At 72.3% G+C, this 56,726-nt stretch carries 44 protein-coding genes and 3 pseudogenes (2 of these 47 only partly in view); 15 read left to right on the forward strand and 32 right to left on the reverse strand.

Features of this window, described 5'->3' with window-relative positions:
• The 6 genes and pseudogenes from AB0J21_RS12720 to uvrC form a co-directional block, all read right to left on the reverse strand.
• Positions 1-39, reverse strand: the start of a protein-coding gene (locus tag AB0J21_RS12720) for a phosphoglycerate kinase (protein WP_363145899.1). 1,173 nt of this gene lie to the left of the window's left edge; the window shows 39 of its 1,212 coding nt (coding positions 1-39); the start codon lies at positions 37-39; its stop codon lies off the left edge, out of view.
• 197 nt (positions 40-236) lie between these two features.
• Positions 237-1,244, reverse strand: a complete 1,008-nt coding sequence (gene gap / locus AB0J21_RS12725) for a type I glyceraldehyde-3-phosphate dehydrogenase (RefSeq protein ID WP_363145900.1) — start codon at positions 1,242-1,244, stop codon at positions 237-239.
• Positions 1,245-1,650: 406 nt separating this feature from the next.
• Positions 1,651-2,640: a DNA-binding protein WhiA gene (whiA, locus tag AB0J21_RS12730; protein WP_363145901.1), complete on the reverse strand. Its 990-nt coding sequence runs from the start codon at positions 2,638-2,640 to the stop codon at positions 1,651-1,653.
• Positions 2,631-3,671 carry a uridine diphosphate-N-acetylglucosamine-binding protein YvcK gene (gene yvcK / locus AB0J21_RS12735; protein WP_363145902.1) on the reverse strand — a complete coding sequence of 347 codons (1,041 nt, stop codon included), beginning with the start codon at positions 3,669-3,671 and terminating at the stop codon, positions 2,631-2,633. Before yvcK ends, whiA begins: the two co-directional genes overlap by 10 nt.
• Complete coding sequence (rapZ, locus tag AB0J21_RS12740; RefSeq protein ID WP_363145903.1) at positions 3,668-4,603, reverse strand: RNase adapter RapZ; 936 nt, start codon at positions 4,601-4,603, stop codon at positions 3,668-3,670. The genes yvcK and rapZ overlap by 4 nt, the downstream gene beginning before the upstream one ends.
• A 517-nt stretch (positions 4,604-5,120) precedes the next feature.
• Positions 5,121-7,091: pseudogene (gene uvrC / locus AB0J21_RS12745) on the reverse strand (excinuclease ABC subunit UvrC); the annotation flags it as partial.
• Between the two features lie 299 nt (positions 7,092-7,390).
• On the opposite strand from uvrC, the gene AB0J21_RS12750 reads away from it, so the two are divergent.
• Complete coding sequence (locus AB0J21_RS12750) at positions 7,391-8,311, forward strand: carbohydrate kinase (RefSeq protein WP_363145904.1); 921 nt, start codon at positions 7,391-7,393, stop codon at positions 8,309-8,311.
• 133 nt (positions 8,312-8,444) lie between these two features.
• Here the strand turns inward: AB0J21_RS12750 and uvrA are convergent, their stop codons facing one another.
• A complete protein-coding gene (gene uvrA / locus AB0J21_RS12755; protein ID WP_363145905.1) occupies positions 8,445-11,507 on the reverse strand; it encodes an excinuclease ABC subunit UvrA in 3,063 nt (1,020 codons plus the stop codon).
• A gap of 636 nt (positions 11,508-12,143) precedes the next feature.
• On the opposite strand from uvrA, the gene AB0J21_RS12760 reads away from it, so the two are divergent.
• Positions 12,144-12,800: an MBL fold metallo-hydrolase gene (locus AB0J21_RS12760; protein ID WP_363145906.1), complete on the forward strand. Its 657-nt coding sequence runs from the start codon at positions 12,144-12,146 to the stop codon at positions 12,798-12,800.
• A 35-nt stretch (positions 12,801-12,835) separates the two neighbouring features.
• Here AB0J21_RS12760 and aroQ read toward each other — a convergent pair whose 3' ends face one another.
• The 4 genes from aroQ to uvrB all read right to left on the reverse strand — a co-directional run bounded on the left by aroQ (position 12,836) and on the right by uvrB (position 17,996).
• Entirely contained in the window at positions 12,836-13,291 is a 456-nt protein-coding gene (gene aroQ / locus AB0J21_RS12765; protein WP_363145907.1) for a type II 3-dehydroquinate dehydratase, read from the reverse strand.
• A 155-nt stretch (positions 13,292-13,446) separates the two neighbouring features.
• Positions 13,447-14,493: a TerC family protein gene (locus AB0J21_RS12770; RefSeq protein ID WP_363145908.1), complete on the reverse strand. Its 1,047-nt coding sequence runs from the start codon at positions 14,491-14,493 to the stop codon at positions 13,447-13,449.
• A 556-nt stretch (positions 14,494-15,049) separates the two neighbouring features.
• Complete coding sequence (locus AB0J21_RS12775) at positions 15,050-15,628, reverse strand: TerD family protein (protein WP_363145909.1); 579 nt, start codon at positions 15,626-15,628, stop codon at positions 15,050-15,052.
• Positions 15,629-15,854: 226 nt separating this feature from the next.
• The gene (gene uvrB, locus AB0J21_RS12780) at positions 15,855-17,996 is read right to left on the reverse strand and encodes an excinuclease ABC subunit UvrB (RefSeq protein WP_363145910.1); all 2,142 of its coding nucleotides are present in this window, start codon (positions 17,994-17,996) and stop codon (positions 15,855-15,857) included.
• Between the two features lie 247 nt (positions 17,997-18,243).
• Here uvrB and AB0J21_RS12785 point away from each other — a divergent pair, with 247 nt between their 5' ends.
• Positions 18,244-19,134, forward strand: coding sequence for a glycerophosphodiester phosphodiesterase family protein (locus tag AB0J21_RS12785; RefSeq protein WP_363145911.1), 891 nt, complete (start codon positions 18,244-18,246; stop codon positions 19,132-19,134).
• Positions 19,135-19,193: 59 nt separating this feature from the next.
• Positions 19,194-19,823 (forward strand): methylated-DNA--[protein]-cysteine S-methyltransferase, encoded by a 630-nt coding sequence (locus tag AB0J21_RS12790; RefSeq protein WP_363145912.1) that lies wholly within the window; start codon positions 19,194-19,196, stop codon positions 19,821-19,823.
• A 293-nt stretch (positions 19,824-20,116) separates the two neighbouring features.
• On the opposite strand, the gene AB0J21_RS12795 is transcribed toward AB0J21_RS12790, so the two are convergent.
• Both AB0J21_RS12795 and AB0J21_RS12800 read right to left on the reverse strand, forming a co-directional pair.
• Positions 20,117-20,530 (reverse strand): CBS domain-containing protein, encoded by a 414-nt coding sequence (locus AB0J21_RS12795; RefSeq protein ID WP_363145913.1) that lies wholly within the window; start codon positions 20,528-20,530, stop codon positions 20,117-20,119.
• 106 nt (positions 20,531-20,636) lie between these two features.
• Positions 20,637-21,287, reverse strand: a complete 651-nt coding sequence (locus tag AB0J21_RS12800) for a uridine kinase (protein WP_363145914.1) — start codon at positions 21,285-21,287, stop codon at positions 20,637-20,639.
• Positions 21,288-21,590: 303 nt separating this feature from the next.
• Between AB0J21_RS12800 and AB0J21_RS12805 the strand changes: the two genes are divergently transcribed.
• Positions 21,591-22,022: an anthrone oxygenase family protein gene (locus tag AB0J21_RS12805; RefSeq protein ID WP_363146237.1), complete on the forward strand. Its 432-nt coding sequence runs from the start codon at positions 21,591-21,593 to the stop codon at positions 22,020-22,022.
• Positions 22,023-22,128: 106 nt separating this feature from the next.
• Here AB0J21_RS12805 and AB0J21_RS12810 read toward each other — a convergent pair whose 3' ends face one another.
• The 3 genes from AB0J21_RS12810 to AB0J21_RS12820 all read right to left on the reverse strand — a co-directional run bounded on the left by AB0J21_RS12810 (position 22,129) and on the right by AB0J21_RS12820 (position 24,424).
• Complete coding sequence (locus AB0J21_RS12810; protein WP_363145915.1) at positions 22,129-22,968, reverse strand: SAM-dependent methyltransferase; 840 nt, start codon at positions 22,966-22,968, stop codon at positions 22,129-22,131.
• Positions 22,969-23,320: 352 nt separating this feature from the next.
• Positions 23,321-23,563 carry a DUF397 domain-containing protein gene (locus tag AB0J21_RS12815; protein ID WP_363145916.1) on the reverse strand — a complete coding sequence of 81 codons (243 nt, stop codon included), beginning with the start codon at positions 23,561-23,563 and terminating at the stop codon, positions 23,321-23,323.
• The gene (locus tag AB0J21_RS12820) at positions 23,564-24,424 is read right to left on the reverse strand and encodes a helix-turn-helix transcriptional regulator (protein WP_363145917.1); all 861 of its coding nucleotides are present in this window, start codon (positions 24,422-24,424) and stop codon (positions 23,564-23,566) included. It abuts the gene before it with no gap.
• Between the two features lie 88 nt (positions 24,425-24,512).
• Between AB0J21_RS12820 and AB0J21_RS12825 the strand changes: the two are divergent.
• From AB0J21_RS12825 to AB0J21_RS12835, 3 genes and pseudogenes are all read left to right on the forward strand, one after another.
• Positions 24,513-24,788: pseudogene (locus AB0J21_RS12825) on the forward strand (ATP-binding protein); the annotation flags it as partial.
• A gap of 267 nt (positions 24,789-25,055) precedes the next feature.
• Positions 25,056-25,265 (forward strand): annotated as a pseudogene (locus tag AB0J21_RS12830) (ATP-binding protein); the annotation flags it as partial.
• Positions 25,253-25,699, forward strand: coding sequence for a hypothetical protein (locus AB0J21_RS12835; RefSeq protein WP_363145918.1), 447 nt, complete (start codon positions 25,253-25,255; stop codon positions 25,697-25,699). The pseudogene AB0J21_RS12830 and the gene AB0J21_RS12835, both read left to right, overlap by 13 nt.
• A gap of 117 nt (positions 25,700-25,816) precedes the next feature.
• Here the strand turns inward: AB0J21_RS12835 and AB0J21_RS12840 are convergent, their stop codons facing one another.
• The 3 genes from AB0J21_RS12840 to pip form a co-directional block, all read right to left on the reverse strand.
• Positions 25,817-25,990: a hypothetical protein gene (locus tag AB0J21_RS12840; protein WP_363145919.1), complete on the reverse strand. Its 174-nt coding sequence runs from the start codon at positions 25,988-25,990 to the stop codon at positions 25,817-25,819.
• Between the two features lie 377 nt (positions 25,991-26,367).
• The gene (locus AB0J21_RS12845; RefSeq protein WP_363146238.1) at positions 26,368-28,128 is read right to left on the reverse strand and encodes an FUSC family protein; all 1,761 of its coding nucleotides are present in this window, start codon (positions 28,126-28,128) and stop codon (positions 26,368-26,370) included.
• Positions 28,129-28,552: 424 nt separating this feature from the next.
• The gene (gene pip, locus AB0J21_RS12850) at positions 28,553-29,533 is read right to left on the reverse strand and encodes a prolyl aminopeptidase (RefSeq protein WP_363145920.1); all 981 of its coding nucleotides are present in this window, start codon (positions 29,531-29,533) and stop codon (positions 28,553-28,555) included.
• A gap of 289 nt (positions 29,534-29,822) precedes the next feature.
• Here pip and AB0J21_RS12855 point away from each other — a divergent pair, with 289 nt between their 5' ends.
• On the forward strand, positions 29,823-32,045 hold the full coding sequence (locus tag AB0J21_RS12855) for an NADP-dependent isocitrate dehydrogenase (protein ID WP_363145921.1): 2,223 nt from the start codon (positions 29,823-29,825) through the stop codon (positions 32,043-32,045).
• Positions 32,046-32,165: 120 nt separating this feature from the next.
• Here AB0J21_RS12855 and AB0J21_RS12860 read toward each other — a convergent pair whose 3' ends face one another.
• From AB0J21_RS12860 to AB0J21_RS12870, 3 genes are read right to left on the reverse strand one after another with little or no spacing between them, the layout of a single operon-like run.
• Positions 32,166-32,954 (reverse strand): uracil-DNA glycosylase, encoded by a 789-nt coding sequence (locus AB0J21_RS12860; protein ID WP_363145923.1) that lies wholly within the window; start codon positions 32,952-32,954, stop codon positions 32,166-32,168.
• Positions 32,955-33,013: 59 nt separating this feature from the next.
• Positions 33,014-34,549, reverse strand: coding sequence for a YfcC family protein (locus tag AB0J21_RS12865; protein ID WP_363145924.1), 1,536 nt, complete (start codon positions 34,547-34,549; stop codon positions 33,014-33,016).
• On the reverse strand, positions 34,546-35,937 hold the full coding sequence (locus AB0J21_RS12870; RefSeq protein ID WP_363145925.1) for a M20/M25/M40 family metallo-hydrolase: 1,392 nt from the start codon (positions 35,935-35,937) through the stop codon (positions 34,546-34,548). Before AB0J21_RS12870 ends, AB0J21_RS12865 begins: the two co-directional genes overlap by 4 nt.
• Before the next feature lie 220 nt (positions 35,938-36,157).
• Between AB0J21_RS12870 and AB0J21_RS12875 the strand changes: the two genes are divergently transcribed.
• The gene (locus tag AB0J21_RS12875; RefSeq protein ID WP_363145926.1) at positions 36,158-36,598 is read left to right on the forward strand and encodes an RNA-binding S4 domain-containing protein; all 441 of its coding nucleotides are present in this window, start codon (positions 36,158-36,160) and stop codon (positions 36,596-36,598) included.
• A gap of 13 nt (positions 36,599-36,611) precedes the next feature.
• On the opposite strand, the gene AB0J21_RS12880 is transcribed toward AB0J21_RS12875, so the two are convergent.
• Both AB0J21_RS12880 and AB0J21_RS12885 read right to left on the reverse strand, forming a co-directional pair.
• Positions 36,612-37,301: a class I SAM-dependent methyltransferase gene (locus tag AB0J21_RS12880; RefSeq protein WP_363145927.1), complete on the reverse strand. Its 690-nt coding sequence runs from the start codon at positions 37,299-37,301 to the stop codon at positions 36,612-36,614.
• 131 nt (positions 37,302-37,432) lie between these two features.
• On the reverse strand, positions 37,433-38,101 hold the full coding sequence (locus AB0J21_RS12885) for an NAD(P)H-binding protein (protein ID WP_363145928.1): 669 nt from the start codon (positions 38,099-38,101) through the stop codon (positions 37,433-37,435).
• A gap of 100 nt (positions 38,102-38,201) precedes the next feature.
• On the opposite strand from AB0J21_RS12885, the gene AB0J21_RS12890 reads away from it, so the two are divergent.
• Together AB0J21_RS12890 and AB0J21_RS12895 are read left to right on the forward strand one after the other, a co-directional pair.
• Positions 38,202-38,588, forward strand: a complete 387-nt coding sequence (locus tag AB0J21_RS12890) for a helix-turn-helix domain-containing protein (RefSeq protein WP_363145929.1) — start codon at positions 38,202-38,204, stop codon at positions 38,586-38,588.
• A 152-nt stretch (positions 38,589-38,740) separates the two neighbouring features.
• Positions 38,741-38,974: a DUF6343 family protein gene (locus AB0J21_RS12895; RefSeq protein ID WP_363145930.1), complete on the forward strand. Its 234-nt coding sequence runs from the start codon at positions 38,741-38,743 to the stop codon at positions 38,972-38,974.
• Between the two features lie 103 nt (positions 38,975-39,077).
• Here the strand turns inward: AB0J21_RS12895 and AB0J21_RS12900 are convergent, their stop codons facing one another.
• From AB0J21_RS12900 to rpsA, 6 genes are all read right to left on the reverse strand, one after another.
• Positions 39,078-39,455 (reverse strand): tetratricopeptide repeat protein, encoded by a 378-nt coding sequence (locus AB0J21_RS12900; protein ID WP_363145931.1) that lies wholly within the window; start codon positions 39,453-39,455, stop codon positions 39,078-39,080.
• 85 nt (positions 39,456-39,540) lie between these two features.
• On the reverse strand, positions 39,541-40,140 hold the full coding sequence (gene coaE / locus AB0J21_RS12905) for a dephospho-CoA kinase (protein ID WP_363145932.1): 600 nt from the start codon (positions 40,138-40,140) through the stop codon (positions 39,541-39,543).
• Positions 40,141-40,307: 167 nt separating this feature from the next.
• The gene (locus tag AB0J21_RS12910; protein WP_363145933.1) at positions 40,308-41,099 is read right to left on the reverse strand and encodes an ATP-dependent Lon protease; all 792 of its coding nucleotides are present in this window, start codon (positions 41,097-41,099) and stop codon (positions 40,308-40,310) included.
• A gap of 261 nt (positions 41,100-41,360) precedes the next feature.
• On the reverse strand, positions 41,361-42,299 hold the full coding sequence (locus AB0J21_RS12915; protein WP_363145934.1) for a PAC2 family protein: 939 nt from the start codon (positions 42,297-42,299) through the stop codon (positions 41,361-41,363).
• Positions 42,300-42,431: 132 nt separating this feature from the next.
• Positions 42,432-44,042 (reverse strand): FAD-dependent oxidoreductase, encoded by a 1,611-nt coding sequence (locus AB0J21_RS12920; protein ID WP_363145935.1) that lies wholly within the window; start codon positions 44,040-44,042, stop codon positions 42,432-42,434.
• A gap of 278 nt (positions 44,043-44,320) precedes the next feature.
• On the reverse strand, positions 44,321-45,844 hold the full coding sequence (gene rpsA / locus AB0J21_RS12925) for a 30S ribosomal protein S1 (protein ID WP_363145936.1): 1,524 nt from the start codon (positions 45,842-45,844) through the stop codon (positions 44,321-44,323).
• Positions 45,845-46,204: 360 nt separating this feature from the next.
• On the opposite strand from rpsA, the gene AB0J21_RS12930 reads away from it, so the two are divergent.
• Both AB0J21_RS12930 and hrpB read left to right on the forward strand, forming a co-directional pair.
• Positions 46,205-47,083 (forward strand): class I SAM-dependent methyltransferase, encoded by an 879-nt coding sequence (locus AB0J21_RS12930; RefSeq protein ID WP_363145937.1) that lies wholly within the window; start codon positions 46,205-46,207, stop codon positions 47,081-47,083.
• A gap of 55 nt (positions 47,084-47,138) precedes the next feature.
• A complete protein-coding gene (hrpB, locus tag AB0J21_RS12935; protein WP_363145938.1) occupies positions 47,139-49,613 on the forward strand; it encodes an ATP-dependent helicase HrpB in 2,475 nt (824 codons plus the stop codon).
• A gap of 67 nt (positions 49,614-49,680) precedes the next feature.
• Here hrpB and AB0J21_RS12940 read toward each other — a convergent pair whose 3' ends face one another.
• Both AB0J21_RS12940 and polA read right to left on the reverse strand, forming a co-directional pair.
• Positions 49,681-51,447, reverse strand: coding sequence for a lytic transglycosylase domain-containing protein (locus AB0J21_RS12940; RefSeq protein WP_363145939.1), 1,767 nt, complete (start codon positions 51,445-51,447; stop codon positions 49,681-49,683).
• Positions 51,448-51,708: 261 nt separating this feature from the next.
• Positions 51,709-54,372 (reverse strand): DNA polymerase I, encoded by a 2,664-nt coding sequence (gene polA / locus AB0J21_RS12945; protein WP_363146239.1) that lies wholly within the window; start codon positions 54,370-54,372, stop codon positions 51,709-51,711.
• Between the two features lie 240 nt (positions 54,373-54,612).
• On the opposite strand from polA, the gene AB0J21_RS12950 reads away from it, so the two are divergent.
• Positions 54,613-56,726 carry the 5' portion of an FdhF/YdeP family oxidoreductase gene (locus tag AB0J21_RS12950; protein ID WP_363145940.1) on the forward strand. It continues 172 nt past the right edge of the window, so only the first 2,114 of its 2,286 coding nucleotides appear in the window; its start codon is at positions 54,613-54,615; its stop codon lies beyond the right edge, outside the window.

A 56,726-nucleotide genomic window follows, 5' to 3' on the forward strand; every position in this document is an offset into this window, starting at 1 on the left:
CGACACTCCTTCGGAGAGGAGTTCGTCGATCGTCTTCATGGGTTCATGGCTCCTTGGAGGTCAACGAGGAGGGGCGGTGGGCGGGGCGGCCGTGGGGGCCGGGGAGCACACGTGCGCCTCCGGCCCCCACGACCGCCCCGCGGGGGCATCACGCACAAGCGAGCAGGGCCCGTGCCGCGCTGGTTCGCGCCGCCCGGACCCTGCCGCCCGCACCGTGCTGCCTTACCGGCTCGCGGTCAGAGCTTGTCGCCGACGAAGACCGTGAGGTCCACGAGGCGGTTGGAGTAGCCCCACTCGTTGTCGTACCAGCCGATGATCTTGACCTGGTTGCCCTCGGCCATCGTCAGCTCGGAGTCGAAGGTGCAGGAGGCCGGGGTGCCGACGATGTCCGAGGACACGATCGGGTCGGCGGTGTAGACGAGCCGCCCGGCGAGGCTGCCCTCCTGGCTGGCCTTCTCGAACGCGGCGTTGACCTCGTCCTTGGTGACCTCGCGGTCCAGGGTGACGACCAGGTCGGTGACCGAGCCGACCGGGACCGGGACGCGCATCGCGATGCCGTCGAGCTTGCCCTTGAGCTGGGGCAGGACCAGGGCGGTGGCCTTGGCGGCACCCGTCGTGGTCGGGATGATGTTCTCGGCGGCGGCCCGGGCGCGGCGCAGGTCCTTGTGCGGGAAGTCCAGGATGCGCTGGTCGTTCGTGTACGCGTGAACGGTCGTCATCAGACCCTTCTTGATGCCGAAGTTCTCGTCGAGAACCTTCGCCATCGGCGCCACACAGTTGGTGGTGCAGGACGCGTTGGAGATGACGTTGTGCTGCGCCGGGTCGTACTTGTCCTCGTTGACGCCCATCACGATGGTGATGTCCTCGTCCTTGGCCGGAGCCGAGATGAGGACCTTCTTGGCGCCACCGGCGATGTGCTTCTCCGCGTCGGCCTTCTTGGTGAAGATGCCGGTCGACTCGATCACGATGTCGACGCCCAGCTCACCCCAGGGGATGTCCGCCGGGTTGCGCTCCGAGAGGACCTTGATGGTGCGCGAGCCGACGGTGATGGTGTCGGCGGTGTGCGACACCTCCTCCGTCAGCGTGCCCAGCATCGTGTCGTACTTGAGCAGGTGTGCGGTGGTCGCGGTGTCACCCAGGTCGTTGACTGCCACGATCTCGATGTCCGCACCCTGCTGAAGCAGGGCGCGGAAGTAATTGCGACCGATGCGGCCAAAGCCGTTGATGCCTACGCGGATCGTCACGAACCGATCTCCTCGTTGGTACGCCGGTTTTCGACGCCGGCGAGTTGTATGGGAAGTCCCCGACCACCTTCGACCCTACCTCTCATGGGCACGGCTGGTGACATCGAGCGGGGCACGGGCGACCAGGAGATCCTTACTGGTCAGTAGCCGCTTGAATACTGGCCAGTAGCGCCGGACGACCGCTCTTCTGAGACACCCGGACGCCATGTGTGGGGCACGTTCCCGACATCGTTCTACGCGGGTGGAGTGAGGGGCGGGGCGACGGGCGGACGAAGCCGCCCGTCGCCCTGCTCCGATGTCGTCCACCCCGCCCGTCCGAGCGGCCCGTCCGAGCAGCCCGAAGCCGCCGGGGAATCATCCTCCGGCGGCTTCGGGCGGGGGCGCGCGGGTCGGCGCGAACGGGGTGTCAGCCGACCATGCTGTCGGCCAGTTCCTCCGTCAGGGTCGACTCGGTGCCCGGGATGCCGAGGTCGCACGCGCGCTTGTCGGCCATGGCCAGCAGCCGCCTGATCCGGCCCGCCACCGCGTCCTTGGTCAGGGGCGGATCGGCGAGCGCGCCCAGTTCCTCCAGGCTCGCCTGCTTGTGCTCCATGCGCAGCCGCCCGGCGGCGGCCAGATGCTCGGGGACCTCCTCGCCGAGGATCTCCAGGGCCCGCTGCACGCGCGCCCCGGCGGCCACCGCGGCCCGCGCGGAACGGCGCAGGTTGGCGTCGTCGAAGTTGGCGAGCCGGTTGGCGGTGGCCCGCACCTCGCGGCGCATCCGCCGCTCCTCCCAGGCCAGTACCGACTCGTGGGCGCCCAGCCGGGTCAGCAGCGCGCCGATCGCGTCGCCGTCCCGCACCACGACCCGGTCCACCCCGCGCACCTCACGGGCCTTCGCCGCGATCGACAGCCGCCGCGCCGCGCCCACCAGGGCGAGCGCCGCCTCGGGGCCCGGGCAGGTCACCTCCAGCGAGGAGGAACGGCCCGGCTCGGTGAGGGAGCCGTGCGCGAGGAAGGCCCCGCGCCAGGCGGCCTCCGCGTCGCAGGTGGCCCCCGAGACCACCTGCGGGGGCAGGCCCCGGATGGGGCGGCCCCTGCCGTCCACGAGCCCGGTCTGCCGGGCGAGCTGATCACCGCCCGCAACCACCCGAACGACGTAGCGCGAACCCCGGCGCAGTCCGCTGGGAGCCATCACCACGAGGTCGGAAGCGTGCCCGAAGATCTCCAGAATGTCCTTGCGCAACCTGCGCGCCGCGATCCCGGTGTCCAGCTCCGCCTCGATCACGATGCGTCCGCTCACCAGGTGCAGCCCGCCCGCGAACCGCAGGATCGCCGAGACCTCAGCTTTCCGACAGCAGGTCCGGGTGACGGGAAGCCGGGAAATCTCATCCTTCACCGCTGCCGTCATCGCCATGGGCCGATCCTTCCATGCATCCGAAAAATACGGTCGTACGCGGCCGCCAGCAGCTCCGGGTCGTGCTTCGGAACACCGTCGGGCCGTGCGACCGGGGCCAGCTCCACCGTTGCGTCGAACCGCTTTGCGGCCTCGTCGAGCGAGGCGCGGTCGGGTACGGCAGCCTCGTCGGCCAGCACCACGTCGAAGGCGAGTTTAGGGGCGTGTCGGGCCAAAACCTCCAAATGACGCTGCGGAGAGAAGCCCGCGGTTTCGCCGGGTTGCGGTACGAGGTTGAGCGAGAGCACTTTGCGGGCCCGCGTGTCGGCGAGCGCGTCGAGCAGTTCGGGCACCAGAAGGTGCGGGATCACGGAGGAGAACCAGGAGCCGGGACCGAGCACGACCCAGTCGGCGTCGAGGACCGCCTCGACGGCCTCCGGGACGGCCGGCGGGTCGGCGGGCACGACGTGCACCGACTGGACCTCCCCCGGGGTCAGGGCCACGGTGGCCTGCCCCCGCACGAGGTCGACCTCCTCGGGCCGCTCGGGGTCGTGGCCGCGCACGAGGGCCTGGAGTTCGAGGGGCACCGCCGACATGGGCAGCACCCGGCCGTGCGCCCCGAGCAGGGTGCCGACCAGGTCGAGCGCGGCCACGTGATCGCCCAGTTGTTCCCACAGCGCCACGATCAGCAGGTTGCCGACCGCGTGGCCGTGCAGGTCGCCGCGGCTGGCGAAGCGGTGCTGGATGACCCGGGACCAGGTCTGTCCCCAGTCGTCGTCCCCGCACAGCGCGGCCAGCGCCTTGCGCAGGTCGCCGGGCGGCAGGACGCCCAGCTCGTCGCGGAGCCGGCCGCTGGAGCCGCCGTCGTCGGCGACGGTGACCACGGCGGTCAGCTCCCCGGTGATCCGGCGCAGCGCGGCGAGGGAGGCGGACAGGCCCATGCCGCCGCCGAGGGCGACGACCTTGGGCTGGGTGCCGCGCCTGCGCGGTTTGGGCGCCGGCCCCTCCCCCGTGCGGCGCAGCCGCCCCAGGCGGCGTGGGCGTGCGGTCATTCGCGGCCCATGTCCCGGTGGACGACGACCGTCTCCACCCCTTCGGCGACCAGCCGCGCGGCGAGCTTCTCGGACATCGCGACCGAGCGGTGCTTGCCGCCCGTGCAGCCCACGGCGACCGTCACGTAGCGCTTGCCCTCGCGGCGGTAGCCGGCCGCGATGAGCTGGAGCAGCTCGGTGTAGCGGTCGAGGAACTCCTTGGCGCCCGGCTGGCTGAGGACGAAGTTGGAGACCTCCTCGTTCAGCCCCGTGTAGGGCTTCAGCTCCGGGACCCAGTGCGGGTTGGGCAGGAAGCGCATGTCGACGACGAGGTCGGCGTCGACCGGCAGCCCGTACTTGAAGCCGAAGGACATGACGGTGGCCCGCAGTTCGGGCTCCTCGTCGCCGGCGAACTGGGCGTCCATCTTCGCGCGTAGTTCGTGCACGTTGAGGCTGGAGGTGTCGATCACCAGGTCGGCGTCCCCGCGCAGTTCGCGCAGCAGGTCGCGTTCGGCGGCGATGCCGTCGACGATCCGGCCGTCGCCCTGGAGGGGGTGCGGGCGTCGCACCGACTCGAAGCGGCGCACCAGGGCGTCGTCGGAGGACTCCAGGAAGACGATCCGCCGGGTGACGTGCTTGGACTCCAGGTCGGCCAGCGACTCCCGGAGGTTGTCGAAGAAACGCCGCCCCCGTACGTCCACGACGACGGCGATCCGCGCGACGTTGCCCTGCGAACGGGCGCCCAGCTCCACCATGGTGGGGATCAGCGCCGGCGGCAGGTTGTCGACGACGAACCAGCCGAGGTCCTCCAGACACTTCGCGGCCGTGCTGCGGCCGGCGCCCGACATGCCGGAGATGATCACCAGTTCGGGGATCGCCGTCTCCGTGCTCTGGCCCGGCTCACTGCTCGTGCCCGTACTCACCTGTTCTCCGTCCCGTTCGTGCTGCGTCATGGTGTGTACCCCCGTCGTCGGTCCGCCGCGCCGGGTCCGGGGTGCCCGGGCGCGCGGACTGCTCTCCACTGTGCTCGTCCGGGGCCCCCGCCGTGTCCCGCCGTACCGGGGCGGGCGCCCCTGGGCGGTGCCCGGTGGACCGCGGACCGCCCTGCCGGGTGTCGTCCGTCCCGGGCGTGGGCGCGGCCTCCCGCGGCCCGAGCGGGGCGCGCGGCCAGTCGTCGGCGGGGCCGCCGTCCCCCATCGTGCTCGCCTGGTCCGTCCGCGTCGAATGCGCGGCGGAAGCGGACGGACTTTCGCCGGGTGCCGCGGCCGGGGCCAAGTCACCGTCCCCGTGCGCGGTGTCCTCGTGCTCGTACGCGGTGGCGCTCTCGTCCGCCGCCGCGGCGGGGTCCGCGCCCTCGCCGCCCTTCGCCGCCACGGCGGTGTCGGGGGCGGGTTCGTGGACGGGGGCGGGTTCGGCGACGGGTTCTGGCTCGCCCTCCTGAGCGGCGGGCTCCCGCGTCGGCACGGTCTCGTCCTCGTCCTCGACGATCTCGCCGGTCGCGGTGTTCACGGCCGGTCCGGCCGGAGCGGCCCGAGCGAAGGTCGCGAGGATGGTCTCGGCGGTCTTCCTGCCTATGCCGGGGACCTCGCAGATCTGGTCGAGGGTCGCCGCGCGCAGTCTCTTGACCGAGCCGAAGTGCTTGAGCAGCGCCTGCTTGCGGGTCTGGCCGAGGCCGGGGACCTCGTCCAGCGGACCGGCCCGGAAGCGCTTCGCCCGCTTGCTGCGCTGGTAGGTGATGGCGAAGCGGTGCGCCTCGTCACGCACCCGCTGGAGCAGGTACAGGCCCTCGCTGGTACGCGGCAGCACGACCGGATCCTGCTCCCCGGGCACCCACACCTCCTCCAGCCGCTTGGCGAGCCCGCACACCGCGATGTCGTCGATGCCGAGTTCGTCCAGGGCGCGCTGCGCCGCCGCGACCTGGGGCTGGCCGCCGTCGACCACGACGAGCTGCGGCGGGTAGGCGAAGCGCTTGGGCCGGCCGTCCTCCTCGGCGGTCTCGACGGGGCCGTCGAGTTCGTCCTCGGTCCACTCCCCCGTGCGTTCCTTCTCGACCAGGTAGCGGCGGAAGCGGCGGGTGATGACCTCGTGCATCGAGCGGACGTCGTCCTGGCCCTCGAAGCCCTTGATCTGGAAGCGCCGGTACTCGCTCTTGCGGGCGAGCCCGTCCTCGAAGACCACCATCGAGGCGACCACGTCGTCGCCCTGGAGGTGGGAGATGTCGTAGCACTCGACGCGCAGGGGCGCGCTGTCCAGGTCGAGGGCCTCGGCGATCTCCTCCAGGGCGCGGGAGCGGGTCGTGAGGTCGGAGGCCCGCTTGGTCTTGTGCAGGACGAGGGACTGCTGGGCGTTGCGCTGCACGGTCTCCATGAGGGCGCGTTTGTCGCCGCGCTGCGGGATGCGCAGCGAGACCTGGGAGCCGCGCCGCTCGGTCAGCCACTCCTGCACCGGCTCGACCGGCTCCGGCAGGGCGGGGACGAGGACCTCCTTCGGTACGGCGTCGCCGCGCTCCTCGCCGTAGAGCTGCTGGAGGGCGTGCTCGACGAGGTCGGCGGTGGTGACGGCCTCGACCTTGTCGGTGACCCAGCCGCGCTGTCCGCGCACCCGGCCGCCGCGCACGTGGAAGATCTGGACGGCCGCCTCCAGCTCGTCCTCGGCGACCGCGATCAGGTCGGCGTCGGTCGCGTCGGCGAGGACGACGGCGCTCTTCTCCATCGCCCGCTTGAGCGCCCCGATGTCGTCGCGCAGCCGGGCGGCGCGCTCGTACTCCATCTCCTCGGCGGCGTCGGCCATGCGCTGTTCGAGGCGGCGCAGGTAGGTGCCGGTGTGGCCGGCCATGAAGTGGCAGAAGTCCTCGGCGAGGTCCCGGTGGTCCTCGGGGCTGATCCGGCCGACGCAGGGCGCCGAGCACTTGTCGATGTAGCCGAGCAGGCAGGGGCGGCCGGTGCGGGCGGCGTTGCGGAAGACGCCGGCCGAGCAGGTGCGCACGGGGAAGACGCGCAGCAGCAGGTCGACCGTGTCGCGGATCGCCCAGGCGTGGCCGTACGGACCGAAGTAGCGCACGCCCTTCTTCTTCTGGCCGCGCAGGACCTGGGCGCGCGGGAACTGCTCGTTCATCGTGACCGCGAGGTAGGGGTAGCTCTTGTCGTCGCGGTACTTGACGTTGAAGCGCGGGTCGAACTCCTTGATCCAGGAGTACTCCAGTTGGAGCGCCTCGACCTCGGTGGACACGACCGTCCACTCCACGGAGGCCGCCGTGGTGACCATGGTGCGGGTGCGCGGGTGCAGGTGCGCGAGGTCCTGGAAGTAGTTGGCGAGCCGCTGGCGCAGGCTCTTGGCCTTCCCGACGTAGATCACCCTGCGGTGTTCGTCGCGGAAGCGGTAGACGCCCGGGGTGTCGGGAATCTGGCCCGGCTGGGGGCGGTAGCTGGACGGGTCGGCCATGCCTGACACCCTACTGTCGCGCACCGACACTCCGGGGCCGCCCGGTCGCCTCGGCGCCTCGTCTCGGCAGGTGTTTCCCGTGCGGTCGCGCACCTGTTACGCCGGTGACCCATGCGGGCCGGTCCGGCGCCCCGTCCGCCGGCCCCTTTCCGCTTTCCGCCGTGGGGGCGCCCGTTCGCACGGCCGCGCGGCCCGTTCCCCGGCCGGACGTCCCCCTCCGGTGTCCAGGGCCTACCCTGTGGGCCGCGCCGGGCCCGTTGCCGTGGGCGGCGCGCCGCCCGCTCGCGAAAGGACGTCCCGTGCTCGTGGTCGCTGGAGAGGCCCTGATCGATCTTGTCCCGCAGCCCGGCGCCGGGGAGGGGACCGGACCGCTCGCCCCGCTCACGCCCGCGCCGGGCGGCGGCCCGTTCAACACGGCGGTCGCGCTGGGGCGGCTCGGGAGCGGCACGGCGTTCTGTTCCCGGGTCTCGGCCGACGGTTTCGGCACGGAGCTGATCGCGCGCCTGGAGACGGCGGGCGTGGACACCTCGGGGGTGCAGCGCGGCCCGGAGCCGACGACGCTCGCCGTCGCGGTGCTCGGCCAGGACGGCTCCGCCGGGTACACGTTCTACGCGGAGGGCACGGCGGACCGCCTGTTCTCTCTGCCGACGAACCTGCCGCAGGACGTCACGGCGGTGTGCTTCGGGACCTGTTCCCTCGTGCTGGAGCCGGGCGCGAGCGCGTACGAGGAGCTGCTGCGCGAGCAGTCGGCGGCCGGGGTGTTCACCCTGCTCGACCCGAACATCCGCCCGGGGCTGATCGCCGGCCCCGCGGCCTACCGGGAGCGCTTCCGCTCCTGGCTGCCGTACGTGAGCCTGCTCAAGCTGTCAGAGGAGGACGCGCGCTGGCTGGGCGGCGGCCCGGAGGACTGGTTGCGGCTCGGTCCGTCGGCCGTGGTGATCACGCACGGCGGGGAGGGCCTGAGCGTACGGACGCGTCAGGGCGCCACCTACCGGGTGCCGGGGGTCGCCGTGAAAGTGGTCGACACGATCGGGGCGGGTGACACGGTCAACGCGGCGCTGCTGCACCGGCTGGAGTCCCGGGGCGCCCTGAGCCCGGAGGGGCTCGCGGGTCTGGGCGCGGCGGGCTGGGAGGACGTCCTCGGTTACGCGGCACGGGCGGCGGCGGTGACCTGTTCCCGGGCCGGGGCCCAGCCGCCGTACGCGCACGAGCTGGACTGATCCGGGACGCGGCAGGGCCTGGCCTCCTGGGAGGCCAGGCCCCGAGGGACGGCGAAGGGCCGGGGTCCTTGTCCGGACCCCGGCCCTTCGCTTCGGCGCCCGCGCGCCCCGTCAGCTCCTACGAGCCGTCCGCCTACGCGTTCTTGCGGGCCGTCCGCTTCGCGGGAGCGGACTTCTTCGCCGGGCCGGCCCCTGTGCCCGTGGCCGCCTTGGCCTTGGCTCCGGCGCCCTTGGCGGCCGTGGTCTTCCGCGCGGCGCTCTGGCCGGGGACGATCTGGCCGGGCGTCTTCTTGGCGGCCCCGGACCGCCGGGCGGCCGTCTTCCTGGCGGGCCGGGCCGCCGCCTCGGCGACGGCCTGCGGGCCGAGGACCTCGCCGAGGAAGCGACCGGTGTGGCTCGCGGGCTCGGCGGCGACCTCCTCGGGGGTGCCCTCGGCGACCACGACGCCGCCGCCGTTGCCACCCTCGGGGCCCATGTCGACGACCCAGTCGGCAGTCTTGATCACGTCGAGGTTGTGCTCGATGACGATGACCGTGTTGCCCTTGTCCACGAGGCCGGACAGCACCTTGATGAGCTTGCTGATGTCCTCGAAGTGCAGGCCGGTGGTCGGCTCGTCCAGGACGTAGACGGTGCGGCCGGTCGAACGCTTCTGGAGTTCGCTCGCGAGCTTCACACGCTGCGCCTCGCCGCCCGAGAGGGTCGGCGCGGACTGGCCGAGCCGGACGTAGCCGAGGCCGACGTCGTCCAGGGTGCGCAGGTGCCGGGAGATGGCGGGGACCGCCTCGAAGAAGTCGCAGGCCTCCTCGATCGGCATGTCCAGGACCTCGGCGATGGACTTGCCCTTGTAGTGGACCTCCAGGGTCTCCCGGTTGTACCGGGCGCCGTGGCAGACCTCGCACGGGACGTAGACGTCCGGGAGGAAGTTCATCTCGATCTTGATCGTGCCGTCGCCCGCGCAGTTCTCGCAGCGGCCGCCCTTGACGTTGAAGGAGAAGCGGCCCGGCAGGTAGCCGCGCACCTTCGCCTCCATCGTCTCGGCGAACAGCCTGCGCACGTGGTCGAAGACGCCGGTGTAGGTCGCCGGGTTGGACCGGGGGGTGCGGCCGATGGGCGACTGGTCGACGTGCACGACCTTGTCGACCTGGTCGTCGCCCTCGACCCGGGTGTGCCGGCCGGGGACCGAACGGGCCCCGTTCAGCTCGCGCGCGAGGTGCGTGTAGAGGATGTCGTTGACCAGCGTGGACTTCCCGGAGCCGGAGACCCCGGTCACGGCGGTGAGCACACCGAGCGGGAAGGACACGTCGATGTCGCGGAGGTTGTTCTCCTTCGCGCCGAACACGGTCAGGTGCCGCTTCGGGTCGACCGGCCTGCGTACGTCGGGCACCGCGATGGCGCGCTTGCCCGCGAGGTACTGACCGGTCAGCGACTCCTTGTTGGTCAGCAGCCCGGCCAGCTCACCGCTGTGCACGACCTTTCCGCCGTGCTCGCCGGCGCCGGGGCCGATGTCCACGACCCAGTCGGCGACCTTGATGGTGTCCTCGTCGTGCTCGACCACGATCAGGGTGTTGCCCATGTCCCGCAGCCGCACCAGGGTCTCGATGAGCCGGTGGTTGTCGCGCTGGTGCAGGCCGATGGACGGCTCGTCCAGGACGTAGAGGACGCCGACGAGTCCGGAGCCGATCTGGGTGGCGAGCCGGATGCGCTGGGCCTCGCCGCCGGACAGCGTGCCGGCCGCGCGGTTGAGCGAGAGGTAGTCCAGGCCCACGTCGACCAGGAAGCGCAGCCGCTCGTTGACCTCCTTGAGCACCCGCTCGGCGATCTTCTTGTCCCGGCCGCTGAGCCGGAGTTCGGCGAGGAAGTCGGCGCAGTCGGTGATGGACATCGCGGAGACCTCGGCGATGGACTTGCCCATCACGGTGACCGCGAGCACGATCGGCTTGAGCCGGGTTCCGTGGCACTCGGGGCAGGGCACTTCGCGCATGTAGCCCTCGAAGCGCTCCCTGCTGGTGTCGCTCTCCGCCTCCGAGTGGCGCCGCTTCACGAAGGGCACCGCCCCCTCGAAGGGGGTCGTGTAGACCCGCTCGCGGCCGTAGCGGTTGCGGTAGCGGACCTCGATCTGCGTCTTGTGGCCGTACAGCAGGGCCTTCTTGGCGCGCTGCGGCAGCCCGGCGAAGGGGATGTCGGTACGGAAGCCGAGCGCGTCGGCGAGGGCGCCGACGAGGCGGCCGAAGTACTCCTTGGAGTGACCGTGCGACCACGGGTGGATGGCGCCCTCGTCGAGGGACTTGTCCTCGTCGGGCACGATCAGCTCGGGGTCGACCTCCATCCGCGTACCGATGCCGCTGCACTCGGGGCAGGCGCCGAACGGGGAGTTGAAGGAGAAGGAGCGCGGCTCAAGCTCCTCGAAGGAGAGGTCGTCGTACGCGCAGTAGAGGTGCTCGGAGTACATGCGCTCGCGCTCGGGGTCGTCGGCCTCCAGGTCGACGAAGTCGAGGACGACCATGCCGCCCGACAGGCCGAGCGCCGTCTCGACCGAGTCGGTCAGGCGGCGCTTGGCGCTCTCCTTGACCGTGAGGCGGTCGATGACCACCTCGATGGTGTGCTTCTCCTGCTTCTTGAGCTTGGGCGGCTCGGTGAGCTGGACGGTCTCGCCGTCGACCCGGGCGCGGCTGTAGCCCTTGGTCTGGAGGTCGGCGAACAGGTCGACGAACTCGCCCTTGCGCTCGCGCACGAGCGGGGACAGCACCTGGAAGCGGCTGCCCTCGGGCAGGCCAAGGACCTTGTCCACGATCTGCTGGGGCGACTGCCGCGCGATGGGGCGCCCGCACTCGGGGCAGTGCGGTTTGCCGATCCGCGCGAACAGCAGGCGCAGGTAGTCGTAGACCTCGGTGATGGTGCCGACCGTGGAGCGCGGATTGCGCGAGGTCGACTTCTGGTCGATGGAGACGGCCGGGGACAGGCCCTCGATGAAGTCGACATCGGGCTTGTCCATCTGGCCGAGGAACTGCCGGGCGTACGAGGACAGGGACTCCACGTAGCGGCGCTGGCCCTCGGCGAAGATCGTGTCGAAGGCGAGAGAGGACTTGCCCGACCCGGAGAGGCCCGTGAAGACGATGAGCGAGTCCCTGGGGAGGTCGAGCGAGACGTTCCTCAGATTGTGCTCGCGCGCTCCACGGATGATGAGACGGTCGGCCACGCCGGTCCGCACCTTTCTGTCGGCAGAAGCGGGGCGGTGGCCCTGCCTCGGAGAACTGTCTGGACCATCGGCCCGGTCGTGGCCGGGGCCCTCCGGTGGCAACCGGGAAGGCGCGGCCCGCCTCAGCGATGGACGGCGATGCTGCGGTGAACATGCTGGTCGGTCGGCCCTGGACGGCTGGGCGCCCCGGGTGTGACGGCGCTCGCCGCCCGGATGGCTCCGGACCCGGCGGGCGGCCGGTTCGACGGCGCTCCCCCGGAGACGCTCACCGCTCCTCGTGCAACACCACGGGCCCGCCGTCGATTCCGGCGGTCGCGGTGCCACCCTCCAGGATGCTCCTCAAGGATGCCTCTCGACTGCCTCCCCGAGCGTATAGCACGCACATTCGATTTTGGGCCCAGGTCCGCCACCTTCACCCGGACGAGTGGTGGAGGCGGCATGAGTCACGCGATCGATACCCATGCCGGGCCGACGAGTGGTACGCGGTGCGATAGGGCGGTCACGGGACACGAGCGGGCGCCCTGCACAACGCGCGGGCGGTTGACACGTCACGGCCGCCGCGGTGACGGGCGCGCCCTCGCCCGCGTGGCACGCGCGAGGGCGGGGCCGGGCCCCGGTTCGTCTAGGGTGACCGCCATGACGTACAGCGGGAAAGTGCGAGTCGGTGGCCCGGCGGACGTGCACGAGCTGCGCGACCTGATCATCTCGAAGGTCGCGGTCGGCCCGATGGACAACAACGCCTATCTGCTCCGGTGCCGACAGACCGGTGAGCAGTTGCTGATCGACGCGGCCAACGACGCCGACACGCTGCTGACACTCGTCGGCGAGGACGGCATCCGCACGGTGGCGACGACGCACCGCCACCCCGACCACTGGCAGGCTCTCGCCGAGGTCGTGTCCCGCACCGGCGCGCTGACCTGCGCGGGGCGCGAGGACGTCGAGGGCATCCCGGTCGCGACGGACGCGCCGGTGGACGACGGCGACCTGGTCAGGGTGGGCCGGGTGGGGCTGACCGTACGGCACCTTCGCGGGCACACACCGGGGTCGATCGCCCTGGTCTACGACGATCCGGACGGCTCCCCGCACGTGTTCACCGGCGACTGCCTGTTCCCCGGCGGGGTCGGCAACACGCATTCCGACCCCGCGGCCTTCGCGCAGCTGATCGACGACGTGGAGACCCGGCTGTTCGCGCGGCTGCCCGACGAGACCTGGGTGTACCCGGGCCACGGCGAGGACACCTCGCTCGGCGCGGAACGCCCGCATCTGCCGGAGTGGCGCGCGCGGGGTTGGTGACGACCGGCGACAGCGGGCCGCCGGGGCGGGTGGGTTCAGCCGGCGAGCGCGGCCACGCGCTCCACCCCGAAGGCGTACCCCTGCACTCCGCAGCCCGCGATGACCCCGTCGGCGCGCAGTGAGACGTAGCTGTGGTGCCGGAACTGCTCGCGCCGGTGGATGTTGGAGATGTGCACCTCGATCACGGGGAGCCCGTCGCACGCGTTGAGGGCGTCGAGCAGGGCGACCGAAGTGTGTGAGTAGGCGGCGGGGTTGATGACGATCCCCGCGTGGTGCAGCCGGGCCTCGTGCACCCAGTCGATCAGTTCGCCCTCGTGATTGCTCTGCCGGAAGTCCACGGTGCCGCCGTGGCGCGCCGCGGTCCCGGTGCACAGCGCCTCGATGTCGGCGAGGCTCTCGCTGCCGTAGATCTCGGGCTGCCGCTGTCCCAGAAGGTCGAGGTTCGGCCCGTTCAGGATCATGATCGGGGCGGTCGCGAGCGTGTGGGCCATGGTTCCTCCGGTGCGGTTCGGCGCTGCACCCGGAGGTCTATCACGGGACCCGCGCCGGGCGGCTGGCGCGGGCCGCTGGAGAGGCGTGGAGAGGCGTGGCCCTCGTCCGTCCCCATGGCGGACGAGGGCCACGCGGTGAGGCGCGCCGGCCGCGGTCAGCGCCTCAGGCCGGCCCTGCCGTCCCCGTCCCTGGACGACTGGGCCGAGTTCTTGTCACCCTCCTCGCCACCGGTGCCCGCCGCGTCCCGCACCGCCGCCCGCTCCTGCTTGCGGGAGGCGAGGAGGCTGGTCACGGTGGTGACGGCGAGGACGAGCACGATCACGCCGAGCGAGACGACGGTCGGGATCTCCGGCACGTGCACCCCGTTCTCGTGCAGCGCGTGCAGGACCAGCTTCACGCCGATGAACCCGAGGATGATCGACAGGCCGTAGCTCAGGTGGACCAGCTTCCTGAGCAGTCCGCCGATGAGGAAGTAGAGCTGGCGCAGCCCCATCAGGGCGAAGGCGTTGGCGGTGAAGACGATGTACGGGTCCTGGGTGAGACCGAAGATCGCCGGGATGGAGTCGAGGGCGAAGAGGACGTCGGTCGTGCCGATGGCGAGGATCACGGCGAGCATCGGCGTCATGATCCGCTTGCCGTTCTGCCTCAGGAACAGCTTCGTGCCGTGATAGCGGTCGGCGACCCCGAAGCGGCGTTCCAGGGACTTGAGGAGCTTGTTCTCCTCGAACTCCTCGTCCTCCTCGTCGCTCCTGGCCTCCTGGATGAGCTTCCAGGCGGTGTAGATCAGGAAGGCGCCGAAGATGTAGAAGATCCAGGAGAAGCTGGAGATCATCGCGGCCCCGGCCAGGATGAACGCCGTCCGCAGGACCAGGGCGATCAGGACGCCGATCAGCAGGACCCGCTGCTGGTACTTCGTGGGGACCGCGAACTTCGCCATGATCAGGACGAAGACGAAGAGGTTGTCGACGCTGAGGGACTTCTCGGTGATGAACCCGGCGAAGAACTCCCCGCCCTGTTTCCCTCCGCCGAAGATCAGCAGCCCCAGCCCGAAGAGGCAGGCCAGGGTGACCCAGACCACCGTCCAGATGCCGGCTTCCTTCATGGACACGTCGTGGGGTTTACGGCCGATGAAGAAGTCGACCGCGATCAGGGCGCACAAGGCCACGATCGTCAGTAGCCACACGGTGAGAGAGATGTTCACTGCGCCTCCGGCAGTACGTCACGGCAGATGATCAGCTCGTCGCTGCCGGAGGTCTCTTCCACCCGGGGTCCCTGCCCCTGGCCGGCGCCCCGGGATCGGTTGATCCGTATTGACGGGCACGCCGCTTGAGGAGTACTCCCCTCCGTGACGCTCAACCTACGCGAAAAAACCAAGGGATGTAAAGAGATTGGTAAAAGAATCCCCAAGGGATCGGCCTGTCGATGGTGCGTCCCGACGCCGAGGGCGCCCGGAGGGGCGCTCCGTCGGGGCGCGAGGGGCCGTTCCCGCTCCTGGGCCGGCAGCAAAGCCGCCCGGGGATTCAGCCGCTCGGCCCCGCGCAACGGCGTGATCGTGCGGCGTGCGGCGTGCGGCGTGCGGCGTGCGGCCGAAGCGTTTGCGGGCGGTGGGGCATGCGGGCGTGCGGCCAAAGCGTTTGCGGGCGGTGGGGCATGCGGGCGTGCGGCCAAAGCGTTTGCGGGCGGTGGGGCATGCGGCCGGGGGTGAGGCGCGCCTCGGCCGCACGCCCGTCACGCGGGAGCGCCGCCCGGGTCCGGGGTCACAGGAGCGGCAGGATGGCGGGCATGAGGTCCTGAAAGGTGCGGCCCTCCGAGGGTGACCCGAGGGCGGTCATCTGCCAGCCACCCCCCGAGCGGTGCACCTTGGCCATGATCTGCGCCGTGTACCGGCCGCCGCCCGCGAGGGTGTAGCGCGCCAGTTCCTCGCCCGTCGTCTCGTCGACGAGCCGGCAGAACGCGTTCTGCACCTCCTGGAAGGTCTGTCCGGTGAAGGAGTTCACCGTGAAGACGATCTGGTCGACGCGCTCGGGTACCTGTTGCAGGTCGACGAGGATCGACTCGTCGTCGTCCCCCTGCCCGGCCCCGCCGACCAGGTTGTCCCCGGTGTGCCGGACCGAGCCGTCATTGCTCACGAGGTGCTGGAAGAAGACCTCGTCGACGCGGCGCTTGTCGGCGAAGAGCACCGCGGACGCGTCCAGGTCGATCTCGCGCGTGCGCGAGCCGAACAGTCCGCGTTTGCGGGCGGCCTGCCAGCCGAGGCCCATCCGGACCGCTGTCAGCGTGCCCCCGTCGCTCTTGCTCAGGCTGATGGCCTGGCCCTTGGTCATGTTGACCGTCACGCGTGGTCCCCTTCCGGTGGTGGTGGCGCGGCTGCGGGCCGGCGCCCCGTGGACGCGGCCGCTCGCACTCTCGCACCGGGAACCCGGCTTCCGCAGCCCGCGCACACGGATTGTGCCGCTCCTGCGACATGTCGTCCGACCGGTGCCGTACCCCGTGCGCCCGGACGGGAACCCCGGAACGCCCCCCCGGGGCCACGCCCTCCGGATCAGTGGCCCCGGTCCCGGGTCAGGAGAGCCCGCCTTCCTTCATCTGGCGCAGCTCCTTCTTCATCTCGGAGACCTCGTCCCGCAGCCGGGCGGCGACCTCGAACTGGAGGTCGGCCGCGGCGGCCCGCATGCGTGCGGTCATGTCCTCGATCTGCTGGGTGAGTTGTTCGACGGGGCGGTCGGTGGGGGTGGCGTCCTTGGCCCTGCCCTTCTTGCCCTTCGCGGCGGCCGCCTTGCCCTGTCCGCCGAGCGCCGGCACCGGCGTCTTGACGCCCTTGCCGTCCTTGGACTGCCGGTACCCGGTGCCGAGGAGCTGCTCGGTGTCCACGTCCTCGCGGGCGATGGCCGCGACGATGTCGTTGATCTTCTTGCGCAGTGGCTGCGGATCGAGGCCGCGTTCCTCGTTGTAGGCGATCTGCTTCTCGCGACGGCGGTTGGTCTCGTCGATGGCCCGCTCCATCGCCGGGGTGATCCTGTCCGCGTACATGTGGACCTGGCCGGAGACGTTGCGCGCCGCGCGGCCGATCGTCTGGATCAGGGAGGTACCGGAGCGCAGGAAGCCCTCCTTGTCGGCGTCGAGGATGGCCACGAGGGACACCTCCGGCAGGTCGAGTCCCTCACGGAGCAGGTTGATGCCGACGAGGACGTCGTACTCCCCGGAACGCAGTTCCCGCAGCAGTTCGACCCGGCGCAGGGTGTCCACGTCGCTGTGCAGATAGCGGACCCGGATGCCGAGTTCGAGGAAGTAGTCGGTGAGGTCCTCGGCCATCTTCTTGGTGAGGGTGGTGACCAGGACCCGCTCGTCCTTGTCGGTGCGCTCGCGGATCTCGTGCACGAGATCGTCGATCTGTCCCTCGGTGGGCTTCACGACGATCTGCGGGTCGACGAGCCCGGTGGGCCGGATGATCTGCTCGACGTAGCCGTCGGCGCGCGAGAGCTCGTACTTGCCGGGCGTCGCGGACAGGAACACCGTCTGGCCGATGCGGCCGAGGAACTCCTCCCACTTCAGCGGACGGTTGTCGAGGGCCGAGGGCAGCCGGAAACCGTGGTCGACGAGGGTCCGCTTGCGGGAGGCGTCCCCTTCGTACATCGCGCCGATCTGCGGGACCGTGTTGTGCGACTCGTCGATGACGAGGAGGAAGTCCTCGGGGAAGTAGTCGAGCAGGGTGTTCGGCGCCGTGCCGGGCGCACGGTCGTCGAAGTGCATCGAGTAGTTCTCCACGCCGGAGCAGGTGCCGATCTGGCGGAGCATCTCGATGTCGTAGGTGGTGCGCATCCGCAGCCGCTGGGACTCCAGGAGCTTGCCCTGTCCGTCCAGTTCGGCGAGGCGCTCCTCCAGCTCCTTCTCGATTCCGTTGATCGCGCGCTCCATGCGCTCGGGACCGGCGATGTAGTGCGAGGCGGGAAAGATGTACAGGTGCTCGTCGTCGCTGATGACCTCGCCGGTGAGCGGGTGCAGGGTCGACAGCGCCTCGATCTCGTCGCCGAACATCTCGATGCGGACGGCCAGCTCCTCGTAGACCGGGAAGATCTCGATGGTGTCGCCGCGCACCCGGAAGGTGCCCCGGGTGAAGGCCACGTCGTTGCGCGTGTACTGGATCTCGACGAAGCGGCGCAGCAGGTCGTCGCGGTCGATCTCGGCGCCCACCCGCAGGGGGACCATGCGGTCCACGTACTCCTGCGGTGTGCCGAGGCCGTAGATGCAGGAGACGGAGGCGACGACCACGACGTCCCTGCGGGTGAGCAGGGAGTTGGTCGCGGAGTGCCGCAGGCGCTCGACCTCCTCGTTGACCGAGGAGTCCTTCTCGATGTAGGTGTCCGACTGGGGGACGTACGCCTCGGGCTGGTAGTAGTCGTAGTAGGACACGAAGTACTCGACCGCGTTGTTCGGCAGCAGTTCGCGGAACTCGTTGGCGAGCTGGGCGGCCAGGGTCTTGTTGGGCGCCATGACCAGGGTGGGGCGCTGGAGCTTCTCGATCATCCACGCGGTGGTCGCGGACTTGCCGGTACCGGTCGCTCCCAGCAGGACGACGTCCTTCTCGCCCCCGCGGATGCGCTTTTCGAGCTCGGCGATGGCTGCCGGCTGGTCGCCGCTCGGCTGGTACGGGCTGACGACCTCGAAAGGCGCCACCGTGCGTTCGATGTGGGATACGGGCCGCATGGAATCCACCGTACGACCAGCCACTGACAACCGTCGGCCGACGGAGAAGTCGCGGGGCCACCCGGGTGGCGCAGCGACGCCCTGGAAGCGAGTGCGGCGGCGGTGCCTCCCGGCCATCCGGGGCGGCGGAGCGGGTGGCCGGTTCTTGCCGGGCCGTTCGCCGGACGGCCATCCCCCGTCCGCTTCCTGTCGCACGCGGACGGCCACTCTCGTACAGTCAGTGAACCCGCGAACACCAGGAGCTTCCATGTTTGCTCGTTCCGCCGCAGCGGTCGCCGTCGCGCTCGTGGGGGCCGGTGCGCTGATCGGTCTCCCCGCCACTTCGGCGGCAGCGGACACCGTCCTGCGGGACCGGTCGCCGCAGGACGTGACGGTCGTCGCCCACCGGGGCGCCGCCAAGCAGGCCCCCGAGAACACGCTGGCCGCGGTCGACCGGGCGGCCGAGCTGGGTTTCCGCTGGGTCGAGAACGACGTCCAGCGCACGAAGGACGGCAAGCTCGTCGTGCTGCACGACACGACGCTGACCCGGACGACCGACGTGGAGCAGGTCTTTCCCGACCGGGCGCCGTGGAACGTCCGCGATTTCACGGCGGCCGAGATCGCCCGGCTGGACGCGGGCGGCTGGTTCGGGCAGGAGTTCGAGGGGGCCCGCATCCCGACGCTGGACCAGTACATGCGGCGGGTGACCCGGAACCACCAGAACCTGATCCTGGAGCTCAAGAGCCCCGATCTGTACCCGGGCATCGAGCGGCAGACCCTCGACGCGCTGCGGCGGGACGGCTGGCTGGACCGCTCGCACGTCCGTGACCGGCTCGTGGTCCAGAGCTTCGACGCGGCGAGCGTACGCACCGTGCACGAGCAACGGCCCGAGGTGAAGACCGGCTACCTCGGTACGCCGCAGATCAAGGAACTGCCCGAGTACGCGAAGTTCGCGGACCAGATCAACTCCTCGCACGTGACCATCGACGGGGACTACGTGGCCGCGGTGCACGCCCTCAAGGGACCGCACGCCAAGCCGCTGGAGGTGTTCACCTGGACCGTGGACACGGCGGACGACACCCGGCGCGCGGCGGGCTACGGCGTGGACGGAGTGATCACCAACGCCCCGGACGTGGTGCGGGCGGCCCTGGAGGACTGACGCTCCGCTCCGCCGAGCGGCCCCGTGCCGGTGTCGGTGGCGGGTCGTACGGTGTGGGCATGAACAGTCACACGCGGTCGGCGGACCGGGGCGAGGCGACCCGGGGCGGCGACGGGGAGAGCCCGGGCGGCGGCGCGTCGGCAGGCGGTCCGGGTCCGGCCGGCTGGTCCTGGAGCGTGCTGCGGACCCCGATCGGTCCCCTGCTGCTGGCCGCGACCGGCACCGGCCTGTTGCGCGTCGTGTTCCACGCGGGCGAGGAGATACGGGAGGCCGAGCTGGAGCGGTTGACCGGCCGGCTGGGCGGCGCCGCCGATCCGGTGTCCGGTCAGGCGGTGCTGGCCGCCGCCCGAGCCGAGTTCGAGGAGTACTTCGCCGGCCGTCGCACGCGCTTCACGCTGCCGCTGGACTGGTCGTTGACCACCGGGTTCCACCGCCAGGTGCTGCGTGAGCTGGAGAGCGGGGTGCCGTTCGGCTCGGTCGTCGGCTACGGGGACCTCGCCCGGCGGGTCGGGCAGCCGGGAGCCGCGCAGGCGGTGGGGATCGCCATGGGAGCCAATCCGCTGCCGGTCGTCGTGCCGTGCCACCGTGTCGTGGAACGGGACGGTGGCATCGGCGGTTTCGGGGGCGGCGTGGAGACCAAGCGCAGGCTTCTGGAGTTGGAGGGAGTCCTGCCGCAGCCCTTGTTCTGAGGCGGACGGCGAGTGCCGAGGCGGACGGTGACGGGCGTGGGACGCCGTGACGAGGGCGGACGCGGGGGCGAGCGCGAAACGCAGTGCGGAACACGGACGCGGCGACCGACGGGCTCGGGACGCCCTGACGAGGACGGACGCCGGGATGAGAGCGCACGCGGCGAAGGTGTGCGTGCCCGCACGTGCTCCCGAGCCGCCGCCCCCTCGGCGGTGGACCCCCGGAAGGGGTGGACACGGCGGGCGAACAGCCGTGTCCACCCCTTCCGGGGGTCGCGCGTGGTGGCGGGCCGGTTCTACGCGTAGACGCGGGACGCCCAGGTCGCGAACTGCTCCCCGCTCAGGTGTGCGGCGAGGTCGGCCTCGCTGATCATGCCGACCAGTCGCTTCCCCTCGATCACGGGCAGCCTGCGGACGCGGTGCTCCTCCATCTCGCGCAGGACCTCGTCGAGATCCGCGTCGGCGGGAATCCAGCGCGGCGTGCCCTGCGCCATGTCACCGGCGGTGGTCTTCGCGGGGTCGTGCCCCTTGGCGACGCAGTCCACGACGATGTCACGGTCCGTGAGGATGCCCCGCATCCGCTCGTCCGCGTCGGCGATGGGAAGCGCCCCGAGCCGGTGGTCCCGCATCACCTGGGCGGCGCGGTCGAGCGTCTCGTGGGCGGGAATCCACTGGGCCCCACGGTTCATGATGTCTGCGGCGTTCGTCATCGATACCTCCTGGGGTGCCGTTGGCCGTCCGGGCAGAGCGGCGCCGTCCGGCCCTCGCCATTCTCACCGCATACCACACGGTGCGCACCCGCAGCGCGGGCTACGCTCACTCGGCGTAATGGCCAGGTGGCCGCCAGGCGGGATGCCGGGGGTCGTCGGCCCGCACCAGGATGTCCGCGACCTCGGCGGGGGCGGTGTCCTCCTCGTAGCGGGCGAAGGCGGGCAGGGTCCACTGCTCGTCCTGCGGGGTGCGCCGGCGCAGCGCTCCCTCGCTGAGTGAGAGGTGCACACCGAGGTCGATGGGGAACCAGTGCCCGAACAGCAGCGGTCCGTGCAGCAGGAGGAAGCCGCCGGGCGGCAGCGTCACGTACGGGGAGCGGGTGGCCCGGTCGGTGAGCGGATCCCACAGGTCGGGCAGGACGCGCCCCTCGCCGCCGGGGTCGAGGGGGCCGAACACCTCGCGCCAGAGCGCGGGGACGTCGAACCAGCCGGAGTAGTAGGAGGCGGGGTCCTTGTGCCCGTACTCGTAGCGCAGCGAGGCCGGGCGCAGGAATCCCTCGGTGGCGACGGGCAGCGCGAAGCGTCCGCGTTCGCGCAGCGCTCCCGCGACGCTCTCGGCGAGGTCCCCGGGGCGGGCCGCGGGGGCGCCGTCGAAGGCGGCCCGGACCCGCTCCCCGCCGTCGGCGGGCTCCGTGGTCAGCAGCTGCTCGGCGAGGGACGCGGTGAGCCGTTCCCAGGTGATCGCTTCGAATCGCACGGGGTCCATCCTGCCGGTCGGCCCGCGCGGAGACGAGGGGCGGGCCCTCCGGGAGCCGACGCCGGGCGGCGGGGCACGGGTGCCACCCGTTCGGGTGAGTGCCGGTTCACGAGAGTTGTCCACAGGCATGGTCAAAGCGCTCGGGGGCCGCTTCACTTGATCCCGTCGGCGGTCACGTGGTGTGACCGTCCGTATGTGGATCGGGGGATCATGAAGACCGAGTCGTTGTGGCAGGCCGAGGGCTCCTCACTGGAAGGCCCGCATTTCCTGCTGGTGTTGGCGGCGGCGGTGTGCTGCGGGCTGATGGCGGGCGTGTTCTTCGCCTTCTCCGTCTCGGTGATGCCGGCGCTGCGTCAGTTGCCACCGCCCCAGGGGCTGGCCGCGATGCAGCGGATCAACAAGGTGATCGTCAACCCGCTCTTCCTCGCGGTGTTCCTGGGCGCCGCCGTGCTGTGCGCGACGGCGGCCGTGGTCACCCTGGTGCGGCGCCCGGAGAGCGGGTTGACGGAGGTGCTGCTGGGCTGCGGGCTGTATCTCGTCGGCGGCTTCGGTGTGACGGCGGCGGCCAACGTGCCGCGCAACACCGCTCTGGAGGCGATCGATCCGCAGGCTGCCACGAGTGAGGAGCCGTGGCGGCGCTACCTCGCCGAGTGGACGGTGTGGAACCACATACGGTGCGGTGCCTCGGCGGCCGCGCTGATCTCCCTCGTCCTGGCCCTGGCCGGGGGGAGCTGAGGGCCCGGCCGGCGGCGGCAGCACCCGGGGCGCGGCAGTACGGGCCGGCCGCCGGCTCCCGGCCGGGCCGGGCTCGCGCGCGGTGGCCGGTCCCCGTACCCGGCCGTCAGTTCTTGCGGGCGATCCCCACCCAGCCGGGGAGCGGTCGGCCGTCCGGCGTGGGGACGCGCTCGGCGTCCCCGGGCGCCCACTCGCCGAGGGGGACCACGCCGGGGCCCAGGGGTTCGAGGCCCTCGAAGAAGCGCTCGACGCCGTCACGGTGGCGCAGCGCCATGGTGATGCCGCTCTTCCGGTAGAGGTCGAGGGCGTCGTCCGCCTTCCCCGGGTTGAAGTCCGCGGTGCCCTGCGTGAGGACGAGGTAGCTGCCGGGGGCGAGTGGTTCCACGAGCCCCCGCACGATGTCGTAGGCGCCCTGCTCGTCGGAGATGAAGTGCATGAGCGCGATGAGGGAGAGCGTGACGGGCCGGTCGAAGTCGAGGACGGAGCCCGCCGCTTCGAGGATGCTCTCCGTTTTGCGGGCGTCGGCCTGCACGTATTCGGTGACGCCCTCGGGGGTGCTGCGCAGCAGTGCTTCGGCGTGGCGCAGCACGATCGGGTCGTTGTCGGCGTAGACGACGCGCGATTCCGGGGCCACGCTCTGGGCGACCTGGTGCAGGTTGGGTTCGGTCGGGATGCCGGTGCCGACGTCGAGGAACTGGCGGGTGCCCTGCTCGGCGGTCCAGCGGGTGGCAGCGCGCATGAAGGAGCGGTTGGCGACGGCCATGTCCGCGACACGGGGTTCGAGGAGGCTCAGTTGCTTCCCCATCTCCTCGTCGACCACGTAGTTGTCCTTGCCGCCGAGGAACCAGTCGTAGATGCGGGCGGGGTGGGGCCGGGTGGTGTCGACGGGCGGCAGGGGCGCGGTGCCGCCCGAGGCGGAAGGGGAGGGTATGTCGTGCCCGGTCATGTGACGCTCCTGTAATCCGGTGACGGGAGGGCGGAACAGAGTGCGAACAGAGGTGGTGCGACGGACGGCCCGTCAGGCGGGCCGGTGGATGCGCACCGCGGTCCTCGCCGGCGCCCGGCGGGGCCGGTCGCGCGCGGGCGGCCGGTCGGACTCACCAGATGCTATGTCGCGGGGCGCCGTGCGTGCGGGGGGCCACCGGGATGCCGTGAATGTGTCCGGACACGAAAACGCCGGGGCTCGTGGAGCCGAGCCCCGGCCGGTGCGGGAAGAGCCGAAGGGAAGGAGGGGGAAGGCGGTCCCACCAGCAAGGGAGCGCGTGGGTGGGGGTTGGGGGGAGGCGGAGCCGCGCGGCTCAGGACAGGAGGAAGTCCGCCTGTCCGGCCTTGGCCCCCTGGATGAAGGCGGTGATCTCGGCCGGGGTGTAGATGAGCGCCGGGCCTTCGGGATCGGCGGACTGCCGGAACGCGATCCGTCCGTCGGCCAGTTTCATGGCCTCCACGCAGTTGCCGCCGTTACCGCCGCTCCACGGTTTGTGCCAGCCGACGCTGCCGAGCTCCCCCGCGGGCATGCCGTTGTATATCCGGACGCGGTCCATTCACAGCTCCTTGCGGACATCCCGGAGGACCTCCTTTGTGCGTTGTGCAGTAGCGGCGTGAGCCGCCATGTGGTCCATGACCTCCAGATACGTGGCCACTTCCGGTCGCCCGTCGAGGTAGACGGCGCCGGTGAGGTACTCCACGTAGACCATGTCCGGGAGTTCGGGCATGGGGAATCGGAACAGGACGAAGGGTCCGAAGGTGCCGGGGTGCGGCCCGGCGCTGAACTCGGCGATCTGGAGGGTCACATGGGGGAGGGCGGAGACTTCGAGCAGCCGGTCGATCTGCTCGCGCATGATCCTCGGCTCCCCCGCCGGCCGGCGCAGCACCGTCTCGTCCATGACGACCCACAGGCGCGGGGCGTCCTCCCGTACGAGAAGTTTCTGACGGCGCAGCCGGAGGTCCACGTGCCGCTCGACGTCCTCGGGGCCGGTGCGGCCGAGGGAACCGGCGAGCATCACGGCCCGCGCGTAGTCCTCGGTCTGGAGCAGACCCGGGACGAAGTGCGGTTCGTAGCTGCGGATGAGGCCGGCGGCCCCTTCGAGGCTGACGTACATGCTGAACCAGCCGGGAAGGATGTCGTGGTACCGCTGCCACCAACCGGGCTGGTTCGCGTCCTCCGCGAGGGTGACGAAGGCTTCGGCCTCTTCGGCGGACGCGCCGTAGGACTGAAGCAGGAGCTGAAGGTACGGAATCTTCAGCGCGACCTCGGCCGTTTCCATGCGACGGACCGTGGCGGGGGCGACACGCAGGACCTTGGCCGCCTGTTCTCGGCTGAAGCCGGCGTTCTCGCGCAGGTCCTGCAGGCGCTTGCCCAGGACCACCTGACCAACGGTCGGCGCGGACCGCGGTTCGCTCACGTCGACCTCCCTTGGCGAACAGTTCCCGAGCAGTGTGCCATGCGTCGCAACTGAAGCACACTGCACTTTGGACTTTTCAGAGTGACCCTTGCCAAGTGTTCGCGGCGGGGCGATAGTGGCACACGTGATTCCGTCCGCTCCGTTAATCACCAACCAGGCCACCGATCGCTGCGCGAGCTTCGAGCTGGCAGCGCATCCGGGCTCTGCCGCGCAGGCCCGGAGGCTCACTCGTGCCCAGCTCACCGGCTGGTCCGTCGCCGAGGACACGTGCGAGGCGGCGACCCTGGTCGTCTCCGAGCTGGTCACCAACGCGATCGTGCACACGAGCAGCCGGCAGATCGTCTGCGAGCTGCGCGAGGTGCGCGCTCCGGAGGAGGGCTCCCCGAGAGGGAGAGACTCGGGCCGTACGCCACGCACGGGGGGACACCGCGCGGTGCCAGAGAGTCGTATCGCCCCGGGCGCCCTGGACATCGATGTCAGAGACGGCGTGGACCCGCTTCAGGTGCGGTCCGCCTCCGCTGCCCGCCCTGCGTCCGCCGGGCTTCCGGCCGAGGGCCACCCCGTGGCCGCTTCCGCCGCCGGGGCCGGGGCGCCCGTCGTCCGTACGGGAGGCGGGGCCCGTACGGGCGGCGGTGCCCGGTTGTTCATAGCCGTGCGGGACGAGGGGTGCAGCGGGGTGCCCGAAAGCCCGCGGCAGAACCCGCAGGACGAGCACGGGCGGGGCCTGTTCCTGGTCGCCGCGGTGAGTACCGCCTGGGGGACCCATGAGGCGGAGCACGGTTCGGGACTGGTCGTCTGGGCGGAGCTGCCCCGGGAAGAGGGAGCTGAATGCACACGGTGACGGCACGTTCGCTGGGCCTGGACACGCTGCTGGGCCTCGCTCGCGGCAAGGGGCGCGGAGCGGAGCGCGGTGCGCTGGTCAAGCTGTCCGTACCGAACGGGATGACCACGTCGATGGGTACGGACGCCGTCGGGGTGCCCGAGGCGCTGGCCCGGCGGGTGATGGGCCGGCTGCCGAGAATGGGCTGCGTCTTCAGTGACGGCGGCCGCTGGTGGTGGATCGTGCCCTCGGGCTCGGACGTCGCCCTGGAGTGGCCGGCACCCGTGCACTACGCCGCCGGGGCGCTGGTTCCCGACAGCCGACGCGAGCCGGAGCTGCTGCACCGTCCCTCGGGCAAGGCTCCGTACACGCCGCCCATTCCGCTGTACGTGACGCTGTGCCGGCTCACCGACACCTTGCCGGCGTGGTCACGGCCGGCCCCCGCCACGGGCTGAGCACCGGCTGCCACGGCCCCTGATACGGGGGCTCGCGCCCGTCGCCGGACCGGCACCCGGGCCACGCGCGCGGGTGCGGGGCCTGGTGCGCGTCGGCCGTCCCGGCTCGCGACCGGTTCAGTCCCGGGCCTCCCGGGCGCGGACGATGACCAGGAACACGTCCTGAGCCAGGTCCATGACCACTTCGGCGGCCGTCCCCTCCCCGCGCAGGGCACGGGCGAACTCCTCGGCCGGCCAGGAGCCCCGCGGGCCGCCCGCAGGGAAACGCTCCAGCACCACTCGCTTGTTCACGGCTCCACCCCGTCCTGTCCGTCGTGTCCGTCGCGTCGTCGGCCGCTCTCGTCCGTCGTCGGCCGGCCGGTCTCGCCCGAGACAACGACGGCCCGCACGTCCACGTCACGCTGATGGCGGTGGCCTGTCGGCGGTCGGTGCGGTACGGGCTTGTCGAGAATGACGCACAAGTGGACGTCCTGGGCCGCACTGTGACCTTTCCGTCACCTGTTTGCCCCCGGCTTATGACAGCGCGAGGGATCGCGCGGTGCGCGCGGGGGCGTGGAGGGACGGCGCACGGCGACGCGTGGGCTCCCCCTCGTCCCAGAACCCCTCACCCGGGACTCGTGGCCCGTCACCCGGCAGCGGCCCCCGCCACCCCGTCGGTGCCCGTGCGGTCAGCAGGCGGCCTTGGCGCGGGAGCTGTCGAGTTCGCCGAGGAGCGCGTTGAGGCGTTCGCTGTCGCGCTCGGGCAGCCGGCCGGCGTCGTCGTAGTGGACGGCGGCGGCCGTCGTCGTGTCGACGAGGCGTTCGAGTACGGCGGTGACGTCGGCGGCGCCCTCGGTGTGCCGCGCGAGGGTGGGCAGCTCGGCGGCGGACAGTTCCACGGCGGTACGGGCCTGGGCGAGGGAGCGGTAGGCGGCGCGGCGCAACGCCCAGCGGCCGGGCCGGTCCTCGGAGCCGCTGAGGACGTGCCCGAGGTAGTCGGTGGCGGCCTGCGAGGCGGCGGTGAGGCGGCTGCGGACGACGTTGCCGCGCCGGCCGGGCAGCGGCAGGTGGCCGACGAGGAGGACGATCGCGCAGGCCAGCAGCGAGTCGGTGACGCGGTTCCAGGTGGCCTGGGTCTCCCCGCCGAGTCCGACGAGGGCGAGGACGAGGACGGTGACGACGGCGGTCTGGACCGCGAAGTGGCGCATGCCGAGCGGGATCAGCGCGCCGCACACGGCGACGAGCGCGACGAGCCCGGCGGCACCCGGCAGCGGCACCGGCCGCAGGACGGTCACCAGGAGGGCGAAGAGCGCGGCCCCCACGAGGGTGCCCGCGACCCGGCACAGCACGCGGGAGGCGAGCGGTCCGAGGTCGGGCTTCACGAGGAAGACGGCGGTCGCGGGCAGCCAGTACCAGTGGTCGGGGTTGAGGGCCTGGGCCGCGGCGGCGCTGGCCCCCAGGCACAGCGCGACCCGGGCGCCGTACTCGCGTCCCGCCGGTCCGGTGGCGCGGCGCAGCCCTTCGCGCAGAGGGCCGCGCCGGGTGCGGGCCGTCGCGAGCCCGGCCCGTCCTGCCGTGTCGAAGGCGGTGACGGCGTCGAGCAGGGCGTTGTCGAGGGAGCGCAGACCGGCGGCGTCCCTGCTGGGCGCGGGGACGGCGCCGGGGACGGTGTCGAGCAGGACGGCGTCCGCGAGGTCCCGGCACCCCCGGGCGGCGCGGGCGGGCAGCGGTGTCCCGGTCCAGGCCAGGGCGGTGGCGGCCTCGGCGAGCGGCAGGGCCGCCGAGAACCTGGCGTGCAGCCGGCGTTCGGCGGCGCTGCTCGCGAAGCGACGCAGCCGGGGGCCCGCGAGGGCGTCCTGTGCCTGGTCGAGGGCGGTGGTGAGCGCGGCGCGGCGGGACAGGGCGCGGTCGGTGCCCGTGGCGTCGAGGAGGTCGGCGACGGCGGTGTAGACGGCGGCGACGGCGCCGCGTTCGCCGTCGAGCCGGTACGGGTTGCGGGTGGTCCTGCCGGGTGAGGGCAGGACCAGGCGCAGGGCGAGCAGCCAGCCGGCGCCGGCGAGGAAGAACAGGGCCCGCTGCCAGCCGGGCTCGGGCAGGGGCATGCCGGCGCCGATCGCGGCCGTCACGAGCAACTGGGTGCCCACGCCGGAGGCGACGGGCCCGATCGCGCTGACGGCGCCCGCGAGCAGCCCGAGGACGGCGAGCACGAGCGGCAGGACGAGGGCCCGCCGCGGGTCGGGGGTGAGGGCCGTGGCGTAGGAGCCGAGGAGGAGTCCGCAGGCTCCGGCGAGGGCGGGCGCGGACAGCCGCAGGACGGCGGTGCGGCGGGGGCCGGGCCGGTCGTTGATCGCGGCGAGCAGCGTGCCGAGCGCGGCCATGACCCCGGCGGTGGGGCGGCCCGCGGCGACGGCGAGCAGCAGCGGGAGGACGGCGAGGCCGCCCCGGGCCATGGCGATCCAGGGCACGGGCCCGCGCTGGGCGCGCAGGGCGTGGCCGAGCCACGGCGGGAGGGTGGTGGTGCGCGGGGTGCGCGCGGTGGTGCGGTCGCGGAGGACGCGTACGGACAAGCTGGCTCCAGTCGGCAGGTCACGGCGGTCGCGGATGTGCGACCGTCCGGCGCGATCACGTGAGGTGATGCCTGCGGACAACGTCGGCCTTGGCTCCTGACCAGGGTACGGGAGCGCGTGTCACGACCGGAAACGACCGGGTTTCCGGGAGGTGAAGACGGCGGCGCCCTTCGCTCGTCCGCGGGTGACCCCGTATTCCTCGGGTGACCCCGTACATGGGTGGCGGGCACGGCTCGGGCGGCGGCAGTCTCTGCGGCATGTCAGAAACCCCGCCCGCTCGGCGCGCCGCCCGGGGCCCCGTGACCCGCTACGCCGCCCCGTCCGCCCATCGCGCCGCGTACCGGTCCGTCGCCCTGACGATCTCGCTGACCACGCCGGCCGCGCCCGCGTGGTGGCCCGTGTCGTCGACGAGGACGAGTTCCGCGTCGGGCCAGGCTGCGGTGAGGCGCCAGGGGACGCCGGTGAGGTTCTGCGGGTCCAGGGCGCCCTGGACGATGGTGCCGGGGATGCCGCGCAGCCGGTGCGCCTCGCGCAGGACGACCTCGTCGCCGCCCAGGAAGTGGTCCTGGCTGAAGTAGTGGGTGACCAGGCGCGCGAAGCCGAGGCGGAAGCGGGGGTCCTCGTAGCGGGGCTCGGAGCGGGGCGGGGCGGGGACGATCGCGGTCTCCCAGTCGGTCCAGTCCCGGGCGGCCAGGGCGCGCACGGCGGGGTCGGGCGACTCCAGGAGCCGGTGGTAGGCGGCGGCGAGGTCGCCGTCGCGGTCCTCCTCGGGTACTCCGGCGACGAAGCGGGCGAAGGCTTCGGGGAAGAACCGGCCGAGGCCCCGGGTGAGGAGGGCGACCTCGGCGCGGCTGCCGGTGGCCAGTCCGGTGAGGACGAGCGCCCGTACGCGCTCGGGGTGCAGCTCGGCGTAGCGCAGGGCGAGGACGGAGCCGAAGGAGGCGCCCCACACGAGCCAGCGGTCGATGCGCAGGGCGGTGCGCAGCGCCTCCAGGTCGGCGAGGAGGTGCGGCAGCGTGTTGGTGGAGAGGTCGGTGCCGGGTTCGCCCGCGTGCGGGGTGCTGCGTCCGGCGCCACGCTGGTCGAGAAGGACGACGCGGTAGCGCCGCGGGTCGAAGTACCGCCGGGAGAAAGGGGTGCTGCCCGAACCGGGCCCGCCGTGCAGGACGACGACGGGCAGGCCCCGCGGGTTCCCGCTCGTCTCCCAGTGGAGCCGGTGGCCGTCACCCGTGTCCAGGTCGCCCTGCTCGTACGGGTCGGTGGCGGGATACGGGGCGTGAGAAGGCATCCGCGCAGCGTAGAGCCGGCGGGAGCGGTGGCGCACGGTATTTGCCGGCACGGTCCCACGGGTCCGCCCAGGTGATCCGCGCGGTCCGGCGCCGCGATCCGGCGGCTCGTCCCGGAGCTCGTTCCGGGGGTTGGTTCCGGCGGCTCGTTCCGGGGGCTCGTCCCGGAGCTCGTTCCGGCGGCTCGTTCCGCGGGCCGGGGCCCTTTCGGACGGGGCGCCTCTTCGGGATATCTTGATGTCGAGCAATATTGAAGAGACAGAAGACTGTGGAGACGGAGCGGAGCACCCGGTGACTGACTCGACCATCATCTATACGCACACCGACGAGGCCCCGGCCCTGGCGACGTACTCGTTCCTGCCGGTGATCGAGGCCTACGCCTCGACGGCCGGTGTCGCCGTGGAGAGCCGCGACATCTCGCTGGCCGGGCGGATCATCGCCGGGTTCCCCGAGTGGCTGGAGGAGGGGCAGCGCGTCGAGGACGCGCTCGCCGAGCTGGGCAAACTGGCCCAGACGCCCGAGGCCAACATCATCAAGCTGCCGAACATCTCGGCCTCGATCCCGCAGCTCAAGGCCGCGATCGCCGAGCTGCAGAAGCAGGGCTACGCGCTGCCGGACTACCCGGACGACCCGAAGACCGACCAGGACCGCGACGTCCGCGCGCGGTACGACAAGGTCAAGGGCAGCGCCGTGAACCCGGTGCTGCGCGAGGGCAACTCCGACCGCCGCGCGCCCGCCTCCGTCAAGAACTACGCGAAGGCGCACCCGCACCGCATGGGTGCCTGGACGTCCGGGTCGAAGACGAACGTGGCGACGATGTCCGCCGACGACTTCCGCTCCACCGAGCAGTCCGTGGTGGTCCCCGCCGAGGACAGCCTGCGCATCGAGCTGTCGGGCGACGACGGCTCCACGACGGTGCTGCGCGAGTCGGTCCCGGTCCTCGCCGGTGAGGTGGTGGACGCCTCCGTCATGCACGTGGCGGCGCTGCGCGAGTTCCTGACCGCGCAGGTCGCGCGCGCCAAGGCCGAGGGTGTGCTGTTCTCCGTGCACCTGAAGGCGACGATGATGAAGGTCTCCGACCCGATCATCTTCGGTCACGTCGTACGGGCCTTCTTCCCGAAGACCTTCGCCGAGTACGGCGCGCAGCTCGCCGCCGCCGGCCTGACCCCGAACGACGGTCTGGGCGGCATCCTCAAGGGCCTGGAGGGCCTGCCCGAGGGCGCGAAGATCAAGGAGTCCTTCGAGGCCGAGCTGGCGGAGGGCCCGGAGCTGGCCTACGTCGACTCCGACAAGGGCATCACCAACCTGCACGTGCCCTCGGACGTCATCGTCGACGCCTCGATGCCCGCGATGATCCGCACCTCGGGTCACATGTGGGACAAGAACGGCAACGAGGCGGACACCCTCGCGGTCATCCCGGACAGCAGCTACTCCGGGATCTACCAGGTCGTCATCGACGACTGCCGCGCCCACGGCGCCTACGACCCGGCCACGATGGGCTCGGTGCCGAACGTCGGCCTCATGGCGCAGAAGGCCGAGGAGTACGGCAGCCACGACAAGACCTTCGAGATCCCCGTCACCGGCACCGTCCGGGTCGTGAACACGAAGGGCGAGGCGGTCCTGGAGCTGCCCGTCGGCGCCGGCGACATCTTCCGCATGTGCCAGACCAAGGACGCGCCGATCCGCGACTGGGTCAAGCTGGCCGTGACCCGCGCCCGCGCCACCGGCGTCCCGGCGATCTTCTGGCTGGACGAGGGCCGCGCCCACGACGCCAACCTCATCGCGAAGGTCGAGCAGTACCTCCCGGAGCACGACACCGAGGGCCTGATCATCGAGATCAGGACGCCCGAGGACGCGATCGCGTACTCCCTGGAGCGCATCCGCCGCGGCGAGGACACCATCTCGGTGACCGGCAACGTGCTGCGCGACTACCTCACGGACCTGTTCCCGATCCTGGAGCTTGGCACCAGCGCCAAGATGCTGTCGGTGGTCCCGCTGATGAACGGCGGCGGCCTGTTCGAGACCGGCGCCGGTGGTTCCGCGCCCAAGCACGTGCAGCAGCTGGTCAAGGAGAACTACCTGCGCTGGGACAGCCTCGGTGAGTTCCTCGCGCTCGCGGTGAGCTTCGAGCACCTCGCGCAGACCACCGGCAACGCCCGCGCGCAGGTTCTGGCGGACACCCTGGACCGGGCGACCGGCACCTTCCTCAACGAGGACAAGTCGCCCAGCCGCAAGCTCGGTGGCATCGACAACCGCGGCAGCCACTTCTACCTCGCCCTGTACTGGGCGCAGGAGCTGGCCAAGCAGACCGAGGACGCGCAGCTCGCCGGTGCCTTCGCGGCGCTCGCGACGTCGCTGGCCGAGCAGGAGGAGAAGATCGTCGGCGAGCTGATCGCCGTACAGGGCTCCCCGGCCGACATCGGCGGCTACTACCAGCCCGACTCCGCGAAGGCCGCGTCCGTGATGCGCCCCTCGGCCACTCTCAACGAGACCCTGGCCTCCCTGAAGGGCTGAGCACTTCCCCGGCAGGCTGAGCGCGCACCGCTGAAGGGCTGAGCGCGCACCGCGCCCGAGCGCCGCACGGCCCCGCCGTTCCCGTACCTCTCGTACGGGACGGCGGGGCCGTCCGCTTGGTCAGCCCTCCTGGCCGTCCCCGCTTGTTCGGCCCTCGCGCGGCCCGTCGGTGGCCAGTCCGGCGGCGTGCGCGGCGCCGGACAGGACCTCGCGCAGCATCGCGGGGGTCAGCCGGCCGGTGAAGGTGTTGCGCTGGCTGACGTGGAAGCAGCCGAACAGGTCGAGGGGCGGACCGCCGTCCGCCGCCTCCAGGACGACCCGGGCGCCGTGGCCGAAGACGGGCCGGGGCCGGGGCACCCGCCAGCCGGCGGCGGCGAGGGCGGGCAGCGCGGCCTGCCAGCCGAAGGCGCCGAGGACGACGGCGGACCGCAGCCCGGGCCGCAGCAGCTCCAGCTCGCTCACCAGCCAGGGCCGGCAGGTGTCGCGTTCGGCGGGGGTGGGCTTGTTGGCGGGCGGTGCGCAGTGCACGGGGGCGGTGACCCGTACCCCGCGCAGTTCCAGCCCGTCGTCGGCCGAGACGGCGGTGGGCCGGCTGGCGAGTCCCACGTCGTACAGGGCGCGGAAGAGGACGTCGCCGGAGCGGTCGCCGGTGAACATGCGGCCCGTGCGGTTGCCGCCGTGCGCGGCGGGCGCGAGGCCGATCAGCGCGAGCGGGGCGTCGGCGGGGCCGAAGCCGGGCACGGGCCGGCCCCAGTACTCCTGGTCGGCGAAGGCCGCGCGTTTCTCGCGGGCGACCTCCTCGCGCCACTCGACGAGCCGGGGGCAGGCCCGGCAGTCGGCGACGCGCCCGTCGAGTGCGGCCATGCTCCGTGCCGGGTCCCGCCCCGCGCTCCGCGTGCCGTTCGTCATGTCGTCCCAGGGTAGGCGGACCGGGTGCGGACGCGGGCGGGGCCGGGCCCGGCCCGAGGTCAGGTCCACACGGCGCCGAGCGCGACGAAGGCGCACACGAGGACGAACAGCAGGGCGAGCAGTGGCCAGACGAACCGCAGGTACTTGTCGTAGCCGACCTTCGCGAGAGCCACGCCGCCGATGGTGACGGCGGTGGTCGGCACCCACAGGTTCATCCAGCCGCTCGCGGCCTGCCACGCGGTGACGACGAGGGCGCGGGAGACGCCCGCGAAATCGGCGAGCGGCGCGAGGATCGGCATGGCGAGGGTCGCGTGGCCGGAGGTGGACGGGATCAGGAAGGCGAGGGGCAGGTTGACGACGAAGATGATGACGGCGAACAGGCCCGAGGAGGTGCCTTTCACGACGCCCTCGATGGCGTGCAGCACGGTGTCCGTGACCCGCGCGTTGTTCATGATCACGGTGACGCCCCGGGCCAGGAGGATCACGAGGGCGGGCGAGATGAAGTCGGCGGCGCCCTGCACGAGGGTGGCGCTGAGCCGGGCCTCGCCGAGCCGGGCGACGAGGCCGACGAGCACGGCCGCGCAGAGGAACAGGGCGGCGAGCTGCGGGAAGGACCAGCCGAGTTCGAATCCGTAGGGGGTGGCGTCGGCGTTCCCGGTGAGGGCGTTGGACCAGGGCACCACCGAGAAGATCATGAAGGCGAAGATCAGGCCGACCAGCCACAGGACGAACTGGTGCAGCCGGCTCAGTGGCGGCGTCTCCTCCTGCGCGGTGACGACGTGCTCCCGGTCCCCCGGCCGGAACCCGCCCAGCGACCGTTCCGGGTTGCGCCGCACGCGCCGTGCGTAGCGGATGACGTAGAGGACGGTCACGGTGGTGAGGACGATCCACATGAAGAAGCGCAGGACGATGCCGTCGCCGAGGGAGATGTCGGCGGCCGAGGAGGCCACCCCGGTCGCGAAGGGATTGACGGTGGAGCACAGCACGCCGACGCCCGCGCCGAGGATGATCGCCCCGGTGGCGACGAGCCGGTCGTAGCCGAGGACGAGCATGAGCGGCACGATCAGCCCGTAGAAGCCGAGGGTCTCCTCGGCGAAGCCCTCGACGGTACCGAGGACGGAGAAGACGACCATGATGCCCGCGATGAGCAGCGGCCCGCGCTCGCGCAGCCGGTGCGCGAGGCGTTCGATGCCCCGGTCGAGGGCGCCGGTCGCGAAGACGACGGTGATGAACGCGCCGATCGCGAGGACGAAGAGGAACACCCCGGCGCTGCCGTACAGCTCGCCCGACAGGTCGGGCCCCACCTGTCCGCTCTTCGCGTCCTGGATGCCGTACAGGCCGTTGACGGGGGCGAGGAAGAGGTCGTTGAACCGGTCGACGAGGCTCTGCCCGGAGTCGACGCGGTGGTAGGTGCCCTCGACGGGGGCGCCGTCGGCGTCGCGCCGGTACTCGCCGGAGGGGATGAGGAAGGCGAGGGCCCAGACGGCGACCGTGACGATCGCGAGGACCGTCAGGGCGCTGGGGAAGGTGAAGCCCTTCCCGCCGCCGTCGCCGGCGTTGGCCGTCCGTTCGTCCTTGACGTCGCTGTGGCTCATGCGGCGCCGCCCCGGCCCTTGGTGCCCGCGGCGCGGGCGGCGGCGAAGTCACGCAGGAACAGTGCCTCGGCGAGGACGGTGTTGCGCAGTTCGGAGAAGAGGACGCGTTCGTTGGGGGCGTGCAGGTTGCACTGGTTGTCCTGCGCCCCGAAGAGCAGCACCTCGGCCTGCGGGGCGGCCCGGGCGAGGCCGTTGACCAGGGGGATCGAGCCGCCGGTCGCGATGTAGCGGGTGTCCTCGCCCCAGGCTGCGGCGAGCGCGGCGCGGGCCGCGCGGTGGCCCGGCCCGTCGGTGGCCGCCTCGTAGCCGGGGCCGGTGTCGCCGGGGGTGACGGTGAGGCTCACTCCGTAGGGCTTGAGGGCGGCGAGGTGGTCGACGAGGGCGCGCTGGGCCTCGCGCGGGTCCTGGTGGGGGTGGAAGCGGAGGTTGAGTTTGGCGCGGGCGTAGGGGACGACGGCGGACGCGGCCCGGTCCACGCTCGGCGCGTCGAGGCCGATGACGGTGACGGCGGGCCCGGTCCACAGGCGTTCGCCGAGCCCGCCGGTGCCGAGCAGCGGCACGCCGTCCAGGACGCCGGCCAGTGCGCGGAACTCCTCCTCGGTGTACCCGGCGCCCGTCCACTCCTCGCGGCGCAGCCCGGCGACGGCGACGTTCCCTCTCTCGTCGTGCAGGCTCGCGAGAGCGCGTACGAGGGTGAGCAGGGCATCGGGCGCGGCCCCGCCGAACTCCCCGCTGTGCCGGGGCTCTTCGAGGGTCCTGACCTCGACGGTGAGCTCGCTCGCGCCGCGCAGGGCGCTCGTGAGGGTGGGGGTGCCGGGCCGGATGTTGCCGAGGTCGGCGATCAGCAGGGCGTCGCAGGCGAAGCGGCCGGGGTCGGTGGGCGGGTAGTCGTCGAAGGCGCTGCCGTACTCCTCCTGGCCCTCCAGGACGAGCTTGACGCCGCACGGCGGCCGTCCCTCGTACACGCGCAGCAGCCCGAGGTGGGCGATGACGTTGGACTTGTCGTCGGCGATGCCCCGGGCGCGCAGTCCGCCCTCGACCGGGGTGGGGGTGAACGGCGGGGACAGCCACAGCTGTTCGTCGCCCGGGGGCTGCACGTCGTAGTGCCCGTAGAGCAGGACGGTGGGCGCGTCGGGGTGCGGGGGCGGGACGTGGGCGTAGAGGACCGGGGCGGTGTCCGGCAGGTCGATGCGTTCGACGTGCTGGGCACCGGCGTCCCGCAGGAGGCCGGCGAGCAGGTCGTGGGCCTGCTGGACGGGTTCGGGCGGGTAGCCGGGGAAGGCGATGGACGGGATCTCGGCGAGCCGGATCAGGTCGCGTGTCAACCCGTCCATGAGCCTGTCGACCCGGTTCCCCAGTTCCAGGTCGTCGTGCGGGTCCTGCTCCATGCCGTGCCCTTCGCCGCCGCTGTCCACCGGGCCGGCAGGCGGCCGGCCCGGGCGGCCAGAATCGCGGACCGGGTACGGCGGTGCACGGCCATTCGGCCGTATCGGGCCCGGGGTAATCCGTACGGGTGCGAGAAGGGGCCCGGCGTCGTGCTCACGGGTGTGCGGCGCAGCGCGGGCGATCCCTGCGGGTGCGGGGTGGCGGCCGACTAGGCTCGGTGGCATGGCGAGCGAGGGAACGCAGGAGGGCGGCAGCGTCCGCGTCGACGTGTGGCTGTGGTCGGTGCGGATGGTCAGGACGCGGTCGGCGGCCACGGCGGCCTGCCGGGCGGGGCACGTGCGGGTCAACAAGGAGCCGGCGAAGGCGGCGGCCCCGGTGCGGGTGGGTGACGAGGTGCGGCTGCGGCACGAGGGCCGCGACCGGGTCCTCGTCGTGCGCGGGCTGCTGCGCAAGCGTGTCGGGGCGCCGGTCGCCGTCGAGTGCTACGTGGACCACAGCCCGCCGCCCCCGCCGCGTGAGGCGGTCGCCCCGGCCGGGATCAGGGACCGGGGCGCGGGCCGTCCCACCAAGCGGGACCGCAGGGAGCTGGAGCGGCTGCGCGGGGTCTGGGGCAATGTGACCCCGCCGCCCGGCGGGGCCGGACGGACGGGGCGGCCAGGCTGACGCGCGGCCGCTCTCAGGAGGCGGCGACCGCGCGGACCCAGATGCCGTCGTCCGTGAGGACTTCGGCGACTTCGAGCCCGGCCTCGGCGAGGGCCGCGCGGAAGGCCGCGTCGTCCAGCGGGCGGGACAGGAAGGTCTGGGTCCAGCGCGCGTCGGGGAACTCGTACTCGGCGTGGACCTGGTGGACGCCGTCGCCGCGCGGGGTGGCAGAGACGATGCGCACCGTGTACCCGGCCGGGTCGACACGCTCGCGCGGGAGGTCCTGGTGGTAGTGGGCGCCCTCCCGCTGGACGAGGACGCTGCCGCCGTCGGCGAGGTGCCGCCGACAGGTGCGCAGCAGTCCGCGCCGTACCTCTGCGTCGCCCGCGTGCACGAGGAACGAGCCGAGCAGCACGATGTCGAAGCTCTCCCCGAGGTCGAGTTCCTCGATCGCCGAGCGGACGGTTCGCGCCCCGCGCACCCGCTCCAGCATCTCGGCGGACTCGTCGACCGCGGTGACGGCGAACCCGCGCTCCAGCAGGGGATGCGTCACCCGGCCCACCCCGCAGCCCAGTTCGAGGACGCGGGCGCCCGGCGGGGAGGCCGCGGCGATGATCTCCGGTTCCTCGCCCACCCGCAGCCGCTCGTACAGTTCGACCGCGCAGCCGTCCGGGGTGAGCGCCCCAGGCCCCGTACCGCCGTATCCCTCACGATGCGTCGTCATCCGCCACTCCCCGGTCCGGGACGTACGCCCTGCCCCGCCGGCGAGCGGCAGCGGCGGGCTGTGCCTTGTCGGCACCTGTGGGTACAACGAGGCCCGAAGAGGCGCGAGTTCCCCGCTCGACGGGTGCGCGGTCACTCGTACACGGAGATGCGGGTGCGGTGGTGCCGCGGCGCCTCGAACTCGTCCAGCACCGCCACCGCGAGGTCGGCGTACGACAGCCGCGCCGTCGCCGGATCGGGGGCCGTGTCGCCTCCGACGCGGTAGCGGCCGGTCCGCGGGGCGTCCCGTTCCAGCCGGGCCGGCGGGGTCAGCACGAGCCAGTCGACGGGGGTGTCCGCCGCTCGCAGCCGGTCCAGCCCGGCCTGCTGTGCGAGGGCGAAGGGGCGGATGGGCGGGGGAAGGAGCGCGGGATCGTCCAGCACCGGCGCGCCGTCCGGGCCCTTGAGGGTCGCGAACAGGCCGACGACCAGGAGCCGGTGCACGCGCGCCTCGGTCAGCCCCCGCAGCAGCGCCTCGGCGGCCTTGACGAAGAACTCGGGGTCCAGGTCCGCGAATCCCTGCTCCGGACCGGTGAACGGGCTGACCGCGTGCACGGCGGCGTCCTGGCCCTCGCTCGCGGTGGCCACCGCGAGCGGGTCCGTGATGTCGCCTCCGAGCACCCGCACCCCGTCCGTCCCGATCCCCGTGTGCTTGCGCGGATCGCGTACCACCGCGGTGACCCGGTGCCCCCGGCGGCGCGCCTCCCGGGTGACCGCCCGGCCCGCGCGGCCTCCCGCACCGAACACGACGATCCCACTCATGTCTGCCCCCTTCCTGGGCGGCGGGCGACTCCCACCGCCCGGGAGACGGTAGCCACCGGGGTGCCGGTTACCGCAACGAAACCGGCTACCGTCCCTGTCCATGGACGAGCCCTTGGACCCCGAGCTGTTCGATCCCCTGTGCCCCTCCGCGGCCCTGCCGATCCGCATCGGCGACAAGTGGACCGCGATGGTCGCGATCTGTCTGGAGAACGGCCCCCGGCGCTTCGGCGAGCTGCGGGTCCCCCTGCGGGGCATCACCCCGAAGGTGCTCACCGAGACCCTGCGGGCGATGGAACGCGACGGACTGGTGACCCGCACCTCCTACGCCGAGAACCCGCCCCGCGTCGAGTACGCGTTGACGCCACTGGGCCACAGCCTGTTCTCCCTGATCGCCGCGGCCCGCACCTGGAGCAGGGAGCACCTGCCCGCGCTGCTCGCCGCCCGGGCCGCCTCCCACGCCGCGCGGCCGGTCCGCCGGGGCGGGTGAGGACGGCCCCGTCAGCCCCTCTCCGCAGTGGCCTCGTCCGCCCGTCTCCGCATCCGTCCCGAACGAGTGCCCGATTCGCTTCCCTCCCGGACAGGATCGAGGTACACCGGAAGAGAAGGGACGAAAGGGGCATCCGATGAGCGGAGAGTGCCATGCGTACCGGGAGTGAACCACTGACCGCGAAGAGTCCCCTGAAACTGCGTTTCTGGCTGAGCCTGTGGGGCGAGCTGCTGACGATCGGCGCCACCGTCGGTTTCTCGCTGGCCGATGAGCCCGGCCTCGCGGCGGTGAGCGCGGTCCTGTGGGTGCTGGTCACGATCGACCTGATCGTCGTGCTCGTACGCCTGCACACCGGCCACCAGCCACCACAGTTGTGGCCCATGTGACAGCACGCCTGTGAGAGAGCGGTGCGTGAGCGTGTGCGCGGGAACACGCGGAGAGCCAAGGGACCGCCGGCGATCGCCGGCGGTCCCTTTCGTGTCGTCCGCTCTACTCCGGCCCGACCGGCTCCTCGAAGCCGGCGGCCTTGAGGTACTGGGGCTGCGGGTCGAGGGCGGCGGCGAGCCGGAAGTGGCGTCGCGCCTGCTCGGGGCGGTTGGCCCGTTCGAAGGTGCGGGCGAGGGCGAAGTGGGCGAAGGCGTTGTCCGGCTCTCGCTCCAGCACGAGACTGAACTCCAGCTCGGCGCCGCGCAGTTGCGCCGAGGCGAAGAAGGCGCGGGCGCGCAGCAGGCGGGCCGCGGTGTTCTCGGGGTGGGCGGCGATCACGGAGTCCAGGAGCTTCACGGCGCCGCGCGGGTCGCGGGCCGCGAGCAGGTGCTCGGCGGCCCGGAAGTCGATGACGTGGTTCTCCGGGGTGCTTTCGGGCATGGCGGTGTCCTTCCCTCACTGCCCAGGGGCAACACCGGGCACGGCGGCGCTATTCCGGGGCGCCGCCCCGGGACCGGGACCCCGGTCAGCCTTTCGCGCGCCGCTCCAGGTCGGCCCAGACCTCGGCGACGCGTGCGGCCAGCGTGTCGAGCGGGCCGTCGTTGTCGATCACGAGATCGGCGGCGGCCAGGCGCTGTTCACGGGTGGCCTGGGCGGCCATCCGGGCGCGGGCGTCGGACTCGGTCATGCCGCGCGTTTCGACCAGGCGCCGCAGCTGGGTCTCGGGCCGGGCGTCCACCACGAGCACCAGGTCGTAGAGCGGGCCGAGCCCGTTCTCCACGAGCAGCGGCACGTCGTTGACGACGACGGCCTCGGCCGGGGCGGCTTCCTGGAGTGCGGCGGAACGCTCGCGGACGAGCGGGTGCACGATCGCGTTCAGCTCGGCGAGTTTCTCCGGGCTGCCGAACACGATCCGGCCGAGGGCCGGGCGGTCGAGCCGGCCCTCGGCGGTGAGAACCCCGCCGCCGAAGGCGTCGACGACGGCGGCCAGCCCCGGCGTGCCCGGCTCCACGACGTCACGGGCGATGCGGTCGGAGTCGATCAGCACCGCCCCGTGCCGCACGAGCAGCCGGGACACTTCACTCTTGCCGGCACCGATGCCGCCGGTCAGCCCTACGGAAAGCATGGGGGCAGCTTAGGCAGGTCAGGCGCACCCCGCGACACCCGGCGGGCCCCTGTGGCCTCAGCCGGGCGCCGCGTCATCGGCCGGCCCGTGCGGCTTCGGGCGGCGGCGGTGGCTTCGCGGCCACTGCCGCCGTCACCGGCCGCGCGCGGTCGCGGGGTGCGGGGGGGTCAGCGGCCCTTCGTGAGGGTGGCCCGCGGCGCCTCGATCACGAAGGTGCCGAGGGCGGTGGTCCCGTCGAGCGCGTACACGGGGATCCGGCGGTCCTTGCCGGCCCGTTCCGACTGGACGGCGAGGGCCTCGCGCGGCGAGGCGGGGACCGGCTCGTCCTCCAGGTCCGCACTCTTCACGTAGCCGAGCTTCCCTTCCGTCGTGTACGCCCGGATCAGGTCGGGGGCCGCCTGGGGTGTCCTCGCGTCCAGCCCGGAGCCGTACGTCTGCCCCCGCGCGTTCCTCGGCAGGGCCCCCTCCGCCGCCTCCCGCCGGGCCGGTGCCGCGCCGGCCGCCACGGACCTGTGGTTGAGGGTCGGGGTCTTGAAGGTGTAGACGGCCTTGTAGCCGTTTCCGTTGTACGCCTTCGTCGCCCCGTAGCTGTAGTAGGCGCCGCTTCCGCAGCCGTTGCCCTGGGTCGGGACGGACAGGCTGTTCGCCGGACCGGAGTTGTAGGCATACCCGGCCGACTTGCACAGCGCGTTGCCCTTGTAGAGCCGGGCCAGCGCGCCGAGGTACCCCGCCGGGACATTGCCGCTGCCGTTCCTGGCGGCCGTCGTCGACGCGTAGAGACGCGAACTGTCGGCGATCGCCGCGCGGTTCTTGTACTTGTAGCCCTTGACCGGCCCGTAGTAGCCCCACGGGCTGTACGAGACGGCGGAGGCCTGCGGCACGAAGGCGCCGAACAGTCCCACCGCCAGCAGACCTACGAGGCCGGCCCTCGCGTGCGTACGCCTGATGTAGACCATCATTTCCCCTGTTGTCCCTCGTCGCTCGGAATGTCCGGGAATTCAGCATGAAGTCACCGCACAACGGGCGTCAACAGGGCAATTCCAGCCTTCAACAGGCCGGATTGAGACGGTTTCTCCGGGAGAGCCCTCTCAGGGCGAGCGGTCAACTGCCGCTCGCCGGCGGGGCAGACCGAAGCCCCTCAGGGATCTGAGGGGCTTGACGGCGCCGGCCGGTCACCGGGCCGCGCTGTGCGACGGCCCGGTGACCGGCCGGACCCGGGTTCAGGCGTCGCCTTCGCGTTCGGCGAGGAACTGCTCGAACTCGCGGCCGATCTCGTCGGCGGAGGGGATGTCGGCGGGCTCGGCGAGCATGTTGCCGCGCGAGGAGGCCCCGGCCACCGCGTCGTACTGGTGCTCCAGGCCCTCGACGAGGGCGACCAGCTCCTCGTCTCCCTCCCGGACCTGCCGGTCGATCTCGGTCTGGGTGCGGTGGGCTTCGGTGCGCAGGCTGTGCGCGATCCCGGGCAGCACGAGGCCGGTCGCCCCGGTGAACGCCTCCAGCGCGGCGAGCGCCGCGTCCGGGTAGGCGGAGCGGGCGATGTAGTGCGGGACGTGCGCGGTGATACCGAGGACGTCGTGCCCGGCCTGCCCGAGCCGGTACTCGATGAGCGATTCGGCGCTGCCGGGGACCTGGGCCTGCTCGAAGGGCGTGGGGTGGCCCGGCACCAGGTCGTTGCGGTTGCCGTGCGGGGTCAGGCCCACCGGGCGGGTGTGCGGGACGCCCATCGGGATGCCGTAGACGTTGACCGCGAGCCGCACCCCGAGGCGCTCCACGATCTGGCCGACGGCGGCGGCGAACCTCTCCCACTCGACGTCCGGTTCGGGGCCGGACAGTACGAGGAAGGGCGCTCCGGTGGCGTCCTGCACGAGGTGGACCTCGATGGCCGGCTCCTCGTACTCCGTCCACTGGTCGCGGCGGAAGGTGAGCAGCGGGCGGCGCGCCCGGTAGTCGACCAGCCGGTCGTGGTCGAAGCGGGCGACGACCTGGTGGGGCAGGGTGTCCAGGACGCGCTCCACGAGCTGGTCCCCCGTGTCCCCGGCGTCGATGTATCCCTCGAAGTGGTACAGCATGACCAGGCCCGCCGACTCCTGGGCCAGCGCGGTGTCCACGACGGCCAGGCCCTTCGGCTCCCACGTGTACAAACCCTGCGGATCAAGCACTCTGACGCCCTCCGGTCCTTCTCGTACTCCCCGGTCAAGAACGCGCGGGGGGACGCGGGCATTCCCGCCCGCGTCCCCGGTCCGTGCGCCGCGCGGAGAACGCCCGGTACGGGCGGGCCGGCGCGGGGGGTCTCAGGAGTTGAGGACCCGCTGGTGGAGGCTGCTGACGACCTTGCGCGCGGAGGAGAACGCGCCGTGCTGCCAGGCGTCGAGATAGCTCAGGTAGTCACCGGCGAAGTACACGTGACCGGCGGGCTGGTTGAGCGGGGCGAAGGCGGCGGCGTCGGGCCCGCCGGCCAGCGAGTGCCAGGACGCCTCCAGGTGGGGGGTCTGGCGCCAGTGGTGGGAGAAGGAGGAGGAGAGTTCGCTGCGGTAGGACTCGCCGTGGATCTTGACGCCCTGGGCGACGGCGCGGGCCTCGCGTTCCTTCGGGCTGAGCGCGGCGTAGGAGTCGGCGTGCGCACCGGTGTTGTAGTAGCCGATGAGCAGTCCGCGGTCCTCGTGGTAGCCGTGCGAGGGGTACCAGATGTGGTCGAGGTCCATGTCGGTCTCGGTGATGCCGCCGTAGATCCGGTGCTCGGTCTCCCACCAGCGGCTGCGGTACTCCAGCCCGATCTTCCCGGCGGAGGAGGGCTTGCACGCCTCCAGGGCGCTCTGCACCGCGGGGCCGAGGTTGTGGGTGGTCTTGGCGAGGATGTTGGGCGGGAGCGCGGCGATGCAGTAGTCCGCCTCGATGCGGCGCTTGCGGCCGCCCTCCTCGTAGGTGACGGTGACGCCGCGCGAGGTGTTGCTGAGGTCGGTGACGGCGGCCCCGGTACGGATGCGGTGGGCGCCTATCGCGCGGGTCAGCGCGGCGGGTATCCGGTCCATCCCGCCGACCGGCTCGAACATGAGCATGGCCTGGTCGTAGCCGAACTCGAAGGAGAAGTAGCGGCCGACGCCGCTCGCGAAGACCTCGGAGGCGCTGGGCAGGGAACCGAGTTCCTCTCCGGGGGCACCGGCCGCTCCCGGGTCGCTGAGGTAGCCGCGGCGTTCGCTGCCGGTGTAGGTGAGTTCGGAGCCGATGTCGCCGAAGCTCTTGAGGAAGGTCAGCAGCCGGTCCTGGTCCTCGGCGGTGAGCTGCTTGTCGAGGGCGCCGAGGTCGGTGGCCTTGGCGAGGAGTTCGGAGACGTAGCCGTAGACGTCGGCCTTCGCGGTGCGGTAGCGCACCGGCTTCTTCATCCCGGCCTGCTCGTTGTAGAGGTAGGCGCTCGCGTTGGTGTTGGTGAACACCTCGATGGGGACGCCGAGTTCGCGACAGTAGTCGAGGGTGTTCATCCACTGGGCGATGCGGCCGGGCCCGGCGTTCATGTACTGGCCCTTGGAGAAGCGGGCCGTCTGCCGGTTGCCGGAGGTGTCGACGGTGCTGTCGCCGCCGCGCACGGTGAAGTTGCGGCCGCCCGTGCGGTCCCGGGCCTCCAGGATCGTGCAGTCGTATCCGGCCTTGCCCAGTTCGTAGGCGGAGGCGAGTCCGGCGATGCCGCCGCCGACGATGACGACCTTGGCCGCACCCTTCCCGCGCAGCGTGAAGTCGCCGGTCCTGGGGGCGGTGAAGACAGGTTCGTGACGAGCTGCGGCCGCCGCGTCGGGGGCGAGGCCGAGGGCCCCCATCGTGGCGAACATGGCACCCGCACCGCTGGTGACTCCTACGTTGCGCAGGAACGTGCGGCGGCTCGTACCGGTGTGCGGCGAAGGCTCTCCCATGCGGGAAGTCCCCTTTCACTCGTGACGCACCACCGGCACGCACCGGCGGTGATCTTGAATTCGAGGGGATCCTCACAGCGCCGCGTTACGGCCCTCACCACTCAGGTGTATCCCGCACGTTTCCCTGTGTTACGTGTGGGACGGGTTCCGTCTCGCCGGACCCCGCCGAAGCCGGGGCCCACGGCCCCGGAACACACCAAAGCCGAGGTCCCGGTCCCCTCGGAAGGGGACCGGGACCTCGGCTACGAGCTTTCTACCGCTCGGTGGCTACCGCGTGATCAGCTCTGGCCTCCGGCCAGCTTCTCGCGCAGGGCCGCCAGCGCCTCGTCCGACGCGAGCGCGCCGGAGTTGTCGCCGGAGTCCGAGGAGTACGAGCCGCCGCCGCTGCCGCTGCCGGCACCCGCGCCGCTGCCCGAAGCGGCCGGAGCGGCCGTCTCGGTGCCCTCGGCCGCGGCCTGCTCGTCGGCCTCGCGGGACTTGATGACCTGAGCCTGGTGCTGCTCGAAGCGGCTCTGCGCCTCGGCGTACTGGGTCTCCCAGGTCTCCCGCTGCGACTCGTAGCCTTCCAGCCAGTCGTTCGTCTCGGGGTCGAAGCCCTCGGGGTAGATGTAGTTGCCCTGGTCGTCGTAGGACGCGGCCATGCCGTACAGGGTCGGGTCGAACTCGACGGCCGACGGGTCGGCGCCGAAGGCCTCGTTGGCCTGCTTCAGCGAGAGGCTGATGCGGCGGCGCTCAAGGTCGATGTCGATGACCTTGACGAAGATCTCGTCGTTGACCTGGACGACCTGCTCCGGGATCTCCACGTGGCGCTCGGCCAGCTCGGAGATGTGGACCAGACCCTCGATGCCCTCGTCGACGCGGACGAACGCGCCGAAGGGAACGAGCTTGGTGACCTTGCCGGGAACGACCTGGCCGATCTGGTGCGTCCGGGCGAACTGCTGCCACGGGTCTTCCTGCGTCGCCTTGAGCGACAGGGAGACACGCTCGCGGTCCATGTCGACGTCGAGGACCTCGACGGTGACCTCCTGGCCGACCTCGACCACCTCGGAGGGGTGGTCGATGTGCTTCCAGGACAGCTCGGAGACGTGCACGAGGCCGTCGACGCCACCCAGGTCCACGAAGGCACCGAAGTTGACGATCGAGGACACGACGCCGGAGCGGACCTGACCCTTCTGGAGGGTCGTGAGGAAGGTCTGGCGGACCTCCGACTGGGTCTGCTCCAGCCAGGCACGGCGGGACAGGACCACGTTGTTGCGGTTCTTGTCCAGCTCGATGATCTTGGCCTCGAGCTCCTTGCCCACGTAGGGCTGGAGGTCGCGGACGCGGCGCATCTCGACGAGGGAGGCCGGCAGGAAGCCACGGAGGCCGATGTCGAGGATGAGTCCACCCTTGACGACCTCGATGACGGTACCGGTGACGATGCCGTCCTCTTCCTTGATCTTCTCGATCGTGCCCCAGGCGCGCTCGTACTGCGCGCGCTTCTTGGACAGGATGAGCCGACCTTCCTTGTCCTCCTTCTGGAGAACCAGGGCCTCGATCTCGTCGCCGACCTTGACGACCTCATTGGGGTCGACGTCGTGCTTGATCGAGAGCTCGCGGGAAGGGATGACGCCTTCGGTCTTGTAACCGATGTCGAGCAGGACCTCGTCCCGGTCGACCTTCACGATGACGCCGTCGACGATGTCGCCGTCGTTGAAGTACTTGATCGTCTCGTCGATCGCGGCGAGGAAGGCTTCCTCGTTACCGATGTCGTTGACCGCTACCTGCGGGGTGGTGGCGGTGGTCTCGGTGCTGCTCGTCATGTGGGTTAGGGCTCCGGTACGGACATTGAAGTCGTAGGTACTGCTTGCGCCGTGAGCCCGTTTCGCCCTGAGGAGCCTGAACAGTCAGGAGGCGCCGCACCCTGGGGCCCGGAACACCTCGACAACCGAGGAGACATACAACAGATGCGAGCACCGCCTGCTAGGTCTGAGGAGCGCAGGCTCGCAGCGCAACTTGTAGCATACGGGGGCAGCCGGACAGGGTCAATGCGCGAAGGCGCACACCCGGGGGCGATCCCCGCATTACCGGCACGCTGCGTGTCGTCCCAGACCACAGCCCTCACGGGGCGGCCGTAGAGAACGCCCACGCGCGGCGTTCGGGCTGGAGCGAAGAGTACGACGATGGAGCACATCATCCAAGCCCCCGAAACGGACCCCGGGCCCCTCGCCCCGGCGGCCGGGTCCCCCGAGACCGACGAGACCACCGCCACCCGCCGCGCCGCGAGTGTCACGGAGAGCAGCCGCGCCAATCGCGGCTGGTGGAACGGCAACGCGGACGACTACCAGCGCGAGCACGGCACCTTCCTCGGCGACGACCGCTTCGTGTGGTGTCCCGAGGGCCTGGACGAGGTCGAGGCCGAGCTGCTGGGCCCGGCCGAGTCCCTCCGGGGCCGCGACGTCCTGGAGATCGGCGCCGGCGCGGCGCAGTGCTCGCGCTGGCTCGCGGCGCAGGGCGCCCGGCCGGTCGCCCTGGACCTCGCGCACCGCCAGCTCCAGCACGCCATGCGCATCGCGGAGGAGCACGCGACGCGCTTCCCGCTGGTCGAGGCCGACGCGGGGGTCCTGCCCTTCCGCGACGGCTCCTTCGACCTGGCGTGCTCGGCGTACGGCGCGCTCCCCTTCGTCGCGGACCCGGTGCGGGTGCTGCGCGAGGTGCACCGGGTGCTGCGGCCCGGCGGGCGTTTCGTGTTCTCGGTGACGCATCCGCTGCGCTGGGCCTTCCCCGACGAGCCGGGCCCCGAGGGCCTGAGCGTCGGCGCGTCCTACTTCGACCGCACGCCCTACGTGGAGGAGGACGAGGAGGGCGAGGCGGTGTACGTCGAGCACCACCGCACGGTCGGCGACCGGGTGCGGGACGTGGTGGCCGCCGGTTTCCGGCTGGTCGACCTCGTGGAGCCGGAGTGGCCGGACTGGAACACGCAGGAGTGGGGCGGCTGGTCCCCGCTGCGCGGCTATCTCATCCCGGGAACGGCGATCTTCGTGTGCGAGCGCGACGGCTGAGGTCCGGGGCCTTTGAGCCCCCGCGCGGACGGCCCCGTGCGCGAGACTGGCCGGTGTGATCCGTACCGAAGCGCTCTCGGCCCTGCCCGTCCGATCCGTCCTGCCCGCGCTGCGCACGGCGCTGGAGGGACCGGGGGCGGGCGGGGCCGCGGTACTGTGCGCGCCGCCGGGCACCGGTAAGACGACGCTCGTCCCGCTCGCGCTGGCCGGGCTGCTCGGCGAGGGCGCGGCGCCGCGCCGGATCGTGGTGGCCGAGCCCCGGCGGATCGCGGCGCGGGCCGCGGCGCGGCGCATGGCCTGGCTGCTGGGCGAGCGGGTCGGCGAGAGCGTCGGCTTCACGGTGCGCGGGGAGCGGCAGGTCGGTCCGCGTACCCGCGTGGAGGTCGTGACGACGGGCGTGCTGCTCCAGCGGCTCCAGCGCGACCAGGAACTCGCGGGCGTGGACGCGGTGATGCTCGACGAGTGCCATGAACGGCACCTGGACGCCGACACGGCGACGGCCTTCCTGGTGGATGTACGGGCGGCGCTGCGGCCCGAGCTGTGGCTGCTGGCCGCTTCGGCGACGACCGACGCGCAGGGCTGGGCGCGGCTGCTGGGCGAGGCGCCCGTCGTCGTCGCCGAGGGAGTGTCGTACCCGGTGGAGACGGAGTGGGCGCCCCCTCTCCGGCCGGTGCGCCCGCCGCACGGCCTGCGGGTCGATCCGGCGCAGCTCGCGCATGTCGCCTCAGTGGTGCGCCGGGCGCTGGCCGAACGCCCGGGCGACGTGCTGTGTTTCCTGCCGGGCGTCGGGGAGATCGGGCGGGTCGCGGGGCTGCTGTCGGGGGTGGACGCGGAGGTGCTCCAGGTGCACGGGCGGGCGCCGGCCGCCGTGCAGGACGCGGTGCTCTCGGGGCCCGGCGAGCGGCGCCGGGTGGTTCTCGCGACCTCGGTGGCGGAGTCGAGCCTGACGGTGCCCGGGGTGCGGGTCGTCGTGGACTCTGGGCTGGCCCGTGAGCCCCGGGTCGACCACGCGCGGGGGCTGAGCGCGCTGACCACGGTCCGGGCCTCGCTGGCCTCGGCGCGGCAGCGGGCGGGCCGGGCCGGGCGTGAGGCGCCGGGCACGGTGTACCGGTGCTGGGCGCGGGCCGAGGAGGCACGGTTGCCCGCGTTCCCCGCACCGGAGATCAAGGTCGCCGACCTCGGGGCCTTCGCGTTGCAGGCCGCGTGCTGGGGCGATCCGGCCGCGGCCTCTCTCGCGCTGCTGGACGCGCCGCCGGCCGGGGCGCTGGCCGCCGCGCGCGAGGTGCTGGGCGCGATCGGCGCGGTGGACCGCTCCGGGCGGGCCACCGCGCGCGGGGAGCGGATGGCGCGCCTGGGCCTGCATCCCCGGCTCGCCCGCGCCCTGCTCGACGGGGCCGCCGAGGTGGGGGCGCGGCGTGCGGCCGAGGTCGTGGCGCTGCTGAGCGAGGAGCCGCCGAGGGAGTACGGGGACGATCTCGCGGGGGCGCTGCGCCGGGCCCGCGCGGGCTCCGACGCGTACGGGGCGCGGTGGCGGCAGGAGGTGCGCCGGTTGTCCTCGCAGGTGCCGAAGTCGCTGTCCGGGGACGGCGCGCTGGCCGAGGACGCGGCGGTGGGGCTGGTGACGGCGCTCGCCCAGCCGGAGCGGGTGGCGCGGGCGCGCGGCGGCGGTTTCCTCATGGTGTCGGGTACGGGCGCGGAGCCGGCGGAGGGTTCGCGGCTGCGCCAGGCCCCGTGGCTGGCCGTCGCCGTCGCGGACCGGCCGGCCGGGGCGGTGTCGGCGCGGGTGCGGCTGGCGGCCGTGATCGACGAGGACACCGCGCGGGTCGCGGCGGGGGCGCTGTACGCGCGGGGCGGCGAGGTGCGGTGGTCGGGCGGGGACGTCGTGGCGCGGGAGGTGGAGCGGCTGGGCGCCGTGGAGTTGCGGGCCCGGCCGCTGCGGGAGCCGGATGCGGCACTGGTGCGGGAGGCGCTGCTCGACGGCTTGCGTCGGACGGAGCTTGGCGTGCTGCGCTGGTCGCGCGGGGCCCGGGAGCTGCGGCAGCGGATGGCCTTCGTCCGGGAGGCTCTCGGCGAGCCGTGGCCGGACGTGTCGGACGCGGGCCTGCTGGAGCGGGCCGGGGAGTGGCTGGAGCCCGAGCTGTCCCGGGCGCGGCGCCGGGCCGATCTGGAGCAGGTGGAGGTGGCCGCCGCGCTGCGGCGCCTGCTGTGGGCCTCGGGTGTGGGGGGCCGTCTCGACGAACTGGCACCGGAGCGCTACGAGTTGCCCGAGGGCCGGGGCCGGGTGCGGATCGACTACTCCGGGGACCGTCCGGTGCTGGCGGTGAAACTCCAGTCGCTGTTCGGGGTGAGCCGGACCCCGGAGGTGGCGGGGGTGCGGATGCGCGTGCACCTGTTGTCACCGGCCGGGCGCCCGGCGGCGATCACCAGCGATCTGGAGACCTTCTGGACGGAGGGCTACCGGGCGGTGCGCACGGAGTTGCGGGGGCGCTATCCGAAGCACGCGTGGCCGCAGGCGCCGTCCGGGAGTTGAGGTTCCCGTCGTCGCCGGGCCGGTGGGGCCCGCCCGGCGACGCGGGACGCTCGTGGGTGGCGGCCGGTCAGCCGATGGTGAGGCTGACGTCGAGTACGGCCCCGCCCTCGGTCGTGACGCGCAGGACGTACTCGCCCTTCTCCGTGTCGGCGAAGAGTTCGGGGAGCGTGAGGGCTCCGTCCTCGTCGGTCGTGAGCGACACGGTGCGGGCCGGTGTGCCGTCCGCACCCTTGAAGTACGGTCCCGCGGCGGCCGCTTCGGTGTCCTTGGCGGTCTTGAGAACGGTGGCGGTGGCGGCGACGCCCGGCGCGGCGGCCCCGTCGAGGGTGGCCTTGGCGGTGAGCCGCGTGGCGAAGGCGGTGCCGGGCGCGGCGGTGAACGCCTTGTCGTCGGTGCGGGCGAGCTGGTCGGCGAGCCGGGCGGTGACGGTCGCCCGGTAGGTGACGGGTGCGAGGCTGCCGCCTTCGAGCACGGCGCGCACGGTGAACTCCCCGGTCTTCGCCCCGGCGTTGAGGGCGGGCGCGGTGGCGCTCCCGGTGGCCGTCGTGGTGACGGTGACCGACTTGGCGCCCTGCGCGAAGGCGGCGCCGGTGTCGCCGACGACGGTGAAGGTGACCTTGGCCCCGGCGACGCCCTTGCCGAGTCCGTTGAGCGCGCGGACGGTGACGCGGTGGGCGAAGTCGCTTCCGGTGACGGCGCTGAGGGTGCCGGTCGCGGAGTCGGCGAAGCGGGCGACCTGCTGGGCCGGCGGCTTCGGCGGGGTGGTCGGTGTCGTGGGCGGGGTGGTCGGGGGCGTCGTCGGGGGTGTGGTGTCCGGGGGTGTGGTGGGGTTCGTCGGCTTCTCGGGCTGCGAGGGCTTGGCCGGCGACCCGCTCCCGCCCGGCTTGTCGGGGTGCGGGGTGCTCGGGCTCGCGCTGCCGCCGTGGGCGGGCGGCGTCGGGGACGGGGTGACCGAGGGCGGCGTCGAGGGGACGGTCGCGGGGGTGTTGGGGTGCCGGGGCACGGTGCCGGTGCCGTCGGGGACCTCGTGCGTGCCCTTGCGGTAGAACTCGAACCAGGTCAGGACGGTGTTGAGGTACTCCTGCGAGTGGTTGTAGCTGAGGATGGCGGCGTTGCGGCCCGTGGTCGTGGCGAGGTCGCGGCCGTCCGCGCACAGGTAGTAGCCGGCGGCGAGGGCCGCGTCGTACACGTTGTTGGGGTCGCTGGTGCCGTCGCCGTTCCCGTCGCGGCTCCAGGTGTCCCAGGTCGAGGGGATGAACTGCATGGGGCCGACGGCGCGGTCGTGGGTGCGGTCCCCGTCGTAGCGGCCGCCGTCGGTGTCGGAGATGAGAGCGAAGCCGTTGCCGTTGAGCTGGGGGCCGGTGATGCGGCCGATGGTGGTGCCGTCGGCGGCGACCTTGCCGCCTCTGGCGTGTCCGGACTCCACGCGGCCGATGGCGGCGAGCAGTTGCCAGGGCAGCCGGCAGCCGGAGCGGGTCTCGGCGAGTTCGGCCTCGGCCTTCTTGTAGGCGTCCAGGACGGTCGCGGGTATGCCGGCCTCGGCGGGTTCCTGCGCGACGGGTTCCTGGGCGCCTGTCCCGGTGCCGGGCTGCGCGCCGGGCAGGTCGTGGGAGCTGCCGGGCTTTCCGGGGCGTACCGGGGGAAGGTCGGTGTAGTAGCGGTCGTCGGTGGGCGGGGTGACGTCCCTGCGGTCGCTCGCCTCGCTGCTGCGCGGCTGCCGGTGGGTTTCGCTGAAACCCGGCGCCTGGGAGGCGGTGAGCGCCGCCATCACCAGGGCCGCGACCGCCGTGGCCGCCGCCCCCTTGCGCAGCCGTATGCCGAATTGCGCCGCCATTGTGGTGCCACCCCTCCCTCGTCGCCCGCCACGCTCCCCAGCGCGACGACCCTGGCGACACTACGACAACTTCTGACGCCCGGGCAGACACCGCTGACCGTCTTTCACCACTTGGCCATAAGTAGTCGCCCACATGTCGCGTTGCGTTCAGGGGGCGGGTACGCAGCGTGACGGCGCGGTGACGCGACCGCCCCTGCCTGTGGGTTTGCTGTGGAGACGGCGGTGGCGGGCCCGCGCGCGGACCCGCCACCGGGGGTGGTCTCAGTGCGCGGCGGACTCCCAGTCGGGGCCGACGCCGACGGACACGGTCAGCGGGGCGCGCAGCTGGGCCGCCGAGGCCATTTCGCGGCGCAGGATCTCCTCGACCCGCTCGCGTTCGCCGGGGAAGACCTCCAGGACGATTTCGTCGTGGACCTGGAGCAGCATCCGCGAGTGGAGCCGGGCCTCGGTGAGGGCGCGGTCGACGTTGAGCATCGCGATCTTCACGATGTCGGCGGCGGTGCCCTGGATCGGGGCGTTGAGCGCCATGCGTTCGGCCGTCTCCCGGCGCTGGCGGTTGTCGCTGTTGAGGTCGGGCAGGTAACGGCGGCGGCCGAGCATCGTCTCGGTGTAGCCGGTGGCGCGGGCCTCCTCGACGACGCGCCGCAGGTAGTCGCGGACCCCGCCGAAGCGCTCGAAGTAGGTGTCCATGAGGGCGCGGGCCTCACCGGCGTCGATGTTCAGCTGCTGGGACAGTCCGAACGCGGACAGCCCGTAGGCCAGCCCGTAGGACATGGCCTTGATCTTGCGGCGCATCTCCGGGTCGACGGCCGAGCGGTCCACGTCGAAGACGTAGGAGGCGACCGTGTTGTGCAGGTCCTCGCCGGAGGTGAACGCCTCGATGAGGCCCTCGTCCTCGGAGAGGTGGGCCATGACGCGCAGCTCGATCTGGCTGTAGTCGGCGGTCATGAGGGACTCGTAGCCCTCGCCGACGACGAAGCCGCGGCGGATCGCGCGGCCCTCGTCGGTGCGCACGGGGATGTTCTGCAGGTTCGGGTCGGTGGAGGAGAGGCGGCCGGTCGCGGCGACGGTCTGGTTGAACGTCGTGTGGATGCGGCCGTCGGGCGCGATCGACTTGATCAGGCCCTCGACGGTCACCCGCAGCTTGGCCTGTTCGCGGTGGCGCAGCATGATCACGGGGAGTTCGTGCTCGGTCTGCGTCGCGAGCCAGGCCAGCGAGTCGGCGTCCGTCGTGTACCCGGTCTTCGTCTTGCGGGTCTTCGGCAGGGCCAGCTCACCGAAGAGGACTTCCTGGAGCTGCTTGGGCGAGCCGAGGTTGAACTCGTGGCCGACCGAGGCGTGCGCCTCCTTCACGGCCTGCTGGACCGCGCCGGCGAACATCTGCTCCATCTTCTCCAGATGGGCGCGGTCCGCGGCGATGCCGTGCCGCTCCAGCTTGGCGAGCAGCGCGGAGGTCGGCAGCTCGACGTCCGTCAGGAGCTCGGCGGCGCGCACCTGCGGAAGCCGCTCCCCGAAGGCCGTACCGAGGTCGAGGACGGTACGGGCCTGGACCATGAGGGTCTGGGCCTGCTCCTCGTCGTCGGCGCCGAAGGCGAGCTGCCCATCGGCGTCGGCCGCCGGGACGAGCTCCCGGCCCAGGTACTCCAGGGACAGGGCGTCCAGCGCGAAGGAGCGGCGGCCCGGCTTGACGAGGTAGGCGCCGAGCGCGGTGTCCATGGAGACCCCCCCGACGCTCCAGCCGCGCTCCCCGAAGACCCGCATGAGGCCCTTCGCGTTGTGCATGACCTTCGGCTTCCCGGCATCCTCCAGCCAGTGCGCGAAGGCCCTCTCGTCGGTCTCGTCGAGGCTCGCGGGGTCGAACCAGACGGCGGCGCCGCCCGCCCCGGCCAGTGCGACCTCGGCGACCTCGCCGGCGCCGAGCTTCCACGTGTCCACGGTCGCGACGCCCAGCACGGACGCGCCGTGCTCGGTCAGCCACGCGGCGAGCTGCCCGCCCCCGGAGACGATCGTGCCGTCCAGCTCGACGCCCTCGGTGACCGGCTCGGACTCCTCCTCGGCGCCCGGGTCGACCGCGAGGAGCCGCTCCCGCAGCGAGGGGTTGCGGATCTCCAGGGTGTCCAGGACCATCGCGAGCGCCTTGCGGTCGTAAGGGACGCGCTCCAGGTCCTCGACCGTTCTGGGCAGCTCGACGTCCCGGACCATCTCGGTCAGCCGGCGGTTGAGCCGCACCGCGTCCAGGTGGTCCCGGAAGTTCTGCCCCGCCTTGCCCTTGACCTCCTCGGCGCGCTCGACCAGCTCCGCGAAGGAACCGAACTGGGTGATCCACTTCGCGGCCGTCTTCTCGCCGACCCCGGGGATGCCCGGCAGGTTGTCGGAGGGGTCGCCGCGCAGCGCCGCGAAGTCCGGGTACTGCGCCGGGGTCAGCCCGTACCGCTCCTCGACCTTCTCCGGCGTGTACCGCGTCAGCTCCGAGACCCCCTTGGTGGGGTACAGCACCGTGACGTGCTCGGTGATGAGCTGGAAGGAGTCCCGGTCGCCCGTGACGATCAGCACCTCGAAGCCCGCCGCCTCGGCCTGCGTGGCGAGCGTCGCGATGACGTCGTCCGCCTCGAAGCCCTCGACGGCGAACCGCTGCGCGTGCATCGCGTCCAGCAGCTCACCGATCAGCTCGACCTGCCCCTTGAACTCGTCGGGCGTCTTCGCGCGGTTCGCCTTGTACTCGGTGAACTCCTCGGCCCGCCACGTCTTGCGGGACACGTCGAAAGCCACCGCGAAATGCGTGGGCGACTCGTCGCGCAACGTGTTCGCCAGCATCGACGCGAACCCGTAGATCGCGTTGGTCGGCTGGCCCGTCGCCGTCGTGAAGTTCTCCGCGGGCAGCGCGAAGAACGCCCGGTACGCCAGGGAGTGCCCGTCCATGAGCATCAGGCGCGGACGCTCCCGGCCGGACGTGTGGGGCTTCTCGGCCGCCGCGGTCTTCTTCTTCGATGCTGTCTCTGCCACGCCCTCGATCCTGCCACGCCCCACCGACAGCCCACGCCCGCCCGCGCCCGCCCCCGGCGCTCCGTGCGAGGATCGGGGCGACGTACCGCACAGTACGAACGGGTGGGGTCACGGCACGCAGCCGCACTGCGCCGCGCCCCCGCGGCTCGAAGGGGAGCGACCATGGCAGCCAAGCCGCCCACCAGCGACCCGGTGCAGGACGCACCGACGGTCACCGCACCGCAGCACGCCGCGGCCGGCCTCCCGGCCGTCGGCCACTCGCTGCGCGTCGCCCAGCAGCAGATGGGGGTGCGACGCACCGCCCTCACCCTGCTGCGCGTCAACCAGAAGGACGGCTTCGACTGCCCCGGCTGCGCCTGGCCCGAGGGCGATCACCGGCACGCCGCCGAATTCTGCGAGAACGGCGCGAAGGCCGTCGCCGAGGAAGCCACCCTGCGCCGCGTCACCCCTGCCTTCTTCGCCGCCCACCCCGTCGCCGCCCTCGCCGGGCGCAGCGGCTACTGGCTCGGCCAGCAGGGCCGCCTCACCCAGCCCGTGTACCTCGCCGAGGGCGCCACCCACTACGAACCCGTCGACTGGCAGCGGGCCTTCGACATCGTCGCCGAGGAACTCGACGCCCTCGACTCCCCCGACGAGGCCGTGTTCTACACCTCGGGCCGCACCAGCAACGAGGCCGCGTTCCTCTACCAGCTCTTCGCCCGCGAGTTCGGCACCAACAACCTGCCGGACTGCTCCAACATGTGCCACGAGTCCTCCGGCTCCGCGCTCACCGAGACCATCGGCATCGGCAAGGGCAGCGTCTCCCTGGAGGACCTCCACCACGCCGACCTGATCATCGTCGCCGGACAGAACCCCGGCACCAACCACCCCCGCATGCTCTCCGCGCTGGAGAAGGCCAAAGCGGGCGGCGCGAGGATCATCACGGTCAACCCGCTGCCCGAGGCGGGCCTGGAGCGGTTCAAGAACCCGCAGACCGCCAAGGGCCTGATCAAGGGCGCCCCGCTCACCGACCTGTTCCTCCAGATCAGGCTCGGCGGCGACCAGGCCCTCTTCCGCCTCCTCAACAAGCTGATCCTCCAGACCGACGGCGCCGTCGACGAGGAGTTCGTCCGCGCACACACGCACGGCTTCGAGGAGTTCACCGAAGCCGCCGCCGAGGCCGACTGGGACGACACCCTCACCGCGACCGGCCTCGCACGCGCCGACATCGAGGCCGCGCTGCGCCTCGTCCTCGCCTCCCGCCGCACCGTCGTGTGCTGGGCCATGGGCCTCACCCAGCACAAGCACTCCGTCCCCACCATCCGCGAAGTCGTCAACTTCCTCCTGCTGCGCGGGAACATCGGCCGCCCCGGCGCCGGAGTCTGCCCCGTGCGCGGCCACTCCAACGTCCAGGGCGACCGCACCATGGGCGTCTTCGAACGGCCCGCCGACCCCTTCCTCGACGCCCTGCAGGCCGAGTTCGGCTTCACCCCGCCCCGCCACCACGGCTACGACGTGGTCCGCGCCATCCGCGCGCTGCGCGACGGCGAGGCCAAGGTCTTCTTCGCCATGGGCGGCAACTTCGTCGCCGCCTCCCCCGACACCGAGGTCACCGAGGCCGCGATGCGCCGCGCCCGGCTCACCGTCCACGTCTCCACCAAACTCAACCGCTCCCACGCCGTCACCGGCGCCCGCGCCCTCATCCTCCCCACCCTCGGCCGCACCGAACGCGACCTCCAGGCGAGCGGACCGCAGTTCGTGACCGTCGAGGACTCCATGAGCATGGTCCACGCCTCCCGCGGCCGCCTCGCCCCCGCGAGCCCCCACCTGCTGTCCGAACCCGCGATCGTCGCCCGCCTCGCCCGCCGCGTCCTCGGCCCCGAAAGCCGCACGCCCTGGGAGGAGTTCGAGAAGGACTACGCCACGATCCGGGATCGGATCTCCCGCGTCGTGCCCGGCTTCGAGGACTTCAACAACCGCGTCGCCCACCCCGGCGGCTTCACCCTCCCGCACGGCCCGCGCGACGAACGCCGCTTCCCCACCGCCACCGGCAAGGCCAACTTCACCGCGGCACCCGTCGAACACCCCGAACTGCCCGCAGGCCGGCTCCTGCTCCAGACGCTGCGCTCGCACGACCAGTACAACACCACCATCTACGGCCTCGACGACCGCTACCGCGGCATCACCGGCGGACGCCGCGTCGTCCTCGTCCACCCCGAGGACGCCCGCGCCCTCGGCCACGCCGACGGCGACCACGTCGACCTCGTCAGCGAATGGGCCGACGGACGGGAACGCCG

Source organism: Streptomyces sp. NPDC049954, from assembly GCF_040656295.1.
GTDB lineage: Bacteria > Actinomycetota > Actinomycetes > Streptomycetales > Streptomycetaceae > Streptomyces.

What these genes read in the sequence shown, in the direction of transcription:
- whiA (WP_363145901.1), bottom strand. Translation starts at nt 2,640, where the DNA reads ATGGCGATGACGGCAGCGGTGAAGGATGAGATTTCCCGGCTTCCCGTC.
- yvcK (WP_363145902.1), bottom strand. Translation starts at nt 3,671, where the DNA reads ATGACCGCACGCCCACGCCGCCTGGGGCGGCTGCGCCGCACGGGGGAG.
- rapZ (WP_363145903.1), bottom strand. Translation starts at nt 4,603, where the DNA reads ATGACGCAGCACGAACGGGACGGAGAACAGGTGAGTACGGGCACGAGC.
- AB0J21_RS12760 (WP_363145906.1), top strand. Translation starts at nt 12,144, where the DNA reads ATGACGTACAGCGGGAAAGTGCGAGTCGGTGGCCCGGCGGACGTGCAC.
- aroQ (WP_363145907.1), bottom strand. Translation starts at nt 13,291, where the DNA reads ATGGCCCACACGCTCGCGACCGCCCCGATCATGATCCTGAACGGGCCG.
- uvrB (WP_363145910.1), bottom strand. Translation starts at nt 17,996, where the DNA reads ATGCGGCCCGTATCCCACATCGAACGCACGGTGGCGCCTTTCGAGGTC.
- AB0J21_RS12785 (WP_363145911.1), top strand. Translation starts at nt 18,244, where the DNA reads ATGTTTGCTCGTTCCGCCGCAGCGGTCGCCGTCGCGCTCGTGGGGGCC.
- AB0J21_RS12790 (WP_363145912.1), top strand. Translation starts at nt 19,194, where the DNA reads ATGAACAGTCACACGCGGTCGGCGGACCGGGGCGAGGCGACCCGGGGC.
- AB0J21_RS12795 (WP_363145913.1), bottom strand. Translation starts at nt 20,530, where the DNA reads ATGACGAACGCCGCAGACATCATGAACCGTGGGGCCCAGTGGATTCCC.
- AB0J21_RS12805 (WP_363146237.1), top strand. Translation starts at nt 21,591, where the DNA reads ATGGCGGGCGTGTTCTTCGCCTTCTCCGTCTCGGTGATGCCGGCGCTG.
- AB0J21_RS12810 (WP_363145915.1), bottom strand. Translation starts at nt 22,968, where the DNA reads ATGACCGGGCACGACATACCCTCCCCTTCCGCCTCGGGCGGCACCGCG.
- AB0J21_RS12815 (WP_363145916.1), bottom strand. Translation starts at nt 23,563, where the DNA reads ATGGACCGCGTCCGGATATACAACGGCATGCCCGCGGGGGAGCTCGGC.
- AB0J21_RS12835 (WP_363145918.1), top strand. Translation starts at nt 25,253, where the DNA reads ATGCACACGGTGACGGCACGTTCGCTGGGCCTGGACACGCTGCTGGGC.
- AB0J21_RS12845 (WP_363146238.1), bottom strand. Translation starts at nt 28,128, where the DNA reads ATGGCCCGGGGCGGCCTCGCCGTCCTCCCGCTGCTGCTCGCCGTCGCC.
- pip (WP_363145920.1), bottom strand. Translation starts at nt 29,533, where the DNA reads ATGCCTTCTCACGCCCCGTATCCCGCCACCGACCCGTACGAGCAGGGC.
- AB0J21_RS12860 (WP_363145923.1), bottom strand. Translation starts at nt 32,954, where the DNA reads ATGACGAACGGCACGCGGAGCGCGGGGCGGGACCCGGCACGGAGCATG.
- AB0J21_RS12865 (WP_363145924.1), bottom strand. Translation starts at nt 34,549, where the DNA reads ATGAGCCACAGCGACGTCAAGGACGAACGGACGGCCAACGCCGGCGAC.
- AB0J21_RS12870 (WP_363145925.1), bottom strand. Translation starts at nt 35,937, where the DNA reads ATGGAGCAGGACCCGCACGACGACCTGGAACTGGGGAACCGGGTCGAC.
- AB0J21_RS12875 (WP_363145926.1), top strand. Translation starts at nt 36,158, where the DNA reads ATGGCGAGCGAGGGAACGCAGGAGGGCGGCAGCGTCCGCGTCGACGTG.
- AB0J21_RS12880 (WP_363145927.1), bottom strand. Translation starts at nt 37,301, where the DNA reads ATGACGACGCATCGTGAGGGATACGGCGGTACGGGGCCTGGGGCGCTC.
- AB0J21_RS12885 (WP_363145928.1), bottom strand. Translation starts at nt 38,101, where the DNA reads ATGAGTGGGATCGTCGTGTTCGGTGCGGGAGGCCGCGCGGGCCGGGCG.
- AB0J21_RS12890 (WP_363145929.1), top strand. Translation starts at nt 38,202, where the DNA reads ATGGACGAGCCCTTGGACCCCGAGCTGTTCGATCCCCTGTGCCCCTCC.
- AB0J21_RS12895 (WP_363145930.1), top strand. Translation starts at nt 38,741, where the DNA reads ATGCGTACCGGGAGTGAACCACTGACCGCGAAGAGTCCCCTGAAACTG.
- AB0J21_RS12900 (WP_363145931.1), bottom strand. Translation starts at nt 39,455, where the DNA reads ATGCCCGAAAGCACCCCGGAGAACCACGTCATCGACTTCCGGGCCGCC.
- coaE (WP_363145932.1), bottom strand. Translation starts at nt 40,140, where the DNA reads ATGCTTTCCGTAGGGCTGACCGGCGGCATCGGTGCCGGCAAGAGTGAA.
- AB0J21_RS12910 (WP_363145933.1), bottom strand. Translation starts at nt 41,099, where the DNA reads ATGATGGTCTACATCAGGCGTACGCACGCGAGGGCCGGCCTCGTAGGT.
- AB0J21_RS12920 (WP_363145935.1), bottom strand. Translation starts at nt 44,042, where the DNA reads ATGGGAGAGCCTTCGCCGCACACCGGTACGAGCCGCCGCACGTTCCTG.
- rpsA (WP_363145936.1), bottom strand. Translation starts at nt 45,844, where the DNA reads ATGACGAGCAGCACCGAGACCACCGCCACCACCCCGCAGGTAGCGGTC.
- AB0J21_RS12930 (WP_363145937.1), top strand. Translation starts at nt 46,205, where the DNA reads ATGGAGCACATCATCCAAGCCCCCGAAACGGACCCCGGGCCCCTCGCC.
- AB0J21_RS12940 (WP_363145939.1), bottom strand. Translation starts at nt 51,447, where the DNA reads ATGGCGGCGCAATTCGGCATACGGCTGCGCAAGGGGGCGGCGGCCACG.
- polA (WP_363146239.1), bottom strand. Translation starts at nt 54,372, where the DNA reads ATGCTCATGGACGGGCACTCCCTGGCGTACCGGGCGTTCTTCGCGCTG.